Below are 46,954 nucleotides of genomic sequence, written 5' to 3'. Positions count from 1 at the left end.
ATACCCGTCTGCGTGGTTCTATCGGTGATCTGTGACGTCACTCATCGGTGGATGTGGACGTCGGTCGGGATCGGGAGATGTTCGTATCGGCGGATTTTGACGTCGTGATCTTGGTTGCGGTGCGAGGATCGGTGTGCTTGGTCCCGGGTCCGGTCCTGGTGGAAGTGAGCCGCTGTTGCCTCGTCAGTCAAAGGTCGAGCTGTATGCCGCGATACGTCGGGATGCTCGGGCGGGGATGTCGGGGCGGGCGTTGCAGGCCAAGTACGGGGTCGGGTGGCGCACGGTTCAGGCGGCGACGAATATGGTGTGGCCGGCGGAGCGGAAGTCGTATCCGCGGCGGGGGTCGAAGCTGGATCCGTTCAAGCCGTTCATCGACGAGGTGTTGCGGGCTGATCTGGATGCTCCGCGCAAGCAGCGGCACACGGTCACGCGGCTCTATGCCCGGTTGATCGACGAGCAGGCCATGACCGGTATCGCGTATTAGACGCTGCGGGACTATGTCGCTGACCGCAAACCTCAGATCCGGGCAGAGGCGGGACGCGGCCCGGCGCAGGTGTTCATCCGGCAGAGCCATCGGCCGGGTGAGGAAGCCGAGGTCGATTTCGGTGATGTGACGATCCGGCTGCGTGGTGAGCTGGTCCAGGTCTATGTGTTCGCGCTGCGGTTGTCGTTTTCGGGAAAGTCGGTCCACCGTTGCTTTCTCTCCGGTGGCCAGGAAGCGTTTTTCGAGGGCCACGCGCACGCGTTCGCGGTGCTGGGCGGTGTTCCGTTCGGCAAGATCCGCTACGACAACTTGCGCGCGGCTGTCGCTCGGGTAATCGGGTTCGCCCGGCTGCGTGATGAATCCGACCGCTGGACCGCGTTCCGGTCGCATTACGGTATCGAACCGTTCTACTGTCAGCCCGGCATCGACGGCGCGCACGAGAAAGGCGGAGTCGAGGGACAGACCGGCTGGTTTCGGCGCAACCGCTTGGTCCCCGTTCCCGAGGTCGAGTCGATCGACGAGCTCAACGCCATGATCGATACCTGGGATATCGAGGACGAGCAGCGTCGGATCGGGGCCCGGCCACACACCATCGGTGAGCACTTCGCGACCGAGAAACCACTGTTGGCGCGGCTTCCGGACGAGTCCGCCGAGACCGGCCGCTGGTTCAGTCCCCGGGTCGACAAATTCTCCCAGGTCACCGTCCGCACCAACCGATACTCGGTGCCGGTCCGGCTGATCGGACGCCAGGTCAGGGTCCTGCTTCATGCCAATCACCTGGTGGTCTTCGACGGCCGCGCCGAAGTCGCCCGCCACGAACGCCTACTCGGCAAAGCCCAGTCACAGCTGGATCTGGACCACTACCTGGAAGGTTTGCTCCGCAAACCCGGTGCGCTGCCCGGCGCGACCGCGCTCGAACAAGCCCGCGCCGCCGGGAAGTTCACCCCGGTCCACGAAGCCTGGTGGGCTGCGGCTCGCAAAGCACACGGCGACCGTGACGGCACCCGTGCACTGATCGAAGTGCTTCTGCTGCATCGCCATCTGCCTCACGATCATGTCGTCGCCGGCCTGGCGGCCGCGCAGCAGGCCGGGGCACTGACCGCCGACGCGGTTGCTCTCGAAGCCCGCAAGATCGGCGAGACCCTGGATTGCGAACCTGCGGTGGTCGACCTCGATGCACCCGACTCGGTGCCGTCTCTGACCGAGCGCCGCCTGGCTCAGCTACCGCCGGATCGGCGCCCGCTGCCTTCGGTCGCGGCCTATGACCAGCTGCTACGCCGAACGCCCACCACGACGAAAGGATCCACCACCGCATGACAAACTCCACACCGCGTCGTCATGGCATGACCGAACAGGCCGCCGACGCCGCGGTCGACCAAGCCTGCCGCATGCTGCGGCTGCCCACCGTCCGGTCCCAATTCAACGAGATCGCCGAGAACGCGAGCCGCGAACAGATGACTTACCGGGCCTTTCTGGCCGAGCTGCTGATCGCCGAATGCGACGACCGAGCCCGCCGACGCTCCGAACGCAGGATCCGCGCCGCAGGGTTCCCCCGGGACAAATCACTGCGCGCGTTCGACTTCGACGCCAACCCCAACATCGACCCCGCCACCATCCACACCCTCGCCAGCGGAGACTGGATCAAGAAAGGACTGCCGCTCTGCCTGATCGGCGACTCCGGCACCGGCAAATCGCACCTGCTCATCGCGTTGGGCACCGAAGCCGCCATGCAGGGCTTCCGGGTCAAATACACCCTGGCCACCAAGCTGGTCAACGAACTCGTCGAAGCCGCCGACGACAAACAACTGACCAAGACCATCGCCCGCTACGGACGCGTCGACCTGCTCTGCATCGACGAACTCGGCTACATGGAACTCGACCGCCGCGGCGCCGAACTACTGTTCCAAGTCCTCACCGAACGCGAGGAGAAGAACTCCGTGGCCATCGCCTCAAACGAATCGTTCTCCGGCTGGACCAAAACCTTCACCGACCCCCGGCTCTGCGCCGCGATCGTCGACCGCCTCACCTTCGGCGGCCACATCCTCGAAACCGGCACCGACTCCTACCGCCTCGCCCGAACCGCCCAAGCCAAAGCCGCCGCGGGGTGACACCGGAGTTCACCGATACATCCCAGCCGACTCTCGCCACAGCGACGTCACGATTCACCGATACTCTTCACGGCTCGGTGCTGCCGAGCCTTCGTCAGCCCAGGGAGGCCGAGCATCCCCACACAGACCAGGAGTGCTGAATACTGCGACAGATGTCCGCACCTACCCTCTTCGACACACCAATACTGCACCGCCTGCACGACTGCGAACGGATCCTGATCGCTGGTGCCGGCGGCGGGCACGACCTGCTCAGCGGCCTACCCATCGCCTTCGCACTCCAGGAGCGACACAAAACGGTGTTCCTGGCGAATCTCACCTTCACCCCGGTCCACCGCACCACCGCGCAGCCGGTCGCGCCGGGACTGTTCGAAACCCACGCCGACACCAGTGGCCCACCTGGCTACTTCCCGGAGAAACACCTCGCGGCCTGGTTACGAGGCCACGGCTACCCCGACCGCGTATTCCTCATCCGCAAAGCCGGGCCCGCCGACATCCGAGCAGCCTACGCCTGGCTGGCCCGTGAGCTGCGCCTGGACGCGGTGGTGCTGGTCGACGGAGGCACCGACCTGCTCATGACCGGCGACGAAGCCGGTCTAGGCACTCCGGTCGAAGACATCACCAGCCTGCTGGCCGCCCACGCCCTCGACCTGCCGGTCAAACTCGCCACCTGCGTTGGGTTCGGCAACGACACCTACCATGGTGTCTGTCACGCCCACTTCCTGGAAAACGTCGCCGCCCTCACCAAACTCGGCGCCTACCACGGGGTGTTCGCGCTCACCCCCGGCATCACAGCCGTCGATGCCTGGCTGGACGCGGTCGACTGGGTCCAACAACACACCCCCGGCCGGGAAAGTATTCTTTGCGCCTCCACCACCGATGCCGCCCGCGGCGAGTTCGGCGACCACCACTCTCTGGCACGCACCCGCGCCAAAGGCGCCGAACTGTTCATCAACCCCCTCATGTCTATGGTCTGGGGATTCGACCTCGACGCGGTCGCCAACCGAGTCCTCTACCGCGACCACATCGCGCACGCCACCACGCCCTTCGAAGTCGCCGCCGCGATCGAAGCATTCCGCGACCACACCCCCCTGCGTCCTCGACGAACCATCCCCGTCTGACAACACCGACGCGCGCGACACACCCAGCAAGCGACGTCAAATTCCACCGTCACAAACCAGCGACCGAGCCAACAGCCGACACCCGAATCCACCGACCAACGACGCCCGAGTTCACCGGCATAACCATCTGCGGCTGAAGGTGTCGCCCAGCTGCCAGCGCGACCACGGTCCCATCCAGCATCACCACCAGTTGCAGCCCGCCGAGAACGACGATCGGCAGCCCCCACACCCGGCTCGGCCCCGCGCTGGTGACCGCGTCCGAGGGGATCGGAGCCAGCGCCGCTACCGGGCATTCGGTAGGAAAGCCGCCGTCCGAGCAGGTGCTCGTACAGCTCGCGGGTCCTCAGGATGCCACTAGCTTCCATGTCCGGCTGGCAGAAACCGGTGTCCATACACCGGAACCAGAGTCGGCACGCCCTGCAGCCACTGCCACGCCCGGTCCACCGCCTCATCGAGGTCGCCCACTGGCAGCCCGGCCGCAGGTTCTGATCATCGCTCCTCTGTCCTTGCTGTATGTGCTAACGAAGTGTGCGTACGCCGCCGAAGAACATCTCTCCGCTGCGGGTGTCCCTCTGGATGGCAAGCGTCACCGAGGTCGCCGCCCTAGACTGGGCAGCTCGCACGGTCGGCCCATCGAGGCGGAGAAGAAGTGTCTGCGGCACCGGTTGGGATGCGGGGACAGGTTGCAGCCATGCAGCTTTGAGATATGTGCTGTTCAGCTGCGCAGGGACCTCCGTACGGTCGACAGGAGGGGAATCGATACCGGTCGGCGACGTCAGGTGTGCCTCGATCACGACCGGTGCAGTGACCCCTACCAAGTCCACGGCAATCGTGACGCCGCCCGAACCGAGGTCGTCCGGCAGTGGCACGATGATCGTTGGTTGTGTGCCGTCGTCTGACCAGGTCAGTCGGCGAACGAGTTCGTCTCCGGGCCCCGCGCGCAGGGGTAGCGCGACGAGGGTGTCCGAGGTGAATCCGGTGAACTCGGCGTCGAGTGTGGCGGCTCCTGCCGCGGCGTAGCGGCTCGCGTAGTTGGTCTCCGGTAGCCAGTGGGCGTTCGCTTGATAATCCTCGAGCAATGCGCGGGCGGCCGCATCGCCTGTCAAGCTCGCTTGAAGGAACGCGTTCGCATACCCTTGCGCGAGGCGTTGCTGCTGCGCGGCCGGTAGCAGAAGGCCCGTGTCGATGAAATGTTTCGGCAGACCGTATCCCACGTCGTATGTGCCCCAGCGGGTGTTGAAACGTGTGTGATTGATGCCTTCTGCGTAGACGAGCGCCTTGAACCGCTCGGATTCGCCGCTGAAGCTTGTTCGCGTGAACTGGTTGAGCCCGCCGAAGCCGATGACGTCGGAGTCCTGTGCGCCCTGGAGCACCATATAGTTCACGTCGACCAAGGAGGTTGGTTCGTCGTCCGGTCGGTAGAGGCCGTCGGTCGGGGCGATCGCGAACAGGGCGTCGATCTGAAACCGCTCGTGTTCGGGTTGCTGCCCGTTCAGCCGCGTCGCGGTTGCGATGGCTTCCCCACCCCGAGAGTGGCCGATGAGCCCGATTCGATCGATATCGACGCGTCCCTGCAGCGGGCTGTCAGGGTCGACGGCCCAGTGCCGCCATGTTCGTAGGTGTTCCAGGACCAGCTGGCCTCGTGTGGCATCTGCACCGGTGAGGCCGCCGGAGCGGTCGAGTACGCTGGTATTCAGGAAGTTCTCGTCGATGGCAGCGACCACGAACCCGTTGCTGGCCAGGTGATCTGCGAGGTACTCGAAACCTTCTTCGGAGGCATCGACCGAGCTGGTGTTGCCATGCACGATGACAATCAGGGGGGCGGGTTCGCCGCCGACAGGCAGCCAAGCTCGGCCATTGATCGGAAGGTCTTGCGCACCGAATCCCCAGTGGGCGCTGCGCTGCTCGTCCCAACCTCCGAGGATCGCCGTTGCATCCACCGATATCGTCCGTAGGTCGACGCCCGACCCATACCGTTCGCGTGTGTCCGTGCCGCTGCCGTAGGTCAATGTCTCGATGCTGTGCGGGCCCCGCACTGTGGGGTCGAGAGACTGCGCCTCCTCGGCGGCCGTGTCGGGCGACACCGCTGTTCGGGAGCCGAACGAGCCCGGTGCTGATGCGCCCGCGACCGCAAGCCAGGCTCCGGGCACTGTCAATACCAGGAGGCCGGACACCGCGAACGCGGCTGCTGCGGTGACAGATCGGTCCCGGTCGCGGCGGGTGGCGAACAACCAGCCGACCCCTGCGCCCAGCAGTGTGGACCCGACCACCAGGACAGCGACCGCCAGATACCAGCCTGTGACACTTGCGCCAGCTCCACGGGTGCCGAGGATGAACACGCTTGCGAGCAATGTTGCGAAGAACGCGAGAGGTAAACGCGCAAAGCGGCCGACCGTGAGCTGGAGAAGTCCGGTGAGCAGCAGTGCAACCACCAGAGCCAGCATGAGGTCTGCACACAGGGAACGAAGCAGGATCTGGGTGAATCCGGGCTGTGTCTGGTCTGCGGTCGCCCACCCGGTGGCGAGGGCTGTGGTCGAGGCCAAGGCGAGGGCGGCGCCGGTCCACGGCTGGTGCAGGCGCGGTGCGGGTTTGCCGAACAGCCGCCGCCACGACCGGCGGAGCTCAGACTCTGATGTGGCGTTGACGCTCATACCTTTCAGCACATCAATCGGCGGGCCACGCGTGGAAGCACAAAAGGGTTGGAACCCACCATACGAAAGTAGGGGAAGTCGATACGAAGGGTCCGATGCTGCAGTCGGTTCGGTCGACGTCGTCGCGGCTGAACTACGTTGAGGGCCGTGGATGGACTTGCCCGTGGACCACGACATCTACGCGTCAACGGAATGGTCGTGGTCGTCGTTGTGGCGCTTGGAGCGGCGCGAGAGCTCGTCTTGCCCCAACAGCCGACTCGCCTGATTACCGCGTCATCGTGGTTCTACATCGCGATTGTGCTCATGTCCGCGGTGCTGCTTCTGTCCCGGGAACATCGTCCGGTGCGGACGGCGTGGGGGATCACCGCTCTGTCTCTGCTGAACCCTAACTACGCGTCGCTGGTTGCGGCCTACAGCCTCGGGGCGTCCGGTCGGCTGACTCCCCGTCGCTGTGCTGCCGCGGTCGCATTGACCGCGGGATGGGCTGTCGGCGCTGGAGTGTTCGCGATGCCCAGCGTGGAAGCGGCGACGACAGGCCCTGGTTTGATCGCCGCGGCCGTACTCCTGGGCCTTTATGTCGGTGCGCGGCGGAACCTGATCGACTCGCTTCGCGACCGGGCAGCGCGAGCAGAACGCGAGAAGCACTACCTCGCTGAACGAGCACGTGCCGAGGAACGGGATCGGATGGTGACCGAGATGCATGACGTGGTCGGTCATCGGTTGACGATGATGGTTCTCCAAGCAGGTGCGTTGAGCGTGGCCGCCGACGAGCCAGGAGTCCGAGAGGCCGCCGAACAACTGCGCCGATCAGGCCGCGAGGCGCTGACAGAACTGCGGGACGTTGTCAGGCTCCTTCATAGTGACCCGAGGATTTCGGCAGGACTCGATGTCGTGCTGGGCGAACTGGTCGCGAAGTCTGTGCAGGCAGGGATGGCAGTGGTGTTCACCCAGGAGGGCACCTGCACGTCCCTCGACGGACACACGGGCCATCTGGTGTTCCGACTCGTACGTGAAGGATTGACCAATGCGCATCGGCACGCGCCGGGCGCACCAGTTGAAATCACCGTCCGATACGGAGCCGCCGGAGCCCGCGTGGTGATCACCAACAGCGCGCCCACCGACCGCACGTGGGGTTCGGGCAGCGGCCTCGGACTGCGGGAACTCGCGCGCCGGATCGAAGACATCGGAGGAACCGTGGGCGCCGGCTCGGCGGCCGACGGCGGGTTCACTGTCGACACCTGGATACCCACAAGATCCACTCCGGTAGGGTCGGCCTATGATCCAGGTGCTCATTGTCGACGATGAGCACCTGGTCTGCGAATACTTGCAGTTGATCCTCCAGTCCGCCTCGGACATCACCGTGTCAGGCGCCGCACACAACGGTGCGGACGCGATCAAAGCGATCGGCCGACTCGCCCCTGACGTGGTGCTGATGGATCTGCGGATGCCAGAGATGGATGGACTGACGGCGATCGAACATCTGATGTCAGGTCCCGAACCTCCTCGGATCATCGCCCTGACGACCTTCGACACCGACGGCCACGTGATCCGAGCAATGAAAGCGGGAGCTGCGGGATTCGTACTCAAGTCCACGCCGCCACGCGATCTGATCGGGATGATCCGGGTCGTCGCCGACGGCCACACAGTGCTATCGGACGACGTGGTGTCACACCTGTTGCCGCGGGAAACCCCGGAAATCAAGCACACCCGAAACACCCTCGACACTCTCAGCGACCGGGAACTGAAGGTACTTTCGCTACTCGGGCGCGGTGCGAGCAATCGGCAGATCGCGGAGACTCTCTACTTGTCGGAAGCCACCATCAAAGGTCACGTATCGCAGATACTACGTAAGTTGCAGTGCCAGAACAGGTCCCAGGCCGGAATCCTGGTGCGCAGCATGGGAATGCTCTGAAGCAACTTCCCAAGGCGACCCCACCGCGCCGGCTACATCAAAGGCGTGAACACGAAACTGCCGAAAACCAACGGATATGGCGTAGTCACAGCTGACCGCAGGTGAGGACCGGTTCAGCCTTCGTTCGCCGACTGCTCGGACTGCAAGGCGGTAGTCAGTATCGGCGTTCGGCGGGTCGGAAGGTTTCACCGAGTCGGTCGTAGGCGTCGCGGACCTCGCTGGGGATGTCTTGCTGGATGTCACAGCGAGATGACCGGGGTGTGACTGTTGCGGTGACATGCCTCGCGTGTGGGTGCGATGCTCAGGAAGGGCTACGGTTCAGCGTGGACGTGGCACGTTCTCCTGGAAAGCCTCGCGAGTGTTGAGGTTGCCGGGCTCTTTGTAGAGAGCGACAACGAAGTGCTTGTTGTTCTTTGTGTCGAACCCGATACCGAGTTGTGTGCTGGCCTTCCACACCAGTTGTGTGAAATGCCCGGTCTTGTAGTCGAAGCCGGGGTTGTTGAAATCGTAGTCCTTGATCTCGTTGTACCACCCCTGCGTGGCCGCTTTGACATGTTGCACAGCGTCCGGGGTCCCACCGGATGCGAAGTAGAGGTTCTCTCCGGCGCCGTTCTTGTAAGGACACGAGTGATCGATCGTGCCCTTGCCGGCGTAGTACTGCGCGCATTGTTGGGCACGGGTGACCAGATCCTGGGTCAAGGCCATGGGCGGTGTCCCGTGGCGGGCTCGGTACATGTTGTGCGCCTCGAGTCCGGCCTGCGCGAACGGCGGGAAACCGGTCTGCCCGACGGCCGGCCCTCCGCCGGCGGCGAGCACGGCAAGCAACATAGAGGCGGTGATCGACACCAACCGTCCGACACGCACGACAACCTCCCTGAACAGTGAGCAATAACGAGCCAGAAGACCACCGGAATACCTACGCTCGATAGCGATCCGGGTGGCGGGAAGCATACCCGTGAAGTCTCTCGCGCTCACTTGTAACGATCCCAACGTGGGTGGATACCCGTGGAGCTTCCCGGGTCCTCCTTCCGCAGAGACTTCGCGGTCGGCCGGGGTGAGTGTGCACGAGCTCCGCGACCACCTTGTTCCGAACCGGCTACCCAGTTCTCAGAGCGTGGCGAAACCTACTCGGAGATGGCCGGTTTCATCGGTGGCCGTGCGTGACGCGAGCCGTCAGGACCGCGGTCGTCAGCGATCCGCTGGGCTTGTCATGAGTTATCCGAATGGATAACGTTATCCGGGTGGATAACGAACTCTGTGCTGCTGATCGCGGACATGTTGAGCCGCAACGCCGTCCACCGGTAACCCACCCCCTGGTCGGCAAGCAGGTGCGGTGGCCATGACGTCCCGTCAGGCAGCGACCGCTGCCCGCAAAGAGCAGATCATCGGTACCGCGATCACGCTGCTGGGAGAGCTCGGATACCAGGCCACCACCTTGGAGGCCATCTGCGAGGAGGCCGGGCTCAGCAGCAAGCGGCTGATCACCTACCACTTCTCCACCAAGGATGAGCTGTTTGCCGCAGTTGCCGATCACATCGCCGCCAGCGCCGAGACTTCCGTACAGTCCGCCCTCACGGCTGCGGCCAGCGACCGCGAACTGCTGGCCACTGTCATCCGGGCAAACGTGGCGTTCATCGCCGACCACTCGCCGCAGATGCGAGCACTCCAGCAGATCCTTCTCAACGGCGGCCAGGGTGTCTGGGAGCGACACCACATCGAATCACTGAACGGTCTGGCCCGCCTGTTCGCGCAGGGGCAGCGAACCGGTGCCTTCCGGTCTTTCGATCCGCAGGTCATGGCGGCGGCGCTGCGAGCCTCCATCGACAGTGTCACCCCTCTCCTTTCCGCTGGACTCGACCCTGTCTCGTGTGGAAACGAACTGGTCGAACTCTTCGACCGCGCTACGAGTGAACAGCCCCGACACGACGGCATCGTCGGTCCCTCGACCGGAAGGAAACAGTAATGACACACCCAGGGACTGCCGGACGAACGTATGTCGTTACCGGCTCCGCATCGGGTATCGGCGCCGCAACCGCGAAGATGCTGCGCGAGCGCGGCGCCAAGGTCATCGGTTGCGACCTCGGCGACGCTGATATCCAGGCAGACGTGTCCACGCCCGAGGGGCGGCAGTTGTTGGTCGACCAGGTGGCCGAGCGTGGGCCCATCGACGCAGTGCTCGCCATCGCCGGAGGCGGCAAAACCGGCCTCCTCGAGACGAACTACTTCGGCGCTGTCGCGACCCTGGAAGGGCTACGGCCGCTGCTGGCACAGAGCCAGGCGCCCAGAGCTGTGGTCGTGTCGTCGACCTCGTCGCTGGCCCCCGCGGACGAGCGTGTGGTGCAGGCATGTCTTGACGGTAATGAAGCCGCCGCCGTCGCCTACGTCGATGCGGATCCCTCCCTCGGAGGCGCTACCGGCGCCTATGGCATCGCCAAGCGCGCGCTGAATCGCTGGGCACGCAAGGTCGCCACAACACCCCCTTGGGCAGGAGCAGGCATCGCCCTCAACGTCGTCGCATCTGGTGTCGTCGACACTCCCGCAGCCTCCTGGATCTTCGCGAGCGACGAGACACGGACCGCGGTGGAGGCCGCAGCGCCACAACCTTTCGGCGGCTTTCCCGGACGACCGGAGTGGGTCGGCGAACTCATCTGCTGGCTCGCCGGTGCGGACAACCGCTTCGTGACCGGTCAAGTCGTCTTCGCCGACGGCGGGGCGGAGACAGCGCTGATCGGAGATCTCCACTGGCGCTGACGTTCACCTGGTTAGGCGCTCGAACTCGCCACCGCTGAGGCCGCAGCGCAGACTTGCGCAGGAGCGGGTGCCGCTGCGCCTTCCGGGTCGGCACGGGCGTATTCCTCAACCCGCTTACCGAGGTAGCTGTCCGCGTTCTTTCCAGCTGGGCAGGAAGCCGAGCGCCGTGACTGTTCGAAGTGGTGATCAGTCCTGGTCGGCTGGGCTACGGGTGGACCACACGTCGTGGACGGTGTGGTGGCTGGGTTGCTCGCCGAGAGCGGAGGCGAGCAAGTCGCGGCGGCCGCCGTAGAGGTGTGACGGTCCGAGGCGCCCGATCATGGCGTCTACGCAGTCGGCTGTCCACTGCACCTTCTGTGCGCCGAGACGATGGAGGTAGTAACGGAAGACGTCGAAGTCTTCGACGGTGATGTCGGTTTTCTCCGGATGCGCCGGAGTATCCAGTGACGGAACATTCTGGCCGGGCAGCAGCATCACCACCACCAGACCGTAGACGAAGCAGGGCTGGTGGGTGGTGTGGGTAGCCCAATTCTTCATCGCCAGGGTGTTCGCGCGGACCTGCTTGATCGGGTTGTGGTTGTAGCTGTTGCCGTAGACATCGGCGATACGGCCATCACTCATCGACCACGGGCCGTTCGGCGGGACCACCAGTATCCCGTCCTGGCGGCTGCGGAAACCTTTGACCTCGACAACGACGCACCGTTGCCGAGCCCAGATCAGCGCGTCGAGCTGGCGGGTACGCCCTCTGCTGGGAACATCGACGTTGAGAAGCGCTACCCCGGGTTGAGCCGGGCTCCATTCGATCCACTCGGCGAACCGTTGCTCAGCTGATGACAGCTCCACATCCGCCTCGACCAACAACAGCACAACAACCTCCCCGCCTGAAATGCCCACCTGCTCTGCCAGAGCATCCGGAGAATCAACGGAATATGTTCTGAATCAGCGACTTTCGCCGCTGCGTACCGGTGTCCTCTCCCGGCAGGTGAGTCCTCGCTGGCGTACGACGATGCGTTCAGGTGCATCAAGCGCGGTCGGTACGAGGTGAGCGCTGCCTGTCCCGGGGCAGTTATTTATTTCGGGCGCACCACGTTCCGGGCGAAACCGCACACCACGGCCATGATGCGAAACAATGCATGGCGTGCGCTCCCCAACTGACGACCCGCAACCTCCCCACCGCAACGACCCGGAACCGATACGCTCCCACAGCGCAGTCGTCGCCATCCCCGACACCGTCCGCACCGAACTACGTCGCGGCGTCCGCAGCGTCCTCATCGACACCGCCGCGCTACGACTCGTCCGCGAACAATTCGACGACCGGCAAGCCGGCGCGCTCGCCCGATACCTCGAAGCATCCCAATCGGCCAACACCGTCCGCGCCTACCGCACCGACTGGATCGCCTGGTCGGCCTGGTGCGCCGCCGAGAACAGACAAGCCCTGCCCGCCGACGCACTCGACGTCGCCGTCTACCTCGCCGCGGCGGCCGACACCCGCAACCCCACCGGCACCTACGCATTCAGCCCCGCCACCCTGGAACGCAAATCCGCCGCCATCGCCGCCGTGCACGCCGCCAACGGCCTACCCTCACCCACCCGCTCCGACGTCGTCCGCCTCACCCTGCGCGGTATCCGCCGCACCCGCCGCACCCAACCCCACCGCAAACGCCCGATCCTGCTGCACACCCTCGACGAACTCCTCACCGGACTCCCGGCCCCCGGCTGGCCCGGTGAACCCGCCCGCCGCCGAGACACCCTCGCCCTGCTGATCGGTTTCGCAGGCGCCCTCCGTCGCAGCGAACTCGCCGCGCTGCGCGTCGGCGACATCCACCTCGGCCAAGACCACCACACCGGCGAACCACTCCTGCTGATCCACTTGCCCACCAGCAAAACCGACCCCACCGGCATCACCGGCCATCGCGTAGCCCTCCCCCGCGGCCAACGACCCCGCACCTGCCCCGTCTGCGCCTACACCGACTGGGTGCGTCTCCTCGAAGCGCACACCAGCGGAACCGAACTACGTCACTGGGTCGCCGCCCACGCCATCGACCCCGGCATCCATCGATGCCACGCCTTCACCGGCACCACACTCCACCCCGAACATCCTGTGTTCCCGCAGATCACCCGCCACGGAACACTGCGCGCCAACCCCATATCAGGCCGAGCCGTCGCCGAACTCGTCAAACGCTACGCCGCCCGCGCCGGCCTGGACCCTACCCTGTTCTCCGGGCACTCACTACGCGCAGGCTTCGCCACCCAAGCCGCTCTCGGTGGCGCAGCCGACCGCGAAATCATGCGCCAAGGCCGCTGGTCCAACCCCCGCACCGTGCACGGCTATATCCGCACCGCCGACCCCCTGGCCGATAACGCCGTCACCAAACTCGGCCTCTGAGACAGGTATGAGGAGGAATTGCCTTCAATGCAGCACTGCACATCGTCGCGATGAGGGCTATGTCGCAGGTTGAGAGCACTTGACATTTTGGCGTATCGCCGTGAAATTCGCGTTCTACCTGGGCGATCCAGTGTTCCACGCACAAGACGCAACAATGTTGTGTTTTAGTGCAACATCATCGAGAGGGCTGATCTGCCCGGTGCGGCGCACCTTGTGCTTGCCGATGGTGTCATCTGGACCCTGAGCGGGTGGTGTTCGATGGATTCCGGTCTGTTGCGGGTTTTGCGGGCGACGTCGCGGTGTCGGTCTTCGGCCAGTGCGAGGGCGAGGTCCAGAATGAGGCTGTGCTCGGTGTGCTCTCCGGCGGCGATGCCGTGCAGGATCTTCACCGCGACGCCTTGTTGGAACAGGTCGTTGAGCACGATCAGTTCTTCGAGGAGGGTGCGGCCGAGGCGGTCGGTTTCCTGGGACGGTGAGCATGTCCCCGGAGCGCAGTAGCCGAGAGCGGCTTGGAGGCCGGGCCGTTCGGCGAGAGTGAGAGTGCCGCTGATCTTTTCTTCGAACTGGCCGGGCGTATCGGCGAGTGACCTGGTCGGACCGGTCGTTGCGTCTTACTGGGCCCGGGGTCAGGGTTGGTGTCGCAGGGTGGTCAGGATGGTTTCCAAGACGGTGAGGAAGCTGCTCAGTTCGGTGTCGGGGGTGTCGGTGAACAGGGCTTCGGCCAGGGCGTTGCGGCCGTTGCGCAGGTCGGTGGTGAAGTCGCGGCCGCGGTCGGTGAGGGTGACCAGCACGGCGCGGCGGTCGCTGGGGTGGGGTTCGCGGGCGATGTATTCGTCGGCGGCCAGGCCGTCGAGCAGGCCGGTGATATTGCGGGGGGTGACGGCGAGCAGGTCGGCCAGGGCGCGTTGAGTGGTGGGTCCGGTGTGGTGCAGGGCCCACAACAGGCGGGCACGGGCGGGAGTGAGGCCGTGTTCGGCCATCCCGTGTTGCATCATCGCGCCGAGGACTTCGGCGAGTTCGAACAGTCGGTCGGTAGCGGCCCTGGTGAGGTCATCACCACCCGCGATATCGTGTAGTGACTCCACTATGTAGTGGCCTCCTTTCTGTTCAGGGTAGCGCGGGCAGCACGGAAGGTCCGACCGGATTGGGTAGGTGATGGCTATGCCGCAGCAGATAGAGAAGGCCTCGGCCGGTGGCGATGGTGGTGGTGCGGCGCAGGGGTCGGTGCGGTTGCTGGAGCGGCTGGCCGAGCGGCTCGGGGCGAAGGCGTCGGTGTCGGCGGTGTTCGGGGATCCGATCGTGGCCGAGGGGGTGACGATCGTGCCGGTGGCGCGCAGCGGGTTCGGGTTCGGTGGTGGCTCGGGCCGCTCGACCGGTGACACCGAGACCGGTGAGGGCGGCGGAGGTGGTGGCGGGGTCGACGTGCGACCGCTGGGATATATCGAGATCCGCGACGGGCAGGCGGTGTACCGGCCGATCCGGGATCCCTGGGTCGATGTCGCGGTGCCGCTGGCCGCAGTGGTGATCGGTGCGGCCGCCCCACGCGCGATACGGGCCTGGTTCCGGCTGCGTCGCCGCACCCGTTGACCCTTCGGCCGGTGGCGGCTGGGTCAGGGTCGGCGGGTGCGTGCGGTGAGTGCGGCGGCGGGCACGACGGTCAGTGCGAGTAGGCCTCCGGCGAGGGCGAGGGTGGGGTAGCTGGCGGCTGCGACCATGAGTCCGGAGCCCATTCCGCCGGCGGCGCCGGCGATGGCGATGGTGACATCGACGGTGCCTTGGGTTTCGGCGCGGGTGGCCAGCGGTACCGTGTCGGTGATGATGGCCGTGCCCGCGACCAGGCCCAGATTCCAGCCGAACCCGAGCAGCGCGAGCGCTACCGCCAGCATGATGACGGAGTCGCCGTGTGCCGTCGCGGCGAGGATCCCTGCGGCGAGCAGGGTTACCCCGGAGGCAGCGGCGACCGGCAGGCGCCCGTAGCGGTCGACGAGCCACCCGGTCAGCGGGGAGGGCAGATACATTCCGGCCACGTGGACGGCGATCACCAGACCGGCGGCGGCGGTGCCGTGTCCGTGGTCGAGCATGTGGACCGGGGTCATGGTCATGATCGCCACCATCACCAGCTGGGTCAGCGCCATCACGAACCCACCGACCGCGATGCCGCGCCCGGAACCGGTGGCCGGCAGGTCCTCAGTGTTATCGGCGGCCGCCGAACCGGACTCGGAATCGGCCGCGCCGACCTTCCGGGCGAGCAGCAGCGGGTCGGGCCGCATCCACACCAGGAGCACGAGCGCGGCCAGGGTGTAGGCGAGGGCTGCAAGCAGGAACGGCCCGGCCAGATACGGGGTCCCTAGAGCACGGGCCAGGGCGCCGGTGGGGGCGGCGAGGTTGGGGCCGACCACACCGCCGACGGTGGTGGCGACCAGCACCGTGGAGACCGCGCGGCCGCGGTGCGAGACGGTGGCCAGGTCGGCGCCGGCGTAGCGGGCTTGAAGGTTGGTGGCGGTGCCCGAGCCGTAGACGAACAACGCGGTGAACAGCAGGATCGGGTTGTCGGCCACCGCGGCGGCGATCACCCCGACGCTGCCTGCCGCGCCGGTGAGATACCCGGCCGCCAGCCCAGGGCGGCGCCCGCGGGCCTGGCTGATACGGCCCACGGCGATCGCGGCGAGCGCGGAACCCGCGGTGAACAGGGCACTGGGAAGCCCGGCCAGACCGGTGGAGCCGAGCATGTCCTGGGCCAGCAACGCGCCGACGGTGATCCCAGCGGCCAGCCCGGCACCGGACAGGATCTGCGCGGCTACCAGAACGATCAGCGCGCGCCGTTGCGCGGAAACAACGGTGGCAGGCCGGTCGGGATCGGGGAGGTGGGTGATGGTGCTGGTCATGGGGACTTCTTTCACCGAAATGCCCGCACCGACCACCCCGGAGTGGGTGGCCGGTGCGGTGGAGGTCAGGCGTGGGTGTTCCAGCGGGTCAGCCAGTCCCGCTCCTGCTGTTGCTTCTCCTCGTGGAAGTCCGGTGAGGGTTCGCGCAGCTGCACCTGGGGGGCGGGTTCGGCCAGGAAATGGCCCTCGCCTTTGGCCGCCGAGCCGTCACCGAGTTCGACGTAGCAGGCGCCTTCGCCGGTGAACCGGGTGTCGGGGGCGTCATAGCCGAGGGAGCGGGCGGCCTGGTGCGCGGCCACGCAGGCTTGGGCTTCGGCGAAGATCGCGGCCTTCGGCAGCGGTTTGCCGTTGGGCAGCAGCAGCGCAGTGCTGTCCCCGACCGCGAACACTCCATCGGCTGTGGTGGCCAGGGTGGCCGGATCCACCGGGATCCAGCCCGCCGAGCCCAGCCCGGTAGAGGCGGCCGCGGCTGTGGGCGCGTGTGGTGGGACCACGGCGAGCAGGTCGAACTTTTCGGTCGATCCGTCGGCGAACGTGATCGTTCGTGCGTTCGGGTCGACACCGGTGGCGGCTTTGCCGCCGTGGAACCCGATTCCTTTGGAATCCATCAACTCCACCAGCGCGTTCCCGACATCGGGGCCGGCGACCGGCATCGGCAGCGGGTCCGGGGTGAACGCGTCCACCCGCACCCCGTCGGTGTGCTTGTCGCCGAGCTGGTCGGCGATGAGGAACGCGGCCTCGAACGGCGCGGCCGGGCATTTGAACGGGGTCGACGCCACCAGCACCATCACCCGCCCGGACTCCAGCTTCCCGATCCGCTGGTGCAGATCGGCAGCGCCGTCGACGGTGTAGAACTCCCCGGCCACCCCGGCATCGAGGGCGGCGGGCAATCCGGGGAGCGCGGCGGGGTTCAGTCCGGCGCCCAGGGCGATCACCAGGGCGTCGTAGCCGATCTGCCCGGACGCACCGCAGTCCACCTTCCGCTCCGCCACATCGATACCGGCGATATCCCCGGTCACCATCTGGACTCCGGGTAGCGCCGACGGGCCGGGTGCCACGGTGACCTGTTCGGGGGTGCGCCAGCCGCGCAGCACCCACAGCGACGACAACCCGAGGCTGCCGGTGAACGACCGGTCGACGAGCACCACCCGGTCCTCGGCCGGCAGGACGTTGCGTAGTTCGGCGGCGGCGGTCAACCCGCCTACCCCGGCGCCGAGCACAGCGACGGTTTTGCTCATGCGCTTCTCATTTCTCCCAGTCCGACGAGGGTCAGACGTTGATGACCTGGTCAGCCCAGGCGGTCCATTCGGCCAGTTCTGCCATCGAGGAGCGATGCGCCCCGTCGACGAGCTGGTCCTCGCTCATCCCGCGCGCGTCCATACACGCCCCACAGTTACCGATCACCCCGCCCTTGCCGGTCAGCGCGCCGGTCATCTTCGCCAGGTTGTAGAAGCCGTTGGGGACCTTCTGGCCCGCGGTCACCGCGATCACTGCGTCGGCGAAGTTGAACACCCGCACCGCGTGCCCGGCCTCCAACATCTGCCGCGCCCAGCGGATCCCGTTATAGGTGCGCTCGGTGCCATACGGCGGATCGTGCAGAACGAACAGATAGTTCACTGTGGGGTTCTCCCTGGTCGATGCCCCGGCACCAGCGTGCCGGGAGATGGGGGGCGGCGAATACAATCACCACATTCGACGTTATTCCAAAGAACTATGGAATAATCTATTCCAAAGAGTATTGGAGAAGCAAGAGTGGATGAGCCCACAGGCGGCAAAGCCGCCCTCTTCGACGAGATCGCCCGCGTCGGCAAAGCCCTCGGCAACGGTCGCCGCCTGCAGATCCTCGACCTACTCGCCCAGGGCGAGCGCACCGTCGAATCCATCGCCGCCGTCACGGGGATGAACCTGACCACCGCCTCGGCCAACCTGCAGGTACTCAAAACCGGCGGCCTGGTCGAGGCTCGCCGCGACGGCACCCGTCAGCACTATCGCCTTGCCGGTGCCGACGTCGCCCGCCTGTTCGCCCTCGTGCAAACCGTTGCCGACAATCATCTGGCCGCCGCGGCGCGCGTCGCCGCCGAGATCCTCGGATCTCCCGACGACGCCATCACCCGCGACGAACTCATCCGCCGCCGCGATACCGGTGAGATCACCCTGCTCGATGTCCGCCCCCACGACGAATACGCCGCCGGTCATATCCCCGGCGCCGTCAATATCCCAGTCGCCGAACTCGCCGACCGCCTCGCCGAACTCCCCACCGGCACCGACATCGTCGCCTACTGCCGCGGCAGTTACTGCGTGATGGCCCCGGAGGCCGTCCGTATCGCCCGCGCCGCCGGGCGCGAGGTCAAGCGCCTCGATGAAGGGCTGCTCGAATGGAGCCTCGCCGGCCTACCCGTGGACACACAGCCCGCCTGACGGTGCCGGTATTCGGGATTGCATCCTGTACCGGGGTACAGGCTTACCGTCGAGATACGACGACCACATCAGAGGTACCTGCGCGAATTCCGGCTGCGGAGGCGCGGCCGCCACCTCCTGACACCGGCGAAACCACAGTGCTCATGCTGTGTTCGGGGTTCGGGTGACGAGGGTGATGTCCAGTTCTTCGGCTCGGCCGCCCTCGGTCAGATGCTGGGTAGTGACGTCGGTGCCGAGCAGTTGCACCGCCAACCGCTTGCTGTTGGCTTCCGCGCGCCGATCGGGTGGCAACAGCAGGTGGCATCGGGCCCGGATCGCGCCGTCGATGCGGCCGAACTCGGCCGCCAGCTCCATCACCGTTTTTCCCGCGCGCACCTGCTCCACCAGGCGCCGGCACTCTGCTGTCAGCCTCGTCAAACGCTACGCCGCCCTGGACCCTACCCTGTTCTCCGGGCACTCACTACGCGCAGGCTTCGCCACCCAAGCCGCTCTCGGTGGCGCAGCCGACCGCGAAATCATGCGCCAAGGCCGCTGGTCCAACCCCCGCACCGTGCACGGCTATATCCGCACCGCCGACCCCCTGGCCGATAACGCCGTCACCGAACTCGGCCTCTGAGACAGCTTTTGGGCCCGCTGCACGCTCGAATCGACCGAGATGATCCACTCGACCTCACCCGAGCGAGCCGTTGTTGCCCGCTCTTGGGGGCTAAGGGGGTAGTGGTGCAAAACAGCGCTCACCGAGTTTCTGAACGTCGCGGAAGCAATGGGTCCGCTCATGGCAGCGACAGTGGTCGAGCTGAAGACCGCACGGCGCAGAATCGGCAACAGCGGCGTGCCGACCGTCCGCGCGGCCATCGGTGACTTCGTCGGCTCCCCGAAGATCAAGGGCAATGCCAACACGTTGCGCGCCTACACTAACGTGCTCAATCGGACCGCCGAGACGATCGGTCCCGGCCGCAAGCTCGCCGAGGTGGACGACACCGAGATCGGCGACGCACTCATCGAAGCTGGTCTGGCGCGCCGACAAGCAGCCCTGCGCTGCCCGGCTCAGCGGAACGACAGCGCGAGAACAACGACGACACCAAAGGCGATGTCGCGTTCCCGGATCGACCGACTCTGCCGGCGGCGCGACATACCGCAGGGATACTGCCGGGCAGAACGCCGGACGGGGTGCGCTGCCGGAAGGTCAGGAAGGATGGCTTATGGACTCCGGGAAAGGGTCTCCCACCGGGCCACCGGGAACAAACGGAGGAGTAGAGCCCGAAAGGCTCAAGTACGCGTCCACGCTTTCCCGCACCGATAGCCCGAACCGGTCCGGTGTCCGGGTAAAGGCCGATCGAGGCGGTGCGTCACGGTCCGTTCGGGTCGGCCAGCCGGCCTCGATCCAGGTGCGCACTACCCGATCGAAACATGCGCCCACGGCATCCGGAGCGATCCCGACCACCCAGTACGCGATATCGAAGAACTCGGTGGTGTCGTCCGGATCGTCTGCACGGTAGGGCAGTGTCACACCCCGGTGCAGTCGAGCCTGCGGGATCGCCGGATGTACCAATGACAACGCGGGTTTGCCCGGCAGCACACCCAGCGTTCGCTGGAGATGCCCGTACAGCTGATCCAGAGCCGCCGCTCGGGTAGGTTCGGAACTCATCACACCGCCGATCGTCTCAATGCTGCCGCGATATGTCTGCGGCGACCATCAGGAAACCAGATCGCCGCGCCCGGTGATAACGAGCCCGATATTCTGCGCTGCCGGATTGGTGGAGGCCAGGTAGAAGTCTGCACTATGGTCGAAACTGTTCCAGCGGTCAGGAATCACCGACGACGACTCGAGCGTCCTGGCACCGTACTCGGGGTCGGTGGGCAGTGGGCCGTGGGTGTCGGGCATCAGTTGCACGTGGTCCCCGGAAGCCATTGTCGAGAAGACGTGTTCGGCGGTGTTCCCCGGTGCGACGCCGCCGAGACTCAGTTCGCCGGCATTGTTCACTCCGGTGCCCCAGCTACCGATGAACACGATGTCGTCGGTGTCGAGTGTCGCTCCGCCGCCAGCAGAATGGCCGGCCAGGACACTGGCATAGGAGTGGCCGACTGTCGTGATGTGCCCTGACGAGCCGTCGTGCGTAGCGCGCAGGCCGGTGTGATACTCGCGCACTCCGGCAACACCATCCTGCGCGAACTGCGGGAAAATCGTTTCGACAAAGGACTGTGGTTGCCGGTAGACACCCCAGAAGGAGACCGCCGTTCTGTCACCGGGCGAGGTCAGCAACGCCAACTGCCGCAATTGTTGCGAGGTAGAGATTGCGTATTGCAGCGCGTCGCCCTCGCGACCGGCGGGCTCGAGCAGAACGGCGGTATTATCGGCGAAATCGGGGTCATCCAGTGAAAACGCGACCCTTCCGTTGTCGTCGAAATGGGAGAGGTAGATCCGCGGCTCACCGGTTTGCTGGGCATCGAGCATGCGACTGAGCTCGGAATAGGACATGGACCGATGGAAATCCTCGGATTCCCGGGCTTGCCGGGATATCTCGTCCAGGTTACGGCGATTGAACAGGTCTCGGTCCGCGTGTGGAATCCCATTCCGATTCCCCAGGAACGGATCCAATCGGAACAGTTCTTCTCTATCAGCTTCGGAAAGGTCTTCCCAGACCTCGCGCAGCTGCCGTGGATCGTGGGGTAATCCGATGTCCGGACGTGCGGGCCCGGACGCGGCGACAAACGGCTGTACCCGCTGTAGCGCCTCGAAAACCCGCGCATTGTCCTGATCGGCAAGGATGAAGTCGTAGTTACCGCGCACGACCGCATCACGAGTTCTTCGGTACACGGCCTCGGATACCCCTTCACCCATTTCCAGGATGATTCGCTCCAGACGCTGGGCAAGCAGCCGGGCACTGAAGATCGCAGGATGGTTCTCCTCCAGATACGAGTCGCCGGGATCCGGCCTGGCGCCGCGCATATCACCACCTCGACGAGCCGGTGATCAGATCCGGCTGGGCTGCCGATCGTGGCTCCGGGTTGGCTCGCAAGCGACACTGCGGACCGCCACGGCCGAAGCCTGGCAACTGAGCCAAGTGTGCCAGACAACACCGGACTGCGGTAAGCAGTGTCGCTAGCGCCGGATTCGGCGGATATGTTCCTCGACCCTCGTAAAGGACCCGCATCAGAGTGGGCCTGTATTCCTCGATCATGTCGTCGAGTCGCGACCGGTTTTTCCTTGGGCCGCCTCGCCGTCCAGCCTTGTACTGTTCTGCGAATACAGCCCGCACTCGATGCCGGACTGGCTGCGCCTACAACGCACCCGCGAAGGTATGGCCATTTCCGAATCGCTGCGCCTCACCCGGTGAACGGCGGAACGAACTCGCACGGCACCGGGCGCGGATGTTCTGGATCCAGTGCGTTGAGAACGAACGCCGCTGCTCGCGGGCTGCCCGCGATCCCGGCATGTTCGGAATAGTCCTGCGCACAGCCGTCCTGGACCACGATGTTGGTGGCGTTGGGTGCCTCGACGTACCCGCTGACGTAGGGAACGACCACCTCGTCGTATCGAGTCATGATGTTCGTGTAGGTGATGCCCGGCACCAACACACCCTCGCTGTTCAGCATCGTCAAGAACCGGGACCCGCTGACCATCTGGGTGCAGGCCTGACACAGCGACCCGATCACGGCCTCCGGGACATCCTCTGCGCTGAGGGCCCGCAGATACGCCATGATGTCGCCGGCCGCGGCTACATTCGAACCTCGGTACGCCGGTGCCAGCGACACGTGCTTGTCGATTTTGTCCGCGCCGCCCAGGAACTTGGCGTAATAGTTGGGGACGATCGTGCCTTGCGAGTGTCCGACGATGTCGACCTTCGACGCTCCTGTGGCCGCCAGCACCCGGTCGACAAAGGCGCTGACCTCCACCGCGCTCTGCTGAATCGGGCGCATCCCGCCGACGGCCGAGATCGGCCACGGCAGGTTTTCATACGCACCATAGGTGAGTGTGTAGACGCAGTAGCCCTCGTTCGCCAGCTGCGGCACATATACGCCCCAATTGGTCTGCCCGCCCCCGCCGGTGCCGTGTAACAGGACCACCGGGTTGGCATGAGCAACGCTCGGGCGGCAGTTCCAGTCGTTGCTGCCGGGCAGTGAGCCACCGGGATCGGCCAACTCCGCCGGAACGCCGGAGAAGAAGTTGTAGTCGACCGGCAGTCGGTCGTCGGCTCCGGCGATGCCGGTGGCCAACAACAACGTCGCCGCAAACAGTGCCGACACCCCGATGAAATGCATCCGCAACAACTGACCACCGCCGAATCACAGAATTACAACACGTTTCAATGTAGTGGCCGTTTCCGTTTCGGGGGACAAAACACCACATAAGGAACCCGGGCGGTAGAGAACACTTGCCCAGTACCTCGCACTGCACATCCGGTTGAACAGCGATTATCCGAACTTCATTGATTTTTCGGCGTTTACTCGCTCGGGGCGAAGACTGGACAGAAGGGCAATCGGAAGGAGGGCTTCATGTCCAAGTCCGGCGGCAAGAGCAGCGCGGACAAGGGCGGCGTGAAGCAGTAGCCGGCGCAGACCCCGCTCACGAGAGAGCCCCGGAGAACTCTCCGGGGCTCTACTCATCCTCTTAGTGACGGCCTTCTGATCTGGTCAGCCAACTTCGTTACCGGATGGCCGCGTCGTCACCGGGCAGCATGGTCTGTTCCGGCGTGATGGCTTCCAACTCATCGGCCCTGCGCTGCTTCGGCAGCTCCTCAGTGAGCCAGTTGCGGCAGTCGTGGAACAGTTGCGCTGCCTCGGTCTCGGTGAGGTGGTAGACCTCCGTTCCGCCTTCGGTGCTGCGGCGGTGTCCCCACGTGTCCTTGATGTATTTCTCGAGGGCCTTGTACTCGTCGGTTTCGATGGCGTCGAACAGGGTCAACGGCGCAGCGTGGGCCGTCTGGAGCGAACTGCGGCGTTTGGCTGGAGTCGTCGTGGTCTGCCCGATCTTGAACAGCCCTTGGTCCCCGAGACGAAATGCGTAGATGTATCCCGCCCTGAACTCCTTTGGTTCGCTACAACTTCCGCGAGCTGCTCACCCGGATCGCTTGCGGCGCGGGGGTTCACAGCCCACCGACACCAGTAGACAACGACGAAGCGCACGACGCCCCCAGATCCGTACATTTCAGGCAGACAGACGAAGGACACCCAGGCTCGATACTGCGGCAACGCTGACACGCCCCACGTCGCACTCACCGCGAAGTAGCCCCTGGCTCATGCTCACGCATGCGGGGAGAAGGGAGGCGCTACGCATTTTTCGGGCTGGTTTTGACCTTGCCGTCGCGGATGCGTGAGACGTAGGGACGGCGAGACGAAATCGAAGGCATCGAACTCACCCTTCGATGATGTAGAGGACATCGCGCTCGAGGATCTGCCCTACACCGAATTGTTCTGGGCGTCCCTGGCGTGCCCTGCCTGGACCGACGCCAAAGGAAGTTGGGGCGGTGTCTGGAAGCCGCCGATCTTCTGCTCGAGCAGTTCGGCCAGCCGCAGTGGGGTGCGGTCGGAGAACATCGGACCGATGAGCTGCACTCCCACCGGCAGCCCCTCGGGGGACAGGCCCGCGGGTATGGCGGTAGCAGGCAGGCCGGGCATGGTGGCCACACCGGCCCAGACAAGCTGGTCGAAGTACGGGTACTCGACGCCGTCGATGTCGATGTGTCGACTCTCCAGACCTCCGTTGTGGTCGTGCGGGAAGGCGGGAGTGGGCGTGATGGGGCACACCACGGCATCGAACTCGGCGAAGAGCTGTCGCCAGCCGTGGCGGTGGAGTTCGCGACGGTTGTTCGCCTCGACCCAGCCGCGGTGGCTGAGCACCATGCCGCGCCGCCGCACCGCATCGAGACTCCGGTCGTCCGCGCTCAGGGCAGCGGCGTGGGTCTGCAGCTGTTCGTACACGTCGACGGAAATACCTGCGGCGGCGTTCGACAGCATCAGCAGCATGTAGAGCGTCGCCGCTTCGGTCAGATCGGGCAGCAGCGGACTGCGCCGTTCGACGCGGGCGCCCTCGCCGACGAGCGCCTCGGCGACCCGGTTCACGCCCGCCCGCACCGCCGATCCGGTCGGAATGAGCGGATGGTCCTCGATGATCAGGACACGGAAGTCGGCCAGCCGCTCATGGCGCGCGGGCGGCAGCGCGACGTCGTAGGCGACACCGTGAGTCAGCGGGTCCGGTCCGGCCATCACGTCGAGCAGCAGCGCGAGGTCGCGGGCGGTGCGCGCCATCGGGCCGACGACGGCGAGGTCGAGGTCGGTTGGCAAGGTCGGCGCGGGTGGCGCGACCATGCCGCGGGTCGGCGCCAGCCCGAGTGTCGGCTTGTGTGCGTAGACGCCGCAGAAATGCGCGGGGGTGCGTAGCGAGCCGGCGAGGTCGGAACCGAGGGACAGCGCGCCGAAGCCGCACGCCAGGGCCGCCGCCGAACCGCCGGACGACCCGCCCGGCGTGCGGCCGTGGTCCCACGGATTGTTGGTGGTGCCGTAGATCTCGTTGAAGCTCTGGATGTCTCGCAGCATCAACGGCACATTGGTCTTACCGAGCACCACCGCGCCGGCGGTTTTCAGCCGCGACACCTGTACCGCATCCTGGGCAGGCACATAGTCCCGCTGCGCTGGCATGCCCCAGGTCGTGGGCAGCCCGGCGATGTTGTAGCACTCCTTGACCGTCACCGGAATACCGAGCAGCGGCCGGTCCTCGCCGCGGGCGCGCGCCTGGTCGGCAGCGCGTGCGGCGGCCCGCGCACGATCGAAGTCCGGTACACAGATCGCGTTGATCACCTTGTCGTCGCGCTCGATACGGGCGATCGCCTCCTCGGTCAGTTCCACCGAGGTCACCGCACCGACACGCAAGGCTGCTGCGAGCTCTTCGGCCGACTGAAAACTCCACTCCATGATCCGACGCTATTGGCCTGCGGCAGAGGACATAAAATGCCGCTTCGCACAACGGAAAAAGCGATCGGGCCACCTGCATTGGTGCAGTCACGCACTCGTTGTGCCATCGAAGATGGCTTACCCCAGGTCACAGCGTCGGCAGCGGGCCACTTCCGTTAGCGCAGGGCACGAAATGACACTGCGCACAACGGGACAGATGTCTCAATGCTCATCATGTTCCTTTCCGGCCACGGGCTGTTCGCCCGATCGTCGGGCCATGGCGACGTACGGTGGGATCGGTGTCGGCCTGGAAGTGCAGGAGACCTTCATCGCTTATCTGCGATAACTGCTTAGCGCCGGATTCCGCGCGATTGTCCCTCAACCCCCTGCTAGGACCCAGACTGCAGGACAGGTCTGCCGGAGGCCGCCTACCTGGTGGGGTGGTCGGCCGTCGCGGTAGTCGAGTTCGCTTCGGCCGCAGCCTAGAGAGCCCGAGCCAGCGCTTCGGTCAGCGCGACCGGAGACACTTCGAGTCGGTTGAAACGCCAGCCGTGCGCGGTGCGGCGCGCTTCGTATCGGTGGATCCCGGCCGCGACGGCCTCGGTCTTGTCGTCGATGACGAAGACCGCGACGTCGTGCGCCCGCACCTTCGCAGTGTCGCCGTCGATCTCGATGATGATGTTGCACTTGTTGTGCAGGGTACGGGCGTATGTCTCGTGTCCTTTGCGCACGAGTGCGTTGAGCGCCTCGATGCCGTGGGCCTCTCCGCGAATGGATGTAACCACGACATCCTCGGTGAAGAGGCGGCCGGTGTCGGCGAAGCCCTCGTCGACCCACAGGCTGTGGCGGGCGACCAGCTCGGCCAGTTCGATGCGGTCGGCGAGGTCGCGGATCAGGGCTTCGTTGCTGGTCATGACAGTCTCCTACAATCGGTTAGTGGCACTAACGTTAGTGCTATCAACGAACATAGATCGTTAGTGGCACTAACGCAAGTGCGGTACGCTTCAGCCATGGAGACCGGCGAGGAACTGCGGTTCGACCACGGCGACAAAACCCCGGCGCGGCTCAAGAGACAGCTCTCACGCCTCACCGCCATGACGGCCGCCCAGATGGGGCGCGTCTCACGCGACGCACTGCGAGCAACGGGCGCCCACAAGGACCACTTCGTGGTGCTGGCCGCGCTCGCCGAGTTCGGTCCGGCAAGCCAAGCGGCTCTGTCCGACCGAACCAGCGTCTACAAAAGCGACCTCGTTTCCGTCCTCAACCACCTCGAAGACGGCGGGTGGGTTCGCCGTGCTCCCGACCCCGCCGACAAACGTCGCAACGTCATCACCATTACCGAACGCGGCGAGCGCCGCCTCGCCGAACTCGACCGCGTCCTCGACGATGTCAACAAACACATCATGACGCCGCTCGACCACGACGAACGCACGCAGCTGTTCATTCTGCTCAACCGCATCAACGCCCACCTCGCCACAACAGCGGGAGGCACCCGTCCCGCCGGACCGGCAAACCCCTTGACAACCACCACCTAGGGATGGCACGGCATCCCCCTTGGGGTTCGCTGGGCGATCCCTGAGGTGTCTATTGCTGTGGGCCTGCAGAGCGGAAAGTCATAGGTATCCCGTTGACGAACTCCCGCACGAAGGAACCACTGCATGCAGTCGACCTACGTCCATCACGTCCGCAGGCAAGTTGCTACATACGGGCAGACCAGGTCCTACACCCACCTACGGGAGACCGGGAACGAACTCGGCGCGGAGACCGTCACCTACCGGGAACTCGACCGCGACGCCAGATCGGTCGCCGCATGGCTGGCAGGCCGGCCGGAAGCAGCGCAACCGGTCGTGCTCCTCTACCACGATGGGCTGGCGTTCCTGCGAGCATTCCTCGGCTGCCTGTACGCCGGTGTCGTAGCAGTGCCCGCACCCCTGCCGCACGACGAGCGCAGCGCCCACCGGCTGGCCGGGATCATCACCGATTCCGGTGCCCGGCTGGTGCTCACCACCACCGATGTCGGGCCGCTCATCGCCGCCGCCACCACCGCGACCGTCGCCACCACCGACCGCAGACTCGCCGACCCCGACACCTGGCGCATCCCCGATATCGACCTGGGAACGATCGCGTTCCTGCAATACACCTCAGGATCGACCGGGACACCCAAAGGTGTGGTGGTGACCCACCGCAACCTCATGCACAACGAGGCCACCATCGCCGCGATCGCGAGCGCGATGAACGATACCGCGACCGCGGTCAGCTGGATCCCGCACTTCCACGACATGGGCCTGATCGGCATGCTGCTGGGGGCGCTGTACTGCGGAGCGAACCTGGTGTTCATGGCGCCGACGACATTCCTCAAACGCCCGGTGCGCTGGCTGCAGGCCATCGACAAATACCGCGCCACGGTCACCGCCGCACCGAACTTCGCCTACGACCTCATCACGCGACGCGTCACCGACGAGCAGCTGGCGGAACTGGACCTGAGCACCCTCGAAATCGCGTGCAGCGGCGCCGAACCGATTCGTGAACGAACCATCGAAGCGACACTGCAACGGTTCGCGCCCGCAGGACTGCGGCCCACCGTCTTCCTCCCCGCCTACGGCCTCGCCGAAGTGACACTGATGGCCCGCGCCGCAGCCATCGACGCAGCACCGGTGTACCTCGACATCGGCCGCGACACCAGGCTCGTCGGCTGCGGGCAACCCGCCCACGGTATCGACCTGCGCATCGCCGACCCGCACACCCATCAGCAGCTGCCACCGGACACGGTCGGCGAAATATGGATCCGCAGCGACAGCGTCACCGCAGGCTACTGGAACCGCGCCGAAGAAACCCAGGAAACCTTCAACGCCTACCTCGGCAACGAGGGGCCGTTCCTGCGCACCGGTGACCTCGGCCTGCTGCACGAAGACGAACTGTTCGTCGCAGGCCGCCGCAAAGACCTGCTGATCGTCAACGGCCGCAACATCTACCCCGACGATATCGAGGAGCTGGTGCGTGCGCTGCACCCGGCGCTCAACACCGGCGCGGGCGCCGCCGTCTGCGTGGACGTAGGCGGCCGAGAACGGCTGGTCGTGCTGCAGCCCTGCACAACAGCCCTGCAGGGCGACACCACATTCGCCGAACTGACCTCGGCGATCAAAATCGCGGTTGCCCGCGGCTTCGACATACCCGCACCGAATGTGGTGCTGGTAGAGCCACGATCAGTGCACCGCACCACCAGCGGCAAGGTCCAGCGCAGCTCGATGCGGACAGCGCTGCTGCAGCACCGCCTCGACGGTGTCCTGCACGAAGATCTCGAACCGGCACTGAGCCGATCCCTGACCATCTGACCGACCCACACCCGCCGAGGAACCGAACAATGCTCACCCCTGCCTTCTCCCGCCCGACAACAATCCACGAGTGGCTCATCGAACGCGTCGCCGACTACACCGACCGCGCCCCGCACCAGGTCGACCCGACCGTTCCGCTCGCCGAACTCGGCCTCGACTCGGTGTCGGCGGTGTCACTGTGCGGCGAGATCGAGGACCGGTGGTCACTCGACGTCGACCCGACCCTGGTGTTCGACTTCCCGACGATCACCGATATCGCCGCCCACCTGACCACCGAACTCCCCCTCGCCGCATGACCGATATCGCCATTGTCGGCCTCGACTGCCGGTTCCCGCAGGCCCCCGACCCAGCAGCATTATGGCAGCTGCTGATCGACGGGCGCGACGCGATCACCGAAGTCCCCGCCAGCCGCTGGAACGCCGACGACTTCCACGACCCGGCCGGCGCCCCCGGCACCATCAACACCCGCAGCGGCGGATTCATCGATGACGCCGACGCGTTCGACCACCAGTTCTTCGGCATCCCCCCGCGCGAAGCCGAAGCAATGGACCCACAACAGCGGCTGCTGCTGCAAGCCGCCTGGCGCGCCTTCGAAGACGCCACCCTCGACCCCCGCACCCAGGCGGGTTCGCGGACCGGCGTCTACATCGGCGTCATGGCCAACGAATGGGCGAACCTGCAGATGCGTGATTACCACGACTACACCGCCATCACCCCGCAGCACGGCTCGGGCAACGGCTACTTCATGACCGCCAACCGGCTGTCCTACCAGCTCGACCTCAAAGGCCCGAGCGTCGCGGTCGACACCGCCTGCTCCTCGTCGCTGGTCGCGATCCACCTCGCCTGCGCGGCACTGGCCAACGGTGAATGCGATCAAGCTGTGGCAGGCGGCGTGAACCTCGTACTGACCCCGGCCGTCGGCGTGTTCTACACCCAAGCTGGTCTTTCCGCACCCGACGCACGATGCAAACCGTTCAGCGGCGACGCCGACGGCATCGTCCGCAGCGAAGGCGTGGCCGTGCTCGTGCTACAGCGCCTGGCCGACGCCCAAGCCGCAGGCCTGCCGATCTACGCCGTCATCACCGGCAGCGCCGTCAACTCCGACGGACGCAGCAACGGCATCACCGCACCGAACCGGTGGGCGCAACAACAGGTGATCGGCGAAGCATGCCAGCGGGCCGGGATCACACCCACCGACATCGACTTCCTCGAAGCACACGGCACCGGAACAGTGCTCGGCGACATGATCGAAGTCAAAGCGCTGGGGGCGCTGCACTCGACCAACCGTGCCCGACCCTGCGGAATCGGCTCACTGAAGGGCAACCTGGGCCACACCGAAGGCGCCGCCGGTATCGCAGGCCTGATCAAAGTCGCGCTCAGCCTGCACCACAACACGGTGCCACCGACACGATGCGCCGACCAAGAAAACCCGAAACTGCGCATGCAGCAGCACGGGCTACGCCTGCTGGCAGAACAGATGCCGCTCACCAGCCCCGCCTACGGCGGAGTCAGCAGCTTCGGCGTCGGCGGCACCAACGCGCACATCGTGCTGGAAAGCGCCCCCACCACCGAAGCACCCGGCACCCCCGGCGGTGGAGTGCTGACCCTGTCCTCCACCAGCGAAGACGGACTGCGCCGCAACGCACGCCGACTGGCCGCTGCACTGGACTCGGCACCCCGAAACCACTTCGCCCAACTGTGCTGGACAAGCAACCACGTCACATCGTCCGGACGACACCGGCTGGCGATCGCCGCCACCGACCGCGACGACGCCATCGCACAGCTACACGACAACCCCGCCACCGGCACCGCGGGACCGGTCGACCTCGGCTGGATGTTCACCGGCCAAGGTACGCAATACACCGGAATGGCCACAGCCTTACACCGCACCAACGCAACGTTCCGCGGCGCGCTCGCACGAGTCGACCACACCATGACAGCCCACCTCGGACGATCGGTGCGCAACCTACTCCTCGACAACAACACCGATATCGACCGCACCGAACTCACCCAACCTGCGATCTTCGCGATGCAGTACGCCCTCGCCGAGACCCTCACCGCCACAGGCATCCAACCCGCATGGCTGATCGGCCACAGCATCGGCGAGTTCGCCGCCGCGACAGTAGCGGGCGTATTCGACCTCGACGACGCCTGCCGGCTGGTCACCGCACGAGGCCGACTGATGCAGCGGTTACCCGACGGCGGAACCATGCTCGCCGTCCGCGCCACCCCGGCAGCAGTAGCCGACCTGCTCGCACACGAACCCGCCGTCGCGCTCGCGGCCATCAACGGCCCGCGAGATCTCGTGCTCTCCGGCGACGGCACAGCGATCACCCGAATCCGCGCCGTGCTCACCGACCGTGCGGTGAGCACCCGAACACTCACCGTGTCCCACGCCTTCCACAGCCCACTGATGGAACCGATACTGGGCGAATTCGAGGCCGTCGCCCGCAACTGCACCTACCGGCCACCCCAACTGCCGGTCTACTCGACCGTGCACGGCCGCCTCCTCGACACCCACGAAACGATGGACGCCGCGTATTGGACCGAACACATCCGCGCCACGGTCCGGTTCGGCGACGCCATCACAGCCGCCCTCACCACCGAACCCTCCCACATCATCGAAATCGGCCCCCGCCGCGTCCTCGCCACACTCCTCGGCCGTATCCGCCCCGATATGCAGGCGCGCTGCCTGACACCCAGCCCCGGCCCAGCCGCAACAGGCCACGAACTCACCGAAACCCTCGCAGCGCTCTACCGCGACGGATTCAACCCAGACTGGGACCAGCTCTACGAACCAACCCAACACGTCCGCCGCCGGCTACCGGTCTACGAGTTCTCGACCGAACATCGGTTCTGGATCGAACCCGACACCCTCATCGCCCCCACCACCCCAGCTCCGCAACCCGAGGAAACCGCCATGGACCAGATGATCGCGCTCTTCCGGGAACAAAACGCCGTACTGGCCCGCCTCCTCGGCACCCCCACCGGCGAGGTCACCGCACCACAACCGGACACCACGCAGGCGACCACGGACCAGAACACGGTCGCCGCTGTCGTACGCGCAGAACTGGCACGGGTAAGCGGTTTCCCGGCCGAGCGGATCCGCGACAACCATACCCTCACCGACGGACTCGGATTCGACTCCTTGATGCTGACCGACCTGTCCGGTGGGCTCGTCCGCAAACTGCCCGGGCTGACCATCGACCCGTCCACCTTCACCGCCACAACAACACTCGGCGACATCACCACCTATGTCACAAACCAGGTCACCGAACCACCCGCCGCACCCGAACCCCCGACCATCACACCCGAGTACCAGATCAGCGACTTCGCCGAAGTGAAAGCGATCGCCGACCGGATCTCCGGCGCCGAATCACTCGGCCTGACCAACCCCTACTTCCTCGTCAACGACGGAATCACCGCAGACACCTCACTCATCGACGGAAAACCGGTCATCAACTTCTCCAGCTTCAACTACCTCGGCCTATCCGGTCACCCAGCCGTTACCGCAGCCGTACAGGACGCCGTCGCCCGCTACGGCAGCTCCTGCTCGGCCAGCCGAATACTCTCCGGAGAGAAACCGGTGCACCGCGAGCTGGAAACCGAACTCGCGACACTACTCGGCACCGAAGACGCAATCGCACTCGTCGGCGGACACTCCACCAACGTCACCGTCATCGGGCACATCGTCGGGCCACAAGACCTCGTCATCCACGACAGCCTGGCCCACGACAGCATCGTGCAAGGCTGCACCCTCTCCGGAGCAACCCGACGCCCGTTCCCGCACAACGACCACGCCGCACTGGACCGGCTACTCACCGATATCCGCCACCGATACCGCCGAGTACTCATCCTCATCGAAGGCATATACAGCCAAGACGGCGACATCCCCGACCTGCCCGCCATCATCGCCGTCAAAAAGAAACACAAAGCATTGCTGATGATCGACGAAGCACACAGCATCGGCGTCCTCGGCGCACACGGCGGCGGCATCGGCGAACACTTCGACATCGACCGGAACGACGTCGAACTATGGTCCGGCACCACCTCGAAAGCACTCGCCGGGTGCGGCGGCTACGTAGCAGGCAGCGCAGAGCTGATCCGCTTCCTCAAATACACGACACCCGGATTCGTCTTCAGCGTCGGTATGACACCCATGAACGCTGCCGCCTCCGCCGCAGCGATCCGACAACTGCGCACCGACCACGAACCGCTCGACCGCATGCACCGCAACGCGCGACTGTTCCTGCGGCTGGCCCGAGAAGCCGGCATCAACACCGGAGACAGCAACGACACCCCCATCGTCCCATGCATCGTCGGCGACTCACGCACAGCACTGAAACTCTCCCACGCGCTACTCAACCGCGGAATCAACGCCAACCCGATCCTGTACCCGGCGGTCCCGGAAAACCTCGCACGCCTGCGGTTCTTCATCACCGCCTGCCACACCGAGAACCAAATCCGCGACACGATCAAAATCCTCGCCGAGGAACTGGCACTGCTCACCGGACCCTGAGCACCCAGCACCCCGGACGATCTCACCACACCCGGACCGGATGAGCGACGACAGCGTTATAGAGACAGCCATGATCGTTCCACGGCACCGTATCGGGCTGAACATTGCCCTGGGCATCAGTGGCACGAACGCGGAGCCCGTGCTCGCCTGGGGTAGCGAGCCAGTCGATCTCCCAACGTACCCACGCACCGGCAATATTCGGCTCGAGTAACCGGGCCTGCCGCCAGGCCGCGTCATCAGCCTGCACCGCGACGCGGACGACGCGGTCTGCGCCGGAGAACGCCCGCCCACGAATAGTGCGCGCACCGGAGGGGATCACGGCGGGCCAGTCGAGTTCGATAACACTCATGGGCGGCACCACAGTGATAGGCACTCCCTCAGCGGGCCCCACCCGCGGATAGCCGGGGCCGGCGAGAACATAGTCGCGGGTGTTCCAGTACGAGTGCAGTTCTTCCGCAGCTACCTGAATCCGCCCCACCCATTTGACGCTGGCCGTCCCAACCCAGCCGGACACCACGACCCGTGCAGGAAACCCGTGGTCACACGGAAGGACCTCCCCGTTCATCGCCAGCGCCACGATCGTATCGTCGGCCATCGCCTTGGCCAGGGGCATCGGCCGATCGAAACGAAGCTCATCGAGCCCTTCGGGCATAACATCACGGGCATACACAGTCGGGCCGGCACGCTCGAGCAGCTCCCGCAACCGGACCCCGGTCCATTCCGCGGTACTCAACGCCCCAGTACGCCACTGGGTCCCCTCCGCCTCACGCCCGAAGCGCTCAGCGAAAAACACACGCCCGTTGCCCGCACACTGAATCGCACGGACCACCGAGGTGAGCGGCATCTCCCACAACTGCTCATACGAGAACACCACAGGCCGACGTACACCGCTACCATCGACACGCAACTGCCACGTCCGGGCATCGATCACCGGTGTCGCGCCATGGTTGCGAACAAAGAAGCGATCAATCGGCGTCAGATAACCAGGATGATTGGACAGACGCGTCCCGTAGTTCAGCCCGTCACCGAAGTCCTCCATCAACTCCGGTGGTGTGGGCTTGACCACCGCACGCGCGCCGGCGCGACTCATGATGATCCACCTATCGACGTCAGCCTGGATCCGCTTACCCGTTCGACTGCCGTCGAAACCACTCAGCAGCACTCGCCGGCGACGCCGGTGCCAGGTGAGGCACACGTAGCTACGCGACGGCTTGCCAGCGTAGTGCCTACAAGTGTGGCACGGGCGCCGAATTCCCCAAACCGCTTGTAGCAGCAGGGTATTGACGTGCACTATCGCCGATTGCAGTAGGTGCAAAGCGAGTATCGACACCTCACCTCGGCATGCTCACGGTCAGCGCCGGTGAGCTGAGAGCCTTTTGGAAGGTGTGCCCGAACTCGCCCGCGCGTGCAGCCTCCGCATTCACGCGCAGAGCAGGAGTAACCTACATGCAGCCCTTGTCCTCGAGTGTGGTTGAGGTTATAGCGTTCCTGGCGATCCGTATGGCGACAGGGAAGCTTCTTCATGCACATCGACATAGATTTGTCCGACATTCTGGCCAAGGTCAAAGTCCTGGAGTTCAGCACCGTAACCAAGTCGGGTGGCATGAACACCCGCCCCATGTCGGGGACGTGGCTGCCCGAGCGCCAACGCATCGTCTTGACCACCCCCGCGGCGTACCCGCAGAAGGCGCTGAACGTCCGCCGCGATGGCAGGGTCGCGGTACTGTATTCGGACTTCACCGGCAGCGGCCTTCCCCCGGCGCGAGCCGTCTTGGTACAGGGCATCGCCGACGCGCCGGACGTAGTAGCAGCTCCACAAGACCTTCCGGACTACTGGCGCGGGCTGTTCCGGAAGAATCCGAACTTGGCCGCAGAGGTGGCCGACCCTCAGCACCGCGCCACGATGGACTGGTATTACTGGCGGCTGCCCATCTTGGTGGAGCCACAGCGGATAGATGTGCTGCAGCCCACTGCCGCCGGAGGCGCGTGGGAACCAACGGTCCCCGATGGAACCCCCATGTGGGTTCAGCTGACTGATGCGCTGACGCGGTACCCGAGCGCCGTCTTCACCGCACAGGACGAGGAGGGGTACCCATATTCGGCACGAGCGTACGTCAGCCAACCCAACACAGCACCCTCGCTCCACGTGCACACGGAACAACCTTTCCGGGGAGTGCGGGGTCCGGCGAACCTCTTGTGGCACCGACACGACGGACATTCCGGCGAGATGGCCGCTCTGCTCGTGGCGGGCATCGCAACCGGTGAGGGTCAAGATTGGACGTTCACCCCCGAGCGCATGCCCGGCCTTCTGCCGTCCGGGCGTCACGAGCCTGCCTCCTTCGAAGAATGGATCGAGGACGGAAGAAGACGTTCTGCGGCTTACATGGAGAAATCCGGGATCGCAGCACCAACGATCGATTGGGCGGAACTGGCCAGCTTTGGCCATCAGTAGCTCCGAGCCGCCCAGCAAGCCCTCCAGGCGCGGCACCCCAGAACGGAAGAAAGGCTATTCATGAAGGCAGCAGCAATTAATTCGTACGGCGGCCCCGAAGTCGTGCAACTGCTAGAGGTCGAGACCCCTCAGGCAGGTCCGGGGCAGATCAGAGTGCGAGTCAAGGCTGCAGGCATCCAGCCGTTCGACTGCGCCGTCCGGCGGGGCCTGACCCTACCCGGCCAGGACCCGTCCTTCCCGAGGAAGATCGGCAACGATTTCGCCGGGTTCGTCGACCAAGTCGGTCGAGGGGTCACCGGCTTCGCCGTCGGCGATGAGGTACTCGGCTGGGCGCTGCTGGCCAGCCACGCCGAGTACGTGGTGGTTCCGGTGGAGCAGGTCGCGACCAAGCCCTCACAGATGCCGTGGGAAGACGCCGGAGCATTCTCGGCCTCCGCCCAGACGGCGGACACCGCCATCGAGGAATTGAAGATCAGGGCCGACGACACCATCCTGATCCACGCGGCAGCAGGTGGTGTCGGTACCATGGCCGTCCAGGTCGCCGTGCTCCTCGGCGCCACTGTCATCGGCACCGCCAGCCCGCACAACCACGACTATCTCCGTTCGCTCGGCGCTCTTCCAGTCGCCTACGGCGACGGACTCGTCGAGCGAGTAAGAGAGTCGGCACCCAGCGGCATCACGGCAGCGCTCGACAGTATCGGGGGCGCAGCGCTCGACGTGTCGCTGGAACTCGTCGCGGACCGGGGACGGATCGGCACCCTCACCGACTTTCACCGGGCCGATGAGCTAGGGATCCTCGCCATCAGTACGCAGCGCTCCGCAGAGCGCCTCGCGAAGCTCACCGGCTGGTACGCCGAGAGGAAGCTCCGCGTCGAGATCTCGCGCGTCTTCCCGCTGGCGCGGGCGGCCGAGGCGCATCGTGAGATGGAGACCGGTCACGTACGCGGGAAAGTCGCGATCGTCGTCGACTGACTGCACCGCGATCACCTCGAGTGGATGCTGGGAGCCGGGCGAATCCCAGAGGACACGCAGCCGAACCCCCGAAGACGGGGCCGTGGTTCACCGATCCACAACCGAATCGAACGGATACCGGCGCTCGACCCGAGAACGCTCGCGGTAGAGGAAGTTCTGCACCAAATCGTCGGCAACCTGAACCAGCTCGTCACGACCCTCCACCACACCAGCCCAACGCATCGGCAACGCGGACAAGCCATGGACCGCGCCGATCAGGTTGCCCGCTACCGCGCCCGTGGAATCGGAATCACCAGAATGATTCACCGCCAACAGCAACGCCCCAGCGATATCACCGGTGCTGTCCGCACACAACGCGCAATACACAGCGACGGCAAGACATTCCTCCGCCACCCACCCCGCGCCCACCCGCTCGACCATTTCCGGCGAAGCGGATCCCTCATCGGCACAGGACACTGCAAGGCGCAGCGCAGCCACAGTCTCTGCACTTCCGGGCACCAACTCCAGTTGCGCAATAGTGTCGCGCAGCGCAGACCGCAGCTCGGTTCCGCTCGTCACCCGGTCGATCAACGCCGCGAACGCCCCCGCAGCCAGGTAACCGGTCGGATGCCCGTGAGTGAGTTGAGCACACCGTGCGGACAGGGTGAACGCCATCTCCGCCCCGAAACCGGCGAGACCGAACGGCGCAGACCGCATCACCGTGCCGCAGCCCTTCGAATCAGCATTCACCGGCCCCGGCTCCCCGAGCGGCTTCGGTTCCAGATACTGACGGGACTGCTGGTTGAGTCCACTCATACACGCATTGCCCGGCGCGCGCACCGCGTACAGAAACGGCAGACTCGCCAACCAACCGTCCGGCTGCGGACCCGGCCCTGGTTCCTGCTGGGTCGCCAGCCACCGCAGATAAGCCCGCCGCAGCACCGGCACCGGGTCCGTACCGAGCTGCCAACGTAACAACCCTTCCGCGGTGAACAAGGTCATCTGGGTGTCGTCGGTGATCTGCTGCGGCGCACCGGGCACCCGTCCCGGCAGAAAATCCGTCACCCCCGCCTCGCCGTAACTGCTCCGGATCTGCGGCAACGAATAGAACTCGATCGGCCAGCCCAACGCGTCCCCGATCGCCCCGCCCAGCATCGCGCCACGAACCCTGTCGAAGATCTTCTCGTAATCGCGCACAGACCAATCCTTCCAGTTCCGGTCGGTGCCAGCATTCCACCTACCTGGGCCGGTAGACTGCGCACCGGCGTTGGCAGCACCGGTACGCCTCGGCCCGCACTTCCCGCGGGAAACGATCCCGAACGGCTCGCCGACGCACATACCGAACGCGTACTGGGACAGCAGGCGGTCATGATCTGGGGGTGAGCCGAACGACGCCTTCACTATTCACGTCGGCGAGCTCGATTGTCTGCCCGGTGTTGCGACCATCCGAATCTGTCATGGAAGGTGGCTGTATTCGGTCAGCCAGCAGCTCTTGGAAATGCGGGCACGTCATGATGTCGTCGTGCGGGCATTCCAGGCCGCCTTCGAGCATGGAGAGAGCGGCCTGTGCCCGAGCGATCCGCACCAGCAGCTTCTCGCGGTGGCGGGCCATCACCTCATGGCGGGCCGGCGCGGACCGAGCGGTGAGCATCGTCCGGATGTCGGCGAGTCCGAAGCCCGCCTCCTTCGAAATCAGGATCGCCACCACCCGGCACAGGTCCGCGTCGGTATAGCGACGCCGATCACCCGCGCGGGCCGGTGTCAGCAGTCCTTCCGCCTCCCAGTGTCGCAACACGTGTGTCGGCAACCCGAACTGAGCCGCCACCTCGCCGATTGACTTCATGTCGGCATTAACTCGCACAATAACGGCCATGTCCACACTGCTTACCCTCCTCGACGCCTTCGACGACCTACCCCAGGCGCGCAAACTGCGAGAACTCACCTACCAAGGGCTGGGCGACGCCGTTGTCGACGTCGGCTGTGGGAGCGGGCGCGCCGTCGGCGAATTGGCCGCCCGCGGGGTGAAGGCAATCGGCGTCGACTCCAACCCCGCCATGATCGAGGCTGCCATCGAGCGCTGGCCTACGAGTGAGTTCCACGTCGGTGACGCCACCGCGCTGCCGCTCGCCGACAGCTCGGTCACCGGCTACCGCGCCGACAAGGTCCTGCACGCCCTCGCCGAGCCTGAGCAAGCCGTCGTCGAGGCCCGCCGGGTCCTCGCCAGAAACGGCCGCGCGGTGCTCGTCGGTCAGGACTGGGACACATTTGTGATCGACTCCGACGACCCCGAACTCACCCGCACGCTCGTCCACGCTCGCGCAGACGGTATGCCAAACCCGCGAGTCGCCCGCCGATACCGGAACCTCCTGCTGGACAACGGGTTCGCCAACGTCACCGTCGAGGTCCATACGATCGTGTGGACCGACGGCGCGTGCCTGCCGCTGCTCGCCAACATCGGAGGAGAAGGCGCCTGGCTCGACGACCAAACCGCCAGGGCACGCAACGACCAGCTGTTCGTCGCCCTCCCGATCTTCCTCGCCTCCGGGACCCGTGCGGAATGAGTACCAGCCCACCGTCGACGTATTCGGCGGCGCTGCCCAGGGTTCGTCGCGTGGAAGGTCACGCGCCACTGAGGATCAGCAAGCTGCCCATGTTGAGCTCGACCTCTCCGTACGACAGATCCTTCGACCGGCGCGTGAACCTCCGATCGATGAATTCCACTAGGAGCAACTGGCTTCCGACTTGATTCCACCTACGATAATCGAGCCAGCTGACGACGCTCAGAACGATTACTAACCCACCCGCTGCGACAGCGCTCAATGCGCCGGCAGTTCAGCAGCCGACTATCGCTTCCAACTCTACGAACTTCCGGCGAATTCACCATCCCCAATAACGAAACAGCCTGGCGCAACACGCTCCCCGAGCCGGGACGTAGCACAGTCCACCTCAGACACGGCGCCGACTCCGTGGTGAACAGCGGGAAAGTGGCATCTCCTCTCATCCTTGATGCCTGGGGTTCTGTTGGGCTGGTTGTGGGGAGGAAGATTTGAACATAGTTAGATGCGCATATCTACTTATCGCATTATTTTGGCTTGGATTAAGTAGAAGCACGGCGTTCTCCTACCAGGTCTTCGACCGGCTGGCGTACAACGGTGGCGGCCCGGCCTCGATTCCACTCGGTTCCGTGAGATGGAGCCGAGACCAGCCCTGCCCTCCCCCACTGTCTTCCCAGGCGACGGACTCGGCGGCAAGACGAAACCAGCCTCAGCGGCTGCCACCAGTTATTACGCTGTCGCGTGGACCACTCGGAAATCGTCGCTGCCCGGCCCCCTAAGGACCCGCATTCCGAAGGAGATTAGATGCACTCCCCCAGTCGTCGACGATTCCTCGCCACCGCGGCTGCCGCTACATCGGCTGTGCTGCTCGGCGGCGCGATACCCGCTGCCGCCGAGCCTGCGTCGTCTGCCGCGCTGCCGCCGCTGGGCAGCGGTTTCCGCTGGGGCGTCGCATCGTCGGGTTTCCAATCCGAGGGCCATGCCCCCGACAGCAACTGGACACGGTATATCGCGGCAGGCAAAACCGAGGACCCGTATCTCGACTCCGTCGATTTCTACACTCGTTTCCGCTCGGACATCTCCTTGGCAGCGGAGCTGGGGGTGCGGGTGTATCGGATCGGTGTCGAGTGGGCTCGGGTACAGCCACGTCCGGGCGAATGGGACGAAGTCGCGTTCGATTTCTACGATGACGTGATCTCCGCAATCAGGGCCGCGGGTATGCAACCGATGCTCACTCTCGACCATTGGGTGTATCCGGGCTGGGAAGTCGACCGGGGAGGCTGGCGTAACCCGGCTATGGTCGGCGACTGGCTGGCCAATGCAGTCCGGGTCGTGAACCGTTTCGCGCACTACGACCCGCTGTGGATCACGTTCAACGAACCGGCGGTCTACATCGCGAATGAGCTACGGCACGGCGGTATCGGTGTGGCCGACGTACCCGCGATGCAGGACCGGATAGCGCAGGCGCACAATGCGGTCTACGACCATATTCACCGCGCTCAGCCGGGGGCAATGGTCAGCAGCAACGTTGCTTACATCCCCGCGGTCGAGGACGTGGTGAACGCAGCGCTGATCGACCGGATCGGCGCGCGGCTCGACTTCATCGGCATCGACTACTACTACGGCGTCTCCCCCGAAAGCCTCATCAGCAACCCACCCGATTTCGGCGCGCTGTGGCGGATGCCGTTGCATGCCGAAGGCATCTACTACGCGCTGCGCCACTATGCGCGGCAGTTCCCCGGTAAACCGCTCTACATCGTGGAGAACGGGATGCCGACCGAGAACGGCAGGCCCCGCGCCGACGGCTACGGGCGGGCGGACCTGCTCCGGGACACGGTGTACTGGTTGCAGCGGGCGAAGGCCGATGGGATGAAGGTGATCGGGTACAACTATTGGAGCATTACCGACAACTATGAATGGGGCTCTTATACGCCACGGTTCGGTCTGTACAGCGTGGACGTGCTGACAGACCCATCGCTCACCCGTCGTCCCACCGACGCGGTTCACGCGTACTCGGCGATCACCGGAGCCGGTGGTGTGCCCGGCGACTATCGACCGACTCGCCTTCCGGTTCGCTGCTCGCTGGTGGACGGCCTGGGAAGTTGTCTCGAGCCGGTGGCGGTGCCGGGCTGAGCCGAAGCGCGGTTCGCTGCAGGTCTGTCGCGGGCTGCCCGAGTCCGTGCCCCGTGCAAGACTGGCGACGTGAACGGGGTGAACGAACCGGTAGGCAGTAACAGCAGCGAGTCGGGTGCGGATGCGGTCGTGCCCGACAGAGGGGACGTGATCGGCTCCGGAGTGCTGTGGCTCGCCAAGTGGGCGCTGTGTGTGGTCGCGATCGCGGCCGGTGCGTGGGTGCTGGGGAATCTAGCGGCGAAGCTGTGGGTGATCCTGCTACCGGTGCTGCTGGCGATCGTGGTGTCGACGGTGCTGTGGCCGCCGACGCGCGGGATGATTCGGCTCGGTTTGCGGCCGGCTGCTGCGGCGTCGCTGTCGGTGCTCGGGTTTCTGGGGGTGCTGGCCGGAGTGATCGCGTTGATCGTGCCGTCGGTGGTGGACCAGGTGCCCGATCTGGCGGACAAGTCGACCGCGGGTATCAATCAGGTACGGGACTGGTTGCAGGGCCCGCCGTTGCGGATCCGCGACGAACAGTTGGATTCGGCGGTCGATGCGATCGTGTCCCGGTTGCAGTCCAGTGCCGAACAGATCGCAAGCGGTGTGTTCACGGGGGTGACCACCGCTACCTCGGCGTTGATCACGGTATTCCTGGTGCTGGTCCTGACGTTCTTCTTCATCAAGGACGGGCCGCGGTTCCTGCCGTGGTTGCATCGTATGGTCGGCAGCCGGGGTGGACGACATGTCGAAGAGGTGCTGAAACGGGTCTGGATCGTCCTGGGTGGGTTCATTCGCACGCAGGCGCTGGTCAGTTTGATCGACGCGGTGCTGATCGGGCTGGGGCTGGTGATTCTGGGGGTGCCGCTGGCGCTGGTGCTGGCTGTGCTGACGTTCCTCGGCGGTTTCGTTCCGATGGTCGGTGCGTTCGTCGCAGGTGCGTTGGCCGTGCTGGTGGCTTTGGTGGGCAAGAGCTTCACCACGGCGCTGATCGTGCTGGGCATCATCATCGCGGTGCAGCAGTTGGAGGGCAATATCCTGCAGCCGGTGCTGCAGAGCCGGAGCATGAAGATGCACGCGGTGGTGGTGTTGTTGGCGGTGACCGGCGGTGGCGCGCTGTACGGGATCGTGGGTGCGTTCCTCGCGGTGCCGGTGGTGGCGGTTGTCGTGGTGGTGCTGCGGTACGTGGGTGAACAGATCGATGCTGCCACCGCGCCGGCGGCGCGGCCGGAGAGCGAGGTCGATCCGGCCGATCAGTGACTCGACCTGACGCGTAGCCGGTGAAGAACTGTGCGAATGGTCCCGTTATTGCGTCGTACTCCCCTGGCGAATCATCGACTACTGGACCGAGGCCAGGTCGACCTGTGGCCCGAAGCCCGGTGCCCGACTCCACGAAACCTGGGAACGATATGCAGGAGTTCATGTATGCCCATAGATCGACGAACCGCGGTCGGACTCGTGGTGCCGGAGCAGGACTTCTACTGGAATGAATCGGACACGGCCCGATACCGCTTCGCCATCGGCCAACCTGTGGCCCAGGAGGGGGTCCTGCCGACATTCGCCATGACAGCGCCCGGGGCCTTCGGTGTCGCATCCCCGGATTTCTACCGCCCTGAGCCGCCTGAGATCCGCTTCCCTGGCATCTGCTTGGACCTGAACACCCTGCTGCATCAGGAACAACAGCTGACCGTGCACGGGCCTATTCCGCAGGTGGGGTATGCCCGGTGCCGCAGCGAGGTCGTAGCAGTCGAGGACCACGGCACCGCGGCGATCCTGGTACAGCGCACTACATTGCTGAACGCCGAGGGGGATCCCCTGATTTCCGGGATCTCCCGCATCCATGCACGCGGCGAAGGCACCGGCGAAGGATCGAACCACACGCGACCTGCGCGAACACCGGCACCGGACCGTGCTCCGGACAGGGAGGTCATCACACCGACTCTGCGTTATCAGGCCCGGTGGTATCAACGCTGCGGTCGCGGAAATTCGATGCACGGCAATGTGCACACCGATGCTGCCTTCGCCCGGGACGCCGGTCTCCCCGATCCGATAATGCAGGGTGTGTGCACCTACGCGATGGTCTGCGCTGCCCTGGTCGACGCTGCACTCGACGCTGACATATCACGCATGCGGCGCTACATTGCCCGTTTCCGCGGGATCGTATTCCCTGGTGAAACGTTGCATACTCGAATCTGGAGTGAAGGCGACAGTCATGTTTTCGCCACATCTGTTCCAGAGCGTACGAACAAGCCGGTGCTGACCGGTGTACTGCACGGATGAACCAGCCGCTCAGCCGCCTTCCAGAAAAGTGCGAACCACTTCCGCTACCGCTTCGGCGTTTTCCATGTGCAGGTGGTGTCCGCCCGGCAATGTCACCTCGCGCAGCTTCGGCACACTGTTGATCCGCTCCGGGTAGTAGGATTCGACCAAGGCGGTTCGTTCGGCCCGGACCAGCAGGGCCGGGGCGGTGACATTACGGAGAAAGGCCAGCACCTGGTCCTCGCCGAGAGTCGGGGTCATCCCACGGTTGAGGCGGATATCGTGACGCCACGAATAGCCGTCGGTCACTTCGACGAGGTCTCGTTCCACCAGCATCTCGGCTGTTTCGAGCAGGATATCGGCCAGCTGCACGCGAGTTTTGACGGCATGTGTCCGGCTTCGATAGACCGGATGTCGGTCGCCACGCAGATACGTCTCCAGGTAGCGAGCGGTTCCGGCCACAACCTGTTCCGGGTCGGCGGACAACGGCCCGATGGCGTCGATGAGCACCAACTGGTCGACCTTGTCGGGGTGGATGCCGGCAACGAGCGAGGATACTGCACCACCGAGCGAGTGACCGATCAGCCGAAACCGTTCCCAGCCCTGGGTATGGGCCAACTCCAGCACACAAGCCGCGTAGTCGATGTAATGGCAGGTTGTCGAGGGAACGGGGTCCGACCAACCGTGGCCGGGCAGATCGATGGCGATCATGTCTACATCGCTGAGGTGCTGCCCTAGCGGGTCGAAGCTCGCACAGTTGTCCAGGATGCCGTGTAAACACAATGTAGGTAGTCCGCGACCACCCCGAGTTCGTTTCCCTCGTATCGTGATGCCCGCACGGGGCAGCGCAAACGACACTTCTTCCATGGTCGTCACTGTTTATCGAGCCTGTCCAGCACCATATCGGCCAGTTGGAGGACGCTCGGGCCCTTCATCAGCTCCATGATCGTGACCTTGGTGCCCAGTTCTCGTTCCACCCAGGCGCTGATCTCGACTGCGAGCAGCGAATCGAGATAATCCATCAGCGGCATGTTCTTGTCCAGCGAATCCAGTGGTATGCCGAGCACCGCGGCCAAGCGGCTTTCGAGCGCGGTGGCTACCAGCTCGCCGCGAGAAACTCCGGTACGGGTCGCCAACTGCTGGCGCAGCGATCCGCCGGTCCCGGCGACCACGGTGGCGGATGCCCGGTCGACCAGATGCTCATACCTGGGGTGGTCGTCCGCGGTGATGCCGTGATGGCCGAAGAATTCGGGCCAGTCCATCGGGAGGACGCCGACCTGCGGCACGCGGGTGGCCCACAGGGTGGTCAGCGCCCGGTACGCCGTCGCCGCGGTGAACCCGCGCATACCCGTCGCGGCCACGAAACGGCCGATCTCATCGTGCCGCGCCACGTACCCGGTGTCGGAGATCGCACCCCAGTTCACCGCGAGTGCGGCCCTGCCCCTGGATCGCCGGGCATGAGCCAACTGGTCCAGGAAGGCATTGGCCACGGCATAGTTCGCCTGTCCGCGGTTACCGATCATCGACGTCGCGGACGAGAAGAGCACGAACGCTTCCAGTGGCAGGTGTGCGGTCAGCACGTCCAGATGCCAAGCGCCGTAGGCTTTGGGTGCGAGCACTTTTCGGATACGTTCGGGATCCATATCGGCCAACAGGGCGTCATCGAGCACCATCGCGCAGTGCAGCACGCCACGCAGTGGGGGGAGCTCGGCTTCGATGCGCTCGAGCAATGCCGAAAGCTGCGGCCGCGAAGCGATATCCACTGACTCGGCCGACACCTGTACTCCACGCTGCCGCAGGGCCGCTACCCGTCCGGCCGTTTCGTCGTCGCGAACCCCGGATCGACCGACCAATACCAGAGATCGCACCCCGGATTCGGCCAACGACTCGGCCATGGCGAGCCCGAAACCGCCGAGACCGCCCGTGATGAGCCAGGTTCCGTCCATGGCAGGTGGTTGTGGCGAGCGCAGCGCCGCGATCTCGCGCTCGTTCATGGACAGCACAACCTTGCCGATATGCCGAGCGGAGGCCAGATACCGGAACGCCGCCTCGGTTTGCGAGGGGTGGAACAGCCGGTACGGCAGCGGGCGCAGTTCGCCGGACACGAAGCGGCCCATCAGGTCCTGGAACACTTTCTGTGTGGCTTCAGGCCGGTCTACCAGCAACTGCCTCAGATCGAAAGCGAAGTACGACAGGTTGCGCAGGAAGGGACGTAGCCCCAATTTCCGGTCCTGCAACAGATCACGCTTACCGAGCTCGACGAACCGCCCGTACGGAGCGAGGCAGGCGATACTGCGATCCGCCGCTTCCCCCACCAGGGAATTCAGTACGACGTCTACGCCGACGCCGTCGGTGAGAGTTCGTATGCGGTCGGCGAAATCCGCCGACCGTGAGTCGAATACATGCTGTACCCCCAGCGTGCGCAATAGCTCTCTCTTGGCTGGGCTACCTGCGGTGGCGAACACCTCCGCCCCGAGTAACCGGGCGATCTGCACGGCCGCCATGCCGGTACCGCCGGTGCCGGCATGGATGAGTACCCGCTCACCTGCGGTCAGTCGCGCCAACTCGTACAGGGCGTACCAGGCGGTGAGGAAGACGATCGGGACCGAACCCGCCTCCTCGAAGCCCAGGTTTCGAGGCTTCGCGACGACATTGGTGGCGGATAGGGTGAGATGGCTGGCCAGCGCTCCCTGCGTGGGGCAGACCGCCACGACCGCGTCGCCGACCCGGAAATCGACGACCCCCTCGCCGAGTCGGGTGACTATACCGGAGCATTCCGCGCCGAACCGATATTCGGTGGCCGACTCCAGGGGCGGCACCTGGCCGAGCGCCATCATCACGTCCAGGAAGTTGAGACCGGCGGCAACCACCTCGATCTCCACCTCCCCCGCGGCAGGTGGCCTCCGGGGTCCGGCCTGATAACGCAGCCCGTCCAGCGACCCCGGACCCGATATGCCCAGCACGAACCCGTGGTCGGACGGCAACTCCGCAGCGGGCACGGTCTCGGGCCGCGGTGGCCACGGCCGAAGCCGTCGTACGAAGCGTTCACCGGCGCGAATCAGTACTTCCCGTTCCTGGTCGTCGGCGAGTAATTCGGCCCATAGGGCGTCGACATCCGCGGATGAGGGGGATGCGTCGAGGTCGACGACCGTGTAGCACAGCTGTGGCGATTC

40 protein-coding genes and 1 pseudogene are annotated in these 46,954 nt (G+C 65.3%); 21 read left to right on the top strand and 20 right to left on the bottom strand.

Going from position 1 to position 46,954, the window contains the following annotated elements; all coding sequences use genetic code 11:
- Positions 1-235: 235 nt before the first annotated feature.
- The 3 genes and pseudogenes from istA to B0T44_RS20500 all read left to right on the top strand — a co-directional run bounded on the left by istA (position 236) and on the right by B0T44_RS20500 (position 3,710).
- A pseudogene (istA, locus tag B0T44_RS20510) lies at positions 236-1,801 on the top strand (IS21 family transposase).
- Positions 1,798-2,592 carry an IS21-like element helper ATPase IstB gene (istB, locus tag B0T44_RS20505; RefSeq protein ID WP_077120905.1) on the top strand — a complete coding sequence of 265 codons (795 nt, stop codon included), beginning with the start codon at positions 1,798-1,800 and terminating at the stop codon, positions 2,590-2,592. The pseudogene istA and the gene istB overlap by 4 nt, the downstream one beginning before the upstream one ends.
- Positions 2,593-2,744: 152 nt before the next feature.
- The gene (locus B0T44_RS20500) at positions 2,745-3,710 is read left to right on the top strand and encodes a DUF1152 domain-containing protein (RefSeq protein ID WP_077120907.1); all 966 of its coding nucleotides are present in this window, start codon (positions 2,745-2,747) and stop codon (positions 3,708-3,710) included.
- 518 nt (positions 3,711-4,228) lie between these two features.
- On the opposite strand, the gene B0T44_RS20490 is transcribed toward B0T44_RS20500, so the two are convergent.
- Positions 4,229-6,361 (bottom strand): alpha/beta hydrolase family protein, encoded by a 2,133-nt coding sequence (locus B0T44_RS20490; protein WP_077120912.1) that lies wholly within the window; start codon positions 6,359-6,361, stop codon positions 4,229-4,231.
- 147 nt (positions 6,362-6,508) lie between these two features.
- On the opposite strand from B0T44_RS20490, the gene B0T44_RS20485 reads away from it, so the two are divergent.
- Together B0T44_RS20485 and B0T44_RS20480 are read left to right on the top strand one after the other, a co-directional pair.
- Positions 6,509-7,666: a sensor histidine kinase gene (locus tag B0T44_RS20485; protein WP_139347983.1), complete on the top strand. Its 1,158-nt coding sequence runs from the start codon at positions 6,509-6,511 to the stop codon at positions 7,664-7,666.
- On the top strand, positions 7,638-8,273 hold the full coding sequence (locus tag B0T44_RS20480) for a response regulator transcription factor (protein ID WP_077120916.1): 636 nt from the start codon (positions 7,638-7,640) through the stop codon (positions 8,271-8,273). The genes B0T44_RS20485 and B0T44_RS20480 overlap by 29 nt, the downstream gene beginning before the upstream one ends.
- Before the next feature lie 318 nt (positions 8,274-8,591).
- Here B0T44_RS20480 and B0T44_RS20475 read toward each other — a convergent pair whose 3' ends face one another.
- Entirely contained in the window at positions 8,592-9,137 is a 546-nt protein-coding gene (locus B0T44_RS20475; RefSeq protein ID WP_175648130.1) for a CAP family protein, read from the bottom strand.
- Positions 9,138-9,612: 475 nt separating this feature from the next.
- On the opposite strand from B0T44_RS20475, the gene B0T44_RS20470 reads away from it, so the two are divergent.
- Both B0T44_RS20470 and B0T44_RS20465 read left to right on the top strand, forming a co-directional pair.
- Positions 9,613-10,236 (top strand): TetR/AcrR family transcriptional regulator, encoded by a 624-nt coding sequence (locus B0T44_RS20470; RefSeq protein WP_077120983.1) that lies wholly within the window; start codon positions 9,613-9,615, stop codon positions 10,234-10,236.
- The gene (locus B0T44_RS20465) at positions 10,236-11,024 is read left to right on the top strand and encodes an SDR family oxidoreductase (RefSeq protein WP_077120920.1); all 789 of its coding nucleotides are present in this window, start codon (positions 10,236-10,238) and stop codon (positions 11,022-11,024) included. The genes B0T44_RS20470 and B0T44_RS20465 overlap by 1 nt, the downstream gene beginning before the upstream one ends.
- A 186-nt stretch (positions 11,025-11,210) precedes the next feature.
- Here the strand turns inward: B0T44_RS20465 and B0T44_RS20460 are convergent, their stop codons facing one another.
- Positions 11,211-11,891, bottom strand: coding sequence for a nuclease-related domain-containing protein (locus tag B0T44_RS20460; RefSeq protein WP_175648131.1), 681 nt, complete (start codon positions 11,889-11,891; stop codon positions 11,211-11,213).
- 271 nt (positions 11,892-12,162) lie between these two features.
- On the opposite strand from B0T44_RS20460, the gene B0T44_RS20455 reads away from it, so the two are divergent.
- The gene (locus tag B0T44_RS20455) at positions 12,163-13,410 is read left to right on the top strand and encodes a site-specific integrase (protein WP_245839126.1); all 1,248 of its coding nucleotides are present in this window, start codon (positions 12,163-12,165) and stop codon (positions 13,408-13,410) included.
- 164 nt (positions 13,411-13,574) lie between these two features.
- Here B0T44_RS20455 and B0T44_RS20450 read toward each other — a convergent pair whose 3' ends face one another.
- The gene (locus B0T44_RS20450) at positions 13,575-13,961 is read right to left on the bottom strand and encodes a recombinase family protein (protein ID WP_081512414.1); all 387 of its coding nucleotides are present in this window, start codon (positions 13,959-13,961) and stop codon (positions 13,575-13,577) included.
- 75 nt (positions 13,962-14,036) lie between these two features.
- Entirely contained in the window at positions 14,037-14,495 is a 459-nt protein-coding gene (locus tag B0T44_RS20445; protein ID WP_217697557.1) for a MarR family winged helix-turn-helix transcriptional regulator, read from the bottom strand.
- 76 nt (positions 14,496-14,571) lie between these two features.
- On the opposite strand from B0T44_RS20445, the gene B0T44_RS20440 reads away from it, so the two are divergent.
- Positions 14,572-14,997, top strand: a complete 426-nt coding sequence (locus B0T44_RS20440) for a spore germination protein GerW family protein (protein ID WP_217697558.1) — start codon at positions 14,572-14,574, stop codon at positions 14,995-14,997.
- A gap of 23 nt (positions 14,998-15,020) precedes the next feature.
- Here B0T44_RS20440 and B0T44_RS20435 read toward each other — a convergent pair whose 3' ends face one another.
- From B0T44_RS20435 to B0T44_RS20425, 3 genes are all read right to left on the bottom strand, one after another.
- A complete protein-coding gene (locus B0T44_RS20435; RefSeq protein ID WP_077120926.1) occupies positions 15,021-16,295 on the bottom strand; it encodes an MFS transporter in 1,275 nt (424 codons plus the stop codon).
- 65 nt (positions 16,296-16,360) lie between these two features.
- Positions 16,361-17,533 (bottom strand): NAD(P)/FAD-dependent oxidoreductase, encoded by a 1,173-nt coding sequence (locus B0T44_RS20430; protein WP_077120928.1) that lies wholly within the window; start codon positions 17,531-17,533, stop codon positions 16,361-16,363.
- Positions 17,534-17,564: 31 nt separating this feature from the next.
- On the bottom strand, positions 17,565-17,912 hold the full coding sequence (locus B0T44_RS20425) for a DsrE/DsrF/TusD sulfur relay family protein (RefSeq protein WP_077120930.1): 348 nt from the start codon (positions 17,910-17,912) through the stop codon (positions 17,565-17,567).
- Between the two features lie 135 nt (positions 17,913-18,047).
- Here B0T44_RS20425 and B0T44_RS20420 point away from each other — a divergent pair, with 135 nt between their 5' ends.
- Positions 18,048-18,713, top strand: a complete 666-nt coding sequence (locus tag B0T44_RS20420; protein ID WP_077120933.1) for an ArsR/SmtB family transcription factor — start codon at positions 18,048-18,050, stop codon at positions 18,711-18,713.
- A gap of 141 nt (positions 18,714-18,854) precedes the next feature.
- On the opposite strand, the gene B0T44_RS20415 is transcribed toward B0T44_RS20420, so the two are convergent.
- A complete protein-coding gene (locus B0T44_RS20415; protein WP_139347984.1) occupies positions 18,855-19,070 on the bottom strand; it encodes a hypothetical protein in 216 nt (71 codons plus the stop codon).
- On the opposite strand from B0T44_RS20415, the gene B0T44_RS20410 reads away from it, so the two are divergent.
- Positions 19,039-19,329, top strand: coding sequence for a site-specific integrase (locus B0T44_RS20410; RefSeq protein ID WP_245839124.1), 291 nt, complete (start codon positions 19,039-19,041; stop codon positions 19,327-19,329). The genes B0T44_RS20415 and B0T44_RS20410 overlap by 32 nt on opposite strands.
- 570 nt (positions 19,330-19,899) lie before the next feature.
- Here the strand turns inward: B0T44_RS20410 and B0T44_RS20405 are convergent.
- The 6 genes from B0T44_RS20405 to B0T44_RS20380 form a co-directional block, all read right to left on the bottom strand.
- The gene (locus tag B0T44_RS20405; RefSeq protein WP_077120935.1) at positions 19,900-20,361 is read right to left on the bottom strand and encodes a hypothetical protein; all 462 of its coding nucleotides are present in this window, start codon (positions 20,359-20,361) and stop codon (positions 19,900-19,902) included.
- 48 nt (positions 20,362-20,409) lie between these two features.
- Positions 20,410-21,663 (bottom strand): alpha/beta hydrolase, encoded by a 1,254-nt coding sequence (locus tag B0T44_RS20400; RefSeq protein ID WP_077120937.1) that lies wholly within the window; start codon positions 21,661-21,663, stop codon positions 20,410-20,412.
- A 377-nt stretch (positions 21,664-22,040) separates the two neighbouring features.
- Positions 22,041-22,976, bottom strand: coding sequence for an esterase/lipase family protein (locus B0T44_RS20395; RefSeq protein WP_077120938.1), 936 nt, complete (start codon positions 22,974-22,976; stop codon positions 22,041-22,043).
- Between the two features lie 385 nt (positions 22,977-23,361).
- The gene (locus B0T44_RS20390; RefSeq protein WP_081512408.1) at positions 23,362-23,724 is read right to left on the bottom strand and encodes a GIY-YIG nuclease family protein; all 363 of its coding nucleotides are present in this window, start codon (positions 23,722-23,724) and stop codon (positions 23,362-23,364) included.
- Between the two features lie 389 nt (positions 23,725-24,113).
- Positions 24,114-25,625, bottom strand: a complete 1,512-nt coding sequence (locus tag B0T44_RS20385; RefSeq protein ID WP_077120940.1) for an amidase — start codon at positions 25,623-25,625, stop codon at positions 24,114-24,116.
- 461 nt (positions 25,626-26,086) lie between these two features.
- On the bottom strand, positions 26,087-26,518 hold the full coding sequence (locus tag B0T44_RS20380; protein WP_077120941.1) for a nuclear transport factor 2 family protein: 432 nt from the start codon (positions 26,516-26,518) through the stop codon (positions 26,087-26,089).
- 96 nt (positions 26,519-26,614) lie between these two features.
- Between B0T44_RS20380 and B0T44_RS20375 the strand changes: the two genes are divergently transcribed.
- The 4 genes from B0T44_RS20375 to B0T44_RS20360 all read left to right on the top strand — a co-directional run bounded on the left by B0T44_RS20375 (position 26,615) and on the right by B0T44_RS20360 (position 33,455).
- Entirely contained in the window at positions 26,615-27,139 is a 525-nt protein-coding gene (locus tag B0T44_RS20375; protein ID WP_077120942.1) for a MarR family winged helix-turn-helix transcriptional regulator, read from the top strand.
- A 123-nt stretch (positions 27,140-27,262) separates the two neighbouring features.
- Complete coding sequence (locus B0T44_RS20370; protein ID WP_077120943.1) at positions 27,263-28,936, top strand: fatty acyl-AMP ligase; 1,674 nt, start codon at positions 27,263-27,265, stop codon at positions 28,934-28,936.
- A 29-nt stretch (positions 28,937-28,965) separates the two neighbouring features.
- On the top strand, positions 28,966-29,232 hold the full coding sequence (locus B0T44_RS20365; RefSeq protein WP_077120944.1) for an acyl carrier protein: 267 nt from the start codon (positions 28,966-28,968) through the stop codon (positions 29,230-29,232).
- Positions 29,229-33,455, top strand: coding sequence for a type I polyketide synthase (locus B0T44_RS20360; RefSeq protein WP_077120945.1), 4,227 nt, complete (start codon positions 29,229-29,231; stop codon positions 33,453-33,455). Before B0T44_RS20365 ends, B0T44_RS20360 begins: the two co-directional genes overlap by 4 nt.
- A gap of 22 nt (positions 33,456-33,477) precedes the next feature.
- Here the strand turns inward: B0T44_RS20360 and B0T44_RS20355 are convergent, their stop codons facing one another.
- A complete protein-coding gene (locus B0T44_RS20355) occupies positions 33,478-34,746 on the bottom strand; it encodes a sulfite oxidase (protein WP_217697559.1) in 1,269 nt (422 codons plus the stop codon).
- Between the two features lie 231 nt (positions 34,747-34,977).
- Here B0T44_RS20355 and B0T44_RS20350 point away from each other — a divergent pair, with 231 nt between their 5' ends.
- Both B0T44_RS20350 and B0T44_RS20345 read left to right on the top strand, forming a co-directional pair.
- Positions 34,978-35,907, top strand: a complete 930-nt coding sequence (locus B0T44_RS20350; RefSeq protein ID WP_077120946.1) for a pyridoxamine 5'-phosphate oxidase family protein — start codon at positions 34,978-34,980, stop codon at positions 35,905-35,907.
- Positions 35,908-35,967: 60 nt separating this feature from the next.
- Entirely contained in the window at positions 35,968-36,879 is a 912-nt protein-coding gene (locus tag B0T44_RS20345) for an NADP-dependent oxidoreductase (RefSeq protein WP_077120947.1), read from the top strand.
- A gap of 87 nt (positions 36,880-36,966) precedes the next feature.
- Here B0T44_RS20345 and B0T44_RS20340 read toward each other — a convergent pair whose 3' ends face one another.
- Entirely contained in the window at positions 36,967-38,055 is a 1,089-nt protein-coding gene (locus tag B0T44_RS20340) for an ADP-ribosylglycohydrolase family protein (protein WP_077120948.1), read from the bottom strand.
- Between the two features lie 169 nt (positions 38,056-38,224).
- The gene (locus tag B0T44_RS20335) at positions 38,225-38,731 is read right to left on the bottom strand and encodes a MerR family transcriptional regulator (RefSeq protein WP_245839123.1); all 507 of its coding nucleotides are present in this window, start codon (positions 38,729-38,731) and stop codon (positions 38,225-38,227) included.
- Here B0T44_RS20335 and B0T44_RS20330 point away from each other — a divergent pair.
- From B0T44_RS20330 to B0T44_RS20315, 4 genes are all read left to right on the top strand, one after another.
- A complete protein-coding gene (locus tag B0T44_RS20330) occupies positions 38,730-39,419 on the top strand; it encodes a methyltransferase domain-containing protein (protein ID WP_077120950.1) in 690 nt (229 codons plus the stop codon). The two genes, B0T44_RS20335 and B0T44_RS20330, sit on opposite strands and share 2 nt — an antisense overlap.
- A gap of 798 nt (positions 39,420-40,217) precedes the next feature.
- On the top strand, positions 40,218-41,546 hold the full coding sequence (locus tag B0T44_RS20325) for a family 1 glycosylhydrolase (protein ID WP_077120952.1): 1,329 nt from the start codon (positions 40,218-40,220) through the stop codon (positions 41,544-41,546).
- Positions 41,547-41,624: 78 nt separating this feature from the next.
- The gene (locus B0T44_RS20320; protein ID WP_139347986.1) at positions 41,625-42,782 is read left to right on the top strand and encodes an AI-2E family transporter; all 1,158 of its coding nucleotides are present in this window, start codon (positions 41,625-41,627) and stop codon (positions 42,780-42,782) included.
- Positions 42,783-42,947: 165 nt separating this feature from the next.
- Complete coding sequence (locus B0T44_RS20315) at positions 42,948-43,802, top strand: MaoC/PaaZ C-terminal domain-containing protein (protein ID WP_077120954.1); 855 nt, start codon at positions 42,948-42,950, stop codon at positions 43,800-43,802.
- Between the two features lie 9 nt (positions 43,803-43,811).
- Here B0T44_RS20315 and B0T44_RS20310 read toward each other — a convergent pair whose 3' ends face one another.
- Together B0T44_RS20310 and B0T44_RS20305 are read right to left on the bottom strand one after the other, a co-directional pair.
- Positions 43,812-44,648, bottom strand: coding sequence for an alpha/beta fold hydrolase (locus tag B0T44_RS20310; protein ID WP_081513574.1), 837 nt, complete (start codon positions 44,646-44,648; stop codon positions 43,812-43,814).
- A gap of 5 nt (positions 44,649-44,653) precedes the next feature.
- Positions 44,654-46,954, bottom strand: a 2,301-nt coding sequence (locus tag B0T44_RS20305) for a type I polyketide synthase (RefSeq protein ID WP_139795334.1), incomplete at its 5' end; no start/stop codon positions are given.

The sequence above is a fragment of the Nocardia donostiensis genome (genome assembly GCF_002081715.1).
In the GTDB taxonomy this organism is placed as follows: domain Bacteria; phylum Actinomycetota; class Actinomycetes; order Mycobacteriales; family Mycobacteriaceae; genus Nocardia; species Nocardia donostiensis.
This window is presented reverse-complemented; position numbering and strand designations above follow the sequence as displayed.

Excerpts from the sequence above, each read along its gene's own strand:
- B0T44_RS20360 (WP_077120945.1), top strand. The coding sequence starts at position 29,229 with ATGACCGATATCGCCATTGTCGGCCTCGACTGCCGGTTCCCGCAGGCC.
- B0T44_RS20385 (WP_077120940.1), bottom strand. The coding sequence starts at position 25,625 with ATGGAGTGGAGTTTTCAGTCGGCCGAAGAGCTCGCAGCAGCCTTGCGT.
- B0T44_RS20365 (WP_077120944.1), top strand. The coding sequence starts at position 28,966 with ATGCTCACCCCTGCCTTCTCCCGCCCGACAACAATCCACGAGTGGCTC.
- B0T44_RS20370 (WP_077120943.1), top strand. The coding sequence starts at position 27,263 with ATGCAGTCGACCTACGTCCATCACGTCCGCAGGCAAGTTGCTACATAC.
- B0T44_RS20345 (WP_077120947.1), top strand. The coding sequence starts at position 35,968 with ATGAAGGCAGCAGCAATTAATTCGTACGGCGGCCCCGAAGTCGTGCAA.
- B0T44_RS20400 (WP_077120937.1), bottom strand. The coding sequence starts at position 21,663 with ATGCGCGGCGCCAGGCCGGATCCCGGCGACTCGTATCTGGAGGAGAAC.
- B0T44_RS20430 (WP_077120928.1), bottom strand. The coding sequence starts at position 17,533 with ATGAGCAAAACCGTCGCTGTGCTCGGCGCCGGGGTAGGCGGGTTGACC.
- B0T44_RS20500 (WP_077120907.1), top strand. The coding sequence starts at position 2,745 with ATGTCCGCACCTACCCTCTTCGACACACCAATACTGCACCGCCTGCAC.
- B0T44_RS20465 (WP_077120920.1), top strand. The coding sequence starts at position 10,236 with ATGACACACCCAGGGACTGCCGGACGAACGTATGTCGTTACCGGCTCC.
- B0T44_RS20350 (WP_077120946.1), top strand. The coding sequence starts at position 34,978 with ATGCACATCGACATAGATTTGTCCGACATTCTGGCCAAGGTCAAAGTC.
- B0T44_RS20480 (WP_077120916.1), top strand. The coding sequence starts at position 7,638 with ATGATCCAGGTGCTCATTGTCGACGATGAGCACCTGGTCTGCGAATAC.
- B0T44_RS20375 (WP_077120942.1), top strand. The coding sequence starts at position 26,615 with ATGGAGACCGGCGAGGAACTGCGGTTCGACCACGGCGACAAAACCCCG.
- B0T44_RS20490 (WP_077120912.1), bottom strand. The coding sequence starts at position 6,361 with ATGAGCGTCAACGCCACATCAGAGTCTGAGCTCCGCCGGTCGTGGCGG.
- B0T44_RS20380 (WP_077120941.1), bottom strand. The coding sequence starts at position 26,518 with ATGACCAGCAACGAAGCCCTGATCCGCGACCTCGCCGACCGCATCGAA.
- B0T44_RS20440 (WP_217697558.1), top strand. The coding sequence starts at position 14,572 with ATGCCGCAGCAGATAGAGAAGGCCTCGGCCGGTGGCGATGGTGGTGGT.
- B0T44_RS20310 (WP_081513574.1), bottom strand. The coding sequence starts at position 44,648 with ATGGAAGAAGTGTCGTTTGCGCTGCCCCGTGCGGGCATCACGATACGA.
- B0T44_RS20470 (WP_077120983.1), top strand. The coding sequence starts at position 9,613 with ATGACGTCCCGTCAGGCAGCGACCGCTGCCCGCAAAGAGCAGATCATC.
- B0T44_RS20330 (WP_077120950.1), top strand. The coding sequence starts at position 38,730 with ATGTCCACACTGCTTACCCTCCTCGACGCCTTCGACGACCTACCCCAG.
- istB (WP_077120905.1), top strand. The coding sequence starts at position 1,798 with ATGACAAACTCCACACCGCGTCGTCATGGCATGACCGAACAGGCCGCC.
- B0T44_RS20335 (WP_245839123.1), bottom strand. The coding sequence starts at position 38,731 with ATGGCCGTTATTGTGCGAGTTAATGCCGACATGAAGTCAATCGGCGAG.
- B0T44_RS20325 (WP_077120952.1), top strand. The coding sequence starts at position 40,218 with ATGCACTCCCCCAGTCGTCGACGATTCCTCGCCACCGCGGCTGCCGCT.
- B0T44_RS20395 (WP_077120938.1), bottom strand. The coding sequence starts at position 22,976 with ATGCATTTCATCGGGGTGTCGGCACTGTTTGCGGCGACGTTGTTGTTG.
- B0T44_RS20410 (WP_245839124.1), top strand. The coding sequence starts at position 19,039 with ATGCGGCCGAACTCGGCCGCCAGCTCCATCACCGTTTTTCCCGCGCGC.
- B0T44_RS20315 (WP_077120954.1), top strand. The coding sequence starts at position 42,948 with ATGCCCATAGATCGACGAACCGCGGTCGGACTCGTGGTGCCGGAGCAG.
- B0T44_RS20405 (WP_077120935.1), bottom strand. The coding sequence starts at position 20,361 with ATGAGTTCCGAACCTACCCGAGCGGCGGCTCTGGATCAGCTGTACGGG.
- B0T44_RS20435 (WP_077120926.1), bottom strand. The coding sequence starts at position 16,295 with ATGACCAGCACCATCACCCACCTCCCCGATCCCGACCGGCCTGCCACC.